The sequence below is a fragment of the Nonomuraea soli genome, from assembly GCF_013761175.1.
GTDB classification, from domain to species: Bacteria; Actinomycetota; Actinomycetes; order Streptosporangiales; family Streptosporangiaceae; genus Nonomuraea; species Nonomuraea soli.
On sequence record NZ_JACDUR010000011.1, the window covers coordinates 108317 to 164029 of the forward strand.

The window sequence follows — 55713 nt, forward strand, 5'->3', positions numbered from 1 at the left end:
GCTGCTGACCACGCCGCAGTGGCACGCGAGCGAGGACATCAACTACGACGTGGCCGCCGCCGTGGTCGCACCGCTCAACGGCCAGCGGCTGACCGACGTCGTCGGCGCCCAGGGCATCGCGTTCAACCAGGCGCGCGGCCAGCTCATGTACGCCTTCGGCCACCCGGCCGCCTCGCCGTACGACGGTTCGCGCCTGATCTACTGCAGCGGGACGGCCATCAACGACTTCCTTCTCAGCAACGACCTCGGCCTGCGGTGCAACATGACCGGTGGCTCGAGCGGCGGGCCGTGGTTCCTGTCGTTCAGTGAGGCGACCGGCACCGGCATCGTGAACTCGGTGAACAGCTTCAAGTACAACTTCCTGCCCAGCTACATGTTCGGGCCGTACTTCGGCAACGACGCGCAGAACGTGTACAACACCGCGCAGAACAGCTAGACGCCGCGCGAGAGGCATGGGGCGCCAGGCCGCCGGGCCGCGTCCCATGCCGAGCGCTCAGCCGATCACCCCGATCATGCCCAGGAACATCATGACCACGAACACGCCGAGCAGGATGCCGTACATCCAGAACCGGGCCTGTTGCATCCTCCGGGCGAAATAGCGCTTGTGCCTCAGGGCGCGGTCCACCGCGCGGCGGGCCTGACGCTCAGCCCGCATCTGGGCGATCAGCCGTCGATCCATGGTCGGATTGTCCCAACTACTGCTGGGACTCGCTGCGCGCCCAACCCGGGAGCGGTGCCCGGGCTGGACGCCCCCCACTGGTCACGACGGTAACGCTCCCGTTTCTGGATGGCCAGAACGGGACCTTTTACGCGTCCCTCACGATCGCTGTTGACGATTACTGCTCATGCGCGATCCTGGGGCATACTGGTGGTACCCCCGCACGGCTTGGCCGAGTTCGAATGTGCTCCCAAGGTCGGGTATCCTCAACGGGTCCGGGTTGGTTGTGCCCGGACCATGGCGGAGTAGCTCAGTCAGGCAGAGCAAACGGCTCATAATCGTTGTGTCGCCGGTTCAAGTCCGGCCTCCGCTACAACCCAAACCCGAGCCCCCGGCTCGGGCATGGGTGTGTCCCAATCCCGAACGTAGAAAGGCACTCCCAAGTGGCTGCCACCGACGTTAGGCCGAAGATCACGCTGGCCTGCCAGGAGTGCAAGCACCGCAACTACATCACGCGGAAGAACCGGCGCAACGACCCGGATCGGCTTGAGCTGAAGAAGTACTGCCCCAACTGCCGCACCCACCAGGCCCACCGCGAGACCCGCTAGGCCGGTGCCGCAAGGCGGGGAGCTCACCGCTCGGTAAGAGCGGGACTCCTGAACATTCACGAGCACGACCGGTGTCCTCCTGGGGAGGGCGCCGGTTCGTCGCGTCAGCCGTACGAAACCCTGTCCGGGCCGGTGCCGGACGGGGTTTTCGGCGTACGGCGGAGCGCGCGCGGCCCTGTTGCCGAGACTTGAAAAGATCGCAGGCGACAGCCGAACCTTGTTCTGTTAGCGTCGGCGTCACCAAAGTCTAGGGACGACGAGGGGCGCAGCAGATGGCCTTGAACCGTGATTTCGTCGGACGCGAGTACCCGCCTTCGGCCTCGTACGAGGTCAGCCGGGTGAAGATCAAGGAGTTCGCCGCGGCGATCGGTGACCACAACCCGATCTACCGGGACAAGGAGGCCGCGCAGGCGGCCGGACATCCCGACGTGATCGCCCCGCCCACCTTCCCCATTGTCTTCAGCCTCCAGAGCGGCGGCGGAGCGCTGGCCGACCCCGACCTCGGGCTCAACTACGCCATGGTGGTCCACGGCGAGCAGCGGTTCGAGTACACGAGGCCGATCTACGCGGGCGACGAGCTGGTCACCAAGGCGACGATCACCGACATCCGCACGGCTGGACGCAACGAGCTGCTGACGATCCGCAGCGAGATCACCACCGTGGGCGGCGAACCGGTCTGCACCACGTACAACACGATCGTTGAGCGGGGAGGAGCGGGCTGATGGCGGCGAAGGTGCAGTACGACGCGGTCGAGGTCGGCCAGGAGCTGCCGTCCGCCGACTACCAGGTGCGCAGGGTGAACCTCGTGATGTACGCGGGCGCTTCCGGCGACCTCAACCCGATCCACTGGAACGAGCGTTTCGCCAAGCAGGTCGGCCTGCCCGACGTGATCGCGCACGGCATGTTCACCATGGCGCAGGCCGGGCGGTACGTCACGGACTGGGCGGGTGACCCGGGGGCGGTCGTCGACTACGGCGTGCGGTTCTCGGCCATGGTCGTGGTTCCCGACGACGATCAGGGGGCGACGATCACGGTCAGCGGGGTCGTGGAGGAGAAGCTCGAGGACAAGCGGGTGGTGATCGCGCTGACCGCCAGGTCGGGCGATGCCAAGGTGCTGTCGCGGGCCAGGGCGGTCGTGCAGCTGGCGTAAAGAGCGCGGCGTGTGAGGTCGAAGGGTCCACCTGGGCCGAATGGCGGCATTCGTGCTGGGTAGGCGCCTTGTATGACTGAAGCGCCGCGACACGTGACGGAGCTCGCAGAACGGCGGGCCAAGGCCAGGACGGAGCGCGACTTCGCCGCGGCGGACGCGCTCCGGGCCGAGATAGAGCAGGCGGGCTGGACGGTCCGCGACAGCGACGACGGCTTCGTGCTGGGCGAGCGGCCGGCGTACGACGAGCGGCCGGCGTACGAGGTGTGGCCGAGCGTGGAGGCGATCCCGGTCTCGTCGAGGACCGAGGATCCGCCCCGCGAGTCTCATCTGCCGCCGGTCGCACGGAGCAGCGGCACCGGGCGCGACACGCAGGGCGGGTCGGCGCACAGCACCACCGGCTCCCGGCCCGACGTGGGCGCGGGCGCCGACATCGGCGACCGCCCCGACCAGGGCGGCATCCCGGCCACCGCAGGCGCTGGGGGTTCCGGACAAGGCGCCCCCGCCACCGCAGGCGCTGGGGCTTCCGGCCAAGGCACCCCGGCCACCGCCAGCGCGGGCTCGGGCGCCGCCGCTCACGCGCAGGGTCGGCCAGGTACGGCGGGCAGCGAGGCCCGCCCCGCCGAAGCCGGTGGGGCCACTGCTCGCCCCGGCGCCGAGCTGGGTTTCGAGGAGGAGGCGCGTCCCACCACCCCCGACGACGACCTCCTGCACGCGCAACGCCTCTGGGACGCCTCCCTGGCCTCCAACCGCGCCGACGACGCGGGCATCACCCTGACGCGCCGCCGTACCGCCGTCGCCGACATCACCGTCACCGTCTCCCTCCTGGCCGACGGCTACCCGCAGGACGTGGTCGCCTGCGTGGAGGCGGTCATGGAGCACACCACCGCCCGCGTGCTCGCCTTCGACCTGGGCAACCTCGACGGCGCCGGTGACGCCCTGCACGCGCTCCAGGAGCGCCACCCCGACCGGATCACCGTCTGGCACGTCGCCGAGCGGCCCCACTGGCGCGGCGGCACCGCGTCATGGGGCGCGTGCCGTACCAAGCTCCTGCAGTTGGACGAGTCGGACGTGCACGTTCTCATGGAGTCCTCGACCATCCTCACCGGTGACGCCCTCACCCCGCTGGTCGAGGCGATCAAGGACGGCGCGGTGGCGGCGGGCTGGAAGGGTGTCGAACCCTCGGATGACGGGACGCAGTGGAACGAAGCGGGACCCGGCCGGGTCAGGGCGCTGCTCGGCTACCTGATGGCCGTGCGCCGGTCGGCTGCCCTGGGCGCCTTCCCCGACCAGGCGCGGTACTACCGCAACGCCGATCTGGAGCTCTCGCTGGCCCTGCCGGGCGAGCTGGTCGTGCCGGACGAGCTGCTCCCGGTGGTGCAGCGCACCCATCGCGGTTACCACGAGGTGGAGGAGGGTTACCGGGAGCAGGAGTCGCGGCGTAACTACGACCGTGTGCTCCGCCTGCTGCGCCAGGCCCCCTAGTCTGGAAAGCATGATTCTGGCGCCGTACACCACGCTCGGACTGGGCGGCCCCGCCCGCGATTTCGTCGAGGCCGCCTCGGCCGAGGAGCTGGTCTCCCTCGTCGCGCAAGCCGACAGGGACAAGGTGCCGCTGCTGATCCTGGGCGGGGGCAGCAACCTGGTGATCTCCGATGCGGGATTCGACGGTCAGGTCGTCAGGGTGGCGGGCAAGGGGATCAGTTGTGAGCGCGACGGCGACCAGGTGGTCGTGACCGTCGAGGCGGGCGAGGACTGGGACCCGCTGGTCGAGCGGGCTGTCGCCGAGGGCTGGGCGGGCATCGAGTCGATGTCCGGCATTCCCGGGCAGGTCGGCTCGACCCCCATCCAGAACGTCGGCGCCTACGGCCAGATGGTCGCCGACACGATCAGGTCCGTCCGCGTCTACGACCGCCGCACCTGCCAGGTCGTCGACCTCGGCGCGCGGCAGTGCGGCTTCGCCTACCGCGACAGCGTCTTCAAGCAGGACCTGGGCAGATATGTCGTGCTCGCGGTGACCTATGCCCTCACCATCTCCGACATCTCCGGCGAACTGACCTACGACGAGCTGATCCGCCGCCTCGGCAGCTCGAAGGCGCCGCTCAAGGACGTCCGCGAAGCCGTACTGGAGATCCGCCGCGGCAAGGGCATGGTCCTCGACCCCGCCGACCCCGACACGCGCAGCGCCGGATCGTTCTTCACCAACCCCGTCCTGTACGGCGAAGCGATCGCGGACCTCGAGTCGCGCTCGCCCGGCCACCCCCGCTGGGACCTGCCCGACGGCGGCATCAAGGTGCCCGCCGCCTGGCTGATCGAGCAGGCGGGCTTCACGAAGGGCTACACGCGCGGCCCCGTCCGCATCTCCACCAAGCACACCCTCGCCCTCACCAACCCAGGCGACGGCACCACCTCCGACCTGCTCACCCTCGCCCGCGAGGTGCGCGACGGCGTCCACGGGAAGTTCGGGGTCACGCTGGTCAACGAACCGGTGCTCATCGGCTGCCAGCTATAATGGGAGAGCAAACCGAAGGGGAGTAGTCCTCAACTGCCGCGATCGACACGCTGGCTCGTTCCGAGCCCGGTCGCGGCGGCCTGTTCTTCAGGCGGACGAGACCTTCGGCCTGGCAACGAGACAGTCGCTGCCGGGCCGAAGCCGTCATGCCCGAAACTCCCCTTGAGGCGGGTGCCTGCTTCCGGTCCGGATCGCGCGGAAGAGGACCTTTGGAAGCATTCTGGATCAGCCTGGTCGTGATCTTCGTGGCCGAGCTGGGTGACAAGAGCCAGCTGATGGCTCTGACGTTCGCGACACGGTTCAAGGCTTGGCCCGTGATCGCCGGCATCACCATCGCCACCACCGTCGTCCACCTCGGCAGCGTCGCCATCGGCGGCCTCATCGGCGACGCCCTCCCCACCAAGGCGATCAACATCGTGGCCGCGGTCGCGTTCTTCGGGTTCGCGCTGTGGACCCTGCGCGGCGACGAGCTGACGGACGAGGAGTCGCAGAAGGCCTCCCGCACGACACGCAACGCGATCATCGCGGTCACGGTGGCGTTCTTCCTGAGCGAGCTGGGCGACAAGACGATGCTCGCGACCATCACCCTGGCCACCCAGCACGACTGGGTGGGCACCTGGATCGGGTCGACGGTGGGCATGGTGGCGGCCGACGCGCTGGCGATCGTGGTGGGCCGCATGCTGGGCAAGCACCTGCCGGAGAAGATCATCAGGTACGGCGCGGCGGCGAGCTTCGCGGTGTTCGGGGCGATTCTGCTCTTCGAGGCCCTCCGGTAAGGCATGGCCCCTCCCTGGCGGCGAGCGCTTCGCTCCAGGGCGCGGGCAACCGGTGACGTGCATCCGGAGATGGTGATGGTGATGTCGCGCCGGAAGCCCGCCCCGCTGGCCGGGTCGCAGGAAGTCACCCCAGCGCGCCCGCCTTGCGCAACAGCACCCACCGTTCCCGCTGGTTGGTGCAGAGCCGGGCCGCCAGTTCCAGCTCGGCGCGTGCCTCCGGGAGCCGTCCGAGCCGGGCCAGCAGCTCACCGCGTACGGTCGGGACCAGATGCGAGCCCGGCAGCTGGTCCGTGGCGATCAGCTCGTCCACGATGGCGAGGCCGTGAGCCGGGCCCGAGGCCATGGCGACGGCGACGGCCCGGTTGAGCACGACCACCGGCGAGGGCGCGACCCGGCCGAGTGCCTCGTAGAGCAGCACGATCCGGTCCCAGTCGGTCGCCTCGACCGAGGGTGCCGACGTGTGGACGGCGGCGATCGCGGCCTGCAGGCCGTAGGGGCCGAGGCCGCGAGCCGATGCCCTGGCGAGCGCGGCCAGCCCGCGGCGGATGGCCGAGAAGTCCCACCGCCGCCGGTCCTGCTCGTCGAGCAGGACCGGTGAACCGTCCGGGCCGGTCCGGGCAGGGAAACGTGCCGCCGTCAGTTCGCACAAGGCCAGCAGGCCGTGCACCTCGGGCTCGTCCGGCTGCAGCGCGGCCAGCGTGCGGGCCAGCCGTATCGCCTCGTACGCGAGGTCGGGGCGCAGCAGCCGCTCGCCCGACGTGGCCGTCGACCCCTCGGTGAAGATCACGTAGAGGACGCTGAGCACGCCGCCCAGCCGCTCGCGGCGCTCGGCGGCCGGGGGCAGCTCGAACGGCACCGCGGCCGCCGCGATCGTCTTCTTGCCCCGGGTGAGGCGCGCCTGCACGGTCGGCACGGGTACGAGGAACGCGCGGGCGATCTCCTCGCTGGACAGCCCGCCGACCACCCGCAAGGTCAGCGCCACCCTGGCCTCGGGGGAGAGCACCGGGTGGCAGCTGACGAACATCAGCGCCAGCACGTCGTCGTCGATCCTGTCGGGATCGACGTCGTCGTCAACCGAGCGGTCCGCCGCCAGGTCGGCCGCCAGCAGGGCGTACCGGTCCTGGAGGGCGGCCCGGCGGCGGATCGTGTCGATCGCCCGCCGCCGGGCCGTGGCCATGAGCCAGGCGGCCGGATTGGCCGGAGCGGCGCCCGGCCACGACACCAGCGCCTCGGCCACCGCCTCCTGGGCGGCGTCCTCGGCCAGCCCGAAATCGCCGGTGAACCGGGCCAGCGCGGCGACGATCCGCGCCGACTCGATCCGCCAGACCGCCTCGACATCGGCCGTGCTCATCAGATCCGGCCGTTGCCGTCGTGCGCGGCCCGGTCCCTGATGATCACCTGTCGACCTGAGGGACCTCGTCGCTCCCGGGCACCCGCCGGATCTCGATCTTGGATCCGCGGGCCGCGGGGACCCGCTTGGCCCACTCGACCGCCTCCTGCTTCGAGGCGACGTCGAGCAGGAAGAATCCCCCGAACAGCTCCTTGGTCTCGCCGTACGGCCCGTCCGTGACCACCGGCGCCTGGCCGCTGAAGTCGACCACGACGCCCTGGCCCGGATCGTCCAGCCCCTCCGCCGCCAGGAGGACGCCGGCCTTGACCATCTCCTCGATGAACTGGCGGGTCGTGGCCATCATCACGTCGATGTCGGCCATCATGGCCGCGTTCGACTCGTCGGTGCCCCGCATGATCAGCAGATACTTGGACATCGTGTTCTCCTCGTCCGGCGGGACCGCCCCTCGGCCCTCGCACCCACACGTCGAACGAGCGGCCCGCGGATCGACACGGCAGGGGAGAAATCTCTCGCCGCCACGCGGCCGATCCTGTCAGAGCCGCCCCTGAGCGGACGCCCTGCTGATCGGAGAACGGCAACCCGTCGAGGGATCGGACAGGATGGCGGCATGACCGGCCCGCTCATCGACGAAGAACCCGCCGAACACCACCGCTACCGTCGCTACCTGCAGGCCCTCGACGAAGCCACGGAATCGGACGAGGCCGAGCTGGTGACCACCGTCCTGCGCGACGAGGACGCGACGATGGCCGAATCGGCGGTCAACCGCCACCTGGAGTTCCGCGCCACCCGGCTTCTGACCGACCCGGCGTTCACCACCTGGGCCCAGGCTATGGCGACGGCGATCGGAGATCGGCCCTTTCTCGTCCGCCGCCTGCAGGAGTGGGCCCTGCTCAGAACGATCGCGCTGGACGAACCATGGACCACCGAAGAGCTCACCACCGCTTCCGAGTGGTTCCAGCGCACCGCCTCCTCGTCGCGGTTCATCACCTCACGCCGAGCCCTCACCCTGCTCGCCGAGCAGGGGCGGACCCGGCGAGTTCGCGATACGGCGAGTGGTCGGCTACCTCAGCCGGCGCATCCCCGCTGCATTGATCACGGACGCGGATCTCCTCCGATCTTGTAGGATCCCGCCTCAGCAGGCCGTGGCGTGACCTGAGGAGCCGATGCTGGTATGACGGCGGAGCGACCGATGCCCACCCAGGACGACGTGCTCGCGTACTTCGACACCCTCTCCAACTGGGGGCGCTGGGGTGACGACGACGAGCTCGGCACGCTCAACCACATCACCGACGGCGTACGGCTGGCGGCGGCGCGGGCGGTGCGCCACGGCAGGAGCGTGTCGTGCGCGTGGGAGGTCGCCGTACCGGAGGACATGGAGCGCTCGACGACGGTGTGCCCGTGTGCCGCCGACATGCCGGGCGCCGAGAACCTGCCGGTGCCCGCGTTCCATGCCGACCGGCGCTGGGGTTTCTCGACCGAGCGGCTCGGCATCACCTTCCATGGCAACACGCTCACCCACCTCGACTCGCCGTGCCACATCCTCTGGGACGGCACGATGTACAACGGGCGTCCGCATTCGTTGGTCGATGCCGAGACGGGTTCGGGGTGGGCGGCCGTCACGGCGGCGGCGAACGGGATCGTCACGCGGGGCGTCCTGCTGGATGTCGCGAAGGTCCGGGATGTTCCGTGGCTGGAGCCGGGCGAGGGGGTGTTCCCCGAGGACCTGGAGGCGGCCGAGCGGCGTCAGGGGGTGCGGGTGGGGACCGGCGACGCGGTGCTTCTGCGGACCGGGTACGGCCGTGCCCGGCACGAGACGGGGGCGGCGATCGGGTTCACGCAGGCGGGCTGGCACGCGTCGTGCCTGCCGTGGCTGCATGAGCGTGGGGTCGCGCTGATCGGCGCCGACAGTCCGCAGGATGTCCAGCCGTCGGGCTATGACGACGTGTTGATGCCGGTGCATGCCGTGAGCCTCGTGGCGATGGGGCTGTGGATGCTCGACAACTGCGACCTGGAGGCGTGCGCGGCGACGGCTGAGGAGCTGGGGCAGTACGACTTCCAGCTGGCGGTCGCGCCGGTCCGCTTCGCCGGCACGTCCGGCAGCCCCGTCAACCCGATCGCGACGTTCTGACCTCGACAACCCCGGCCTCATGAGTCACGGCCTCAGCCGAGGTCCATGCCCGCCAGCTCTCCTCGCCCCGTGATCCCCAGCTTCGGGTACGCCTTGTACAGGTGGTGCCCCACTGTGCGATGGCTGAGGAACAGCTGCGCCGCGATGTCCCGGTTCGACATCCCCCGGGCGGCGAGTCTCACGATCTGCAGCTCCTGCGGCGTGAGCCGTCCTCCCACCCCGCCAGGGCCCGCGGCCCCGCTCGCCCCGATGATCCCCAGCTCGGCTCGTGCGCGGGCGGCCCACGGCGCCGCCCCGAGCTGGTCGAAGCTGTTCGCCGCCCCCTGCAGATGCCCGCGCGCCTCCGCCTTGCGCCGGGCCCTGCGCAGCCACTCCCCGTACAGCAGCCGCGTGCGCGCCTGGTCGAAGAGGTGCGTGTCGTCGGCGTGCAGTTCCAGGGCTCGCACGTAGTGCTCCTCCAGGTCCTCGACGAGCGCGCGGCACCGAGCGACGAGCGCGTCGCTCCATGCCAGCCCGATGTGCCCCGCCCACGACTCGAACGCCCGCAGCGCGGCTCGGGCTCGCGGATGCCGCCCCACCCGCACCGCAGCCTCGATGAGGTCAGGGGTGCTCCGGACGACCGGCAGCTGGCAGTGCATGGCGTCGGCAGCCAGGTTCTCCAGCTGCGTGAGCGCCTGTTCCGCCCTGCCGTACCCGAGGTCGAGCAGGGCCATGGACCAGCGGCTGGCCGCGACGGCGACGGATCCGGCGCTTTCGGCGTGCGTGGCGCGGCGGTGTTCGTCGCCCTGGATGGCGGCGATGTAGGCCAGGATGGAGCTCGCCTGCCCGACCCATTCGGCCTGGGTGGTGTCGCGGGCGATCCGCAGCGCCTCCTCGGCCTCGCTGAGCGCTTCGCCGTACCCTCCGACGAGGGCGTGGGCGGCGGCCAGGTAGGTGAGGGCCGCGGGGAGCGGGCCGATGCGCACCTGGGCGCGTAGCTCGCCGACCGTGGCGGCGGCCAGCTCGCTGATCTTCCTGTCGTGTCCCATCGCCAGTCCGGCGCCGCAGATCAGGATGAGGCTGTCCATGCCGGCGATGTCCAGCCGCAGGGCGGCGCGGGTGACGTCGGGAAGCGGCGGCAGGCCGGTGGGCGGCAGGTCGAGCTGGAGCGTGACCGACCAGACGGCCAGCTGGAGGACCGGGGTCAGGCGGTCGTCCGGCGCCATGCGGAGGGTGGCCAGCCGTTCGAGCGTCTCGGCGGCGAGGTCGTTCTCGCCGGAGTTCCAGGCCAGGAACATGCTCCCCATGAGCGGCCAGAGCGCGTTGGCGGGGTCGAGTTCGGCGGCCTCCAGCAGCAGCGCGTGCGCGGTGCGCAGGCGGCCGCGGGCGGAGTTCACCGTGGAGCGGGTCATGGCGATCCTGACCAGCAGCGGGCGGGAGGCGGTCTGGCCCGAGGCCAGCTCGGCGAGTTCGTCGGCCAGGTCCAGGTCGCCCGCTTCGGCTGCCGCCTCGGCGGCCAGGACGTTCCTGCGGGCACGTTGCGCTGGGTCGGGGGACAGGCGGGCGGCGCGGGCGTAGGCGATGGCGGCGGAGCCGAAGCCGCTGCGTTCCCCTGCTCGTACGGCGGTGCGCTCCAGTTCGCTCGCGGCGTGCTCGTCGGGGCCCGCCGAGGCGGCCGCCAGGTGCCAGGCGCGGCGGTCGGCGTCGGCCGGGGTGGCGAGCAGTTCGGCGAGAGCGGCGTGGACGGCCAGGCGCAGCACGGGCGGTGCTCCCCGGTAGACGGCGGCTCTGACCAGCGGGTGCCGGAAGGTCACCACGCCTTCGGCGACCGTGATGAGGCCCTGGGCCGCGTCGAGCGCCTCGGCGGGCGCACCCAGCGCCTTGCCCGCGCCCAGCACGACGTCGAGGTCGGGGCTGGAGTCGCTGGCCGCCACGAGCAGCAGCAGCCTGGTCTGCTCGGGCAGCCGGTGGATCTGGGCCTGGAAGGTGTCCTGCACGCGCTGGGCCAGGGGGAGGTCGCCGGTGGACGAGGCCTCGTCGGCGGGCAGCTCCAGCAGCGCCAGGGGATTGCCGGCGGCCTCGGCCAGCAGGCGGCGGCGCGCCATCGGGCTGAGTTCCGAGGCTCGTTGCGACAGCAGCGCGGCCGAGTCCTCCAGGTTCAGCGCGGCCAGCCGTACCTCGTCGAGGCCGGGCGTGGGTTGCTCGCTGCGGGTGGCGAACAGCAGGGCGACCCGGTCCGTCCCGAGGCGCCGGGCGGCGAACAGCAGCGTGTCGGCCGAGGCCCGGTCGAGCCAGTGGGCGTCGTCGATCACGCAGAGCAAGGGACGCTCGTGGGCCGCCTCGGACAGCAGCGACAGGACGGCCAGGCCGATGAGGAAGCGGTCGGCCGACGTGACGGGCGCCAGCTCGAAGGCGCCTCGCAGGGCCGCCCGCTGCGGGTCGGGCAGGGCGTCGATCCGGTCGAGCAGGGGGCGCAGCAGGAGGTGGAGCGCGGCGAAGGGCAGGTCGGCCTCGGCCTCGATGCCGGTCGCGCGGAGGATCCGCATGCCGGCGGCGCCGGGCACCCGGATGCCTGAGGTCGCCGCGACGGCGTAGTCGATCAGGGCCGTCTTCCCGATGCCCGGCTCGCCGCGGACGATCAGCGCACCGCCGCCGTCCAGCAGGCGGTCGATGACCGCCATCTCCTGCTTCCGACCGCACAACACGTCATTAAGTATCGATTACCCAATAAATGACTGATTCGCCGGTACGGCACCTTGCGTAGCGTCGTCCCCCATGAAGCACATCCTCATCTCCGGCGGCAGCATCGCCGGACTCGCCCTGGCCCACTGGCTGCCCCGCTACGGCTTCTCCGTGACCGTGGTCGAGCGGGCGCCGGCGCCCCGGCCGGGCGGCCAGGCGGTGGACCTGCGCGGCGTGGCACGCGAGGTGGCCGAACGCATGGGGATCATGGCGCGGATCCGCGCGGCGAGCATCGACGAACGCGGCCTCGCCTACGTCGACGCGAGCGGCAGGAGACGGGCAGCCATGCCGGCCGACCTGTTCGGCGGCGAAGGCGCCGTGGCCGAGATCGAGATCCTGCGCGGCGACCTGACCGACATCCTGTACGACGCCGCCCAGCAGGGCGTGGAGTACCTGTTCGACGACTCCATCACCTCCATCGCCGACGCGGACGACGGTGTCGTCGTCTCCTTCGAACGCGCCGCGCCGCGACGGTTCGACCTGGTGGTCGGCGCCGACGGCCTGCACTCCAACGTGCGCAGGCTGGCCTTCGGATCCGAGCAGAGGTTCGTCCACCATCTCGGCGCCTACACCGCCTACTTCACGATCCCGGTCGACGGCCTCACCCTCGGACACTGGTTCCTCCTGCACAGCGCGCCCGGCGGCCGCCTGGCGGGGATCCGGCCCGAGAAGGGGCGCAGCGCCAAGGCCATGTTCAGCTTCACCGCCACCGACCTGGTCTACGACCGGCACGACGCCGCCGGGCAACGACGGATCCTGCGCGAGCGCTTCTCCGACATGGGATGGCACACGCCGTACCTGCTCAGCGTGATGGAGCAGGCGCCCGACTTCTTCTTCGACACGATCAGCCAGGTCCGCATGGACAGCTGGTCGTGCGGACGTGTCGTGCTGCTCGGCGACGCAGGCTACTGCGGCTCGCCGCTGTCGGGCAACGGCACCGCGATGGCGATGGTGGGCGCGTACGTGCTGGCGGGCGAGCTGGCCGCGGCCGGGGGCGAGCACGGTACGGCTTTCGCACGCTACGAGGAGGCGATGCGGCCGTACGTCACCGAGTGCCAGAAGCTGCCGCCCGGCGGGGTCGGCGGGTTCCTGCCCGGCAGCCGCATGGCGATCCGGATGCGCAACCTGTCGGTGAAGGTCATGACCTCGCGGCCCCTGCGCGGCCTGATGGCCAAGGCCGCGCAGAAGGCGGATTCGATCACCCTCAAGCCCTACGACGAGCACGTTCACAGCACCTTGTGACATTTGTCCCGGGCATTCCCGGATCGACGGTTCTAGTGGCACCAGCCACGGATCCCCGACCGTGGAATGTATGAAAACCCTGCTCATAGCCACGCTTCTGGCCACCGGCTGCACCGCGACAGCAGCGGATCCGGCGATCGTCGAGACGCCTGCGGGGGCCGTTCGAGGATCCCTGACCGAGCAGACCGCGACCTATCAGGGCATCCGCTACGCCACGGCCGCCCGCTGGGAGAGCCCCAAACCCGCGCCCTCCTGGACCGGTGTGCGCGACGCCAGGAAGCCGGGCCCCATGTGCCCGCAGGTCGGCTCCGAGTACGCCAAGACGGCGAGCACGAACGAGGACTGCCTCATGCTCAACGTCACCACGCCGCGCGCCAAGGGCGGCAAACGCCCGGTGATGGTGTGGGTGCACGGCGACGGGGCGCTGGGCGCGGGGCACTACTCGGACGCGCGGTTGCTGGCCGCCAAGGGCGCGGTGGTCGTGACGGTCAACTACCGCCTGGGCGTCTTCAGCGGCTTCGGCCACCCGGGCCTGCGCGACTCCGGCACGTACGGCCTGCAGGACCAGCAGGAGGCCCTGCGCTGGGTGAAGCGCAACATCGGGGCCTTCGGCGGCGACCCGGGCAACGTCACCCTCTTCGGCATCTCCTACGGAGGCCTGGCCATCGGCGGCCACCTGACGGCGCCGGGATCGGCCGGACTGTTCCAGCGGGCGATCATGATGAGCGGCGAGTCGATGATGGACATGCCCGCCGGCAGCCTGGTCCCGGGCGTGCCCACGATCGAGTCGTTCGGATGGCGCTCGGAGGCCGAGGTCACCGGGCTGGGCCAGATGTACGCCAAGCAGCTCGGCTGCTCCGACGTGGCCTGCCTGAAGGCGCTGCCGGTGGAGCGCATCCTGGCGGTGCCGCAGATCATGAACGTCTTCCAGGTCTACGCGTACGGCAACGCGGTCCTGCCCGAGTCGCCCGCCAAGCGGCTGGCGGCGGGGGAGTTCCACCGGGTGCCGGTGCTCGCGGGCGCCACCAGGGACGAGCACCGGCTCTTCGTGGGCATGGGCGAGCCGCTGACACTCAAGGAGTACGGCAAGCGGCTGGAGGCGGCCTTCGGCAAGGACGCGGCACGGGTGATGAAGCGCTACCCGGCCGAGCCGTCGCCCAGCATGGCCTGGGCGACGGTGATCACCGACCGGATGTGGGCGCGCGGTACGCACGCCCAGAACACGGCTCTGGCCAGGCACGTGCCGGTCTACGGATACGAGTTCGCCGACCGGGACGCCCCGATGTTCCTGCCACTCAACAACGGGTTCGACTGGGGCGCTTATCACGCGGGCGACCTGCCGTACATCTTCCCGGAGGCGAAGACCGAGCTGTCGCCGAAGCAGCGGGTCCTGTCGGACCAGATGGTCGGCTACTGGACGAACTTCGCCCGCACGGGCTCACCCAACGGGCCGGGGCTGCCCGAATGGCCGAAACTGTCGAAGGGCAGGACGACGCAGTCGCTCGCCCCTGACGACATCAGGCAGATCGACTACGCGGCAGAGCACGACCTCGCCTTCTGGCGCTAGCGCTCTGGCGGGCGGCGACGCCGAACAGGATCAGTCCGAGCAGGACCATGCCGCCCACGGCGGGCCAGCGCAGGCCGGGCGCCAGGTAGGTGGCGAGGAACCAGCTGTGGCCTTCGACCCCGTTGGCGACGAAGATCCCCGCCACGATGCCCTGGGGGAACAGCGGGATCGCGCCGAGGAGGAAGCAGAGGGCGGCCAGCGGCGGGTGCCCGGTCCGGGGAAGGGGCCGCACGCCCTGAGCGAGCCCTCCGGCCGTGCGCATCGGGACACGACGCCCGGTGCGCATGGCCTGCAGCAGCTCCACACCCCGCTCGCGCAACCGCAGCTCCGCCAGCCGGCCGAGCCCCCACGCGCACAGGAGCCCGGTGGCCAGCCCGACCGGCACCCCGGCCCAGCCGTACGAGAGCGCGACGAACCCGGCGGGCACGCCGGAGGCGGCCACCAGCGCGAGCATCAGGTACGCCAGCCCGGTCAGCCCGCCGTTGTCGTCGCTCACCCGCAGCGGGTTGCCGCCCCGCCGGTGCGGGTCGGTCCCCGGGACGAGCCCGTAAACCGACACCAGCGGGATGAGCCCGGCGGCCCCGCCGAGCATCGCGGCCAGCAGGGCCAGCACGAGCGGCCACGGCCCGCCGGCGACGGCGGCGGTGACCACGGTGACCACGGCGGCCGCCGGACCCACCGCGGCCAGCCAGGCCAGCTGGCGCCCCCGCACGTCCGACGCCCCGGGCGTCAGCAGCGTGAGCCACAACGCCGTGCCGTCGGAACCGTAGAGGTTGGACGTCAGGGAGGCGGCCATCACGACGAAGATCGGCCCGGCGTACGGCAGCATGCCGTCCCATCCGAGCAGCAGCGGCGAGGCGCCGAAGCAGACGCCGAAGGAGAGCGAGAAGATCACCTGGTAGTTGCGCACCAGGTCACGGGTCCAGGTCCGCAGCTCCTTGGCGAAGACGCCGCCGAGAGGACCACCGGCCGTGACCGCCCGCCTGGGCCTTCCCGACGTGCGCGGCGCCCCCGACCGCCTCGACAGCAGCGCCGCCCACGCGCCCAGCAGCACCAGATCGAGGACGGCCAGCGCGGCCAGCCGGCCCGGCTCGCCGTTGACGGCCAGCAGCCCCCAGCCCGAGGGGAGATGCCAGACGAGCTGCGGCACCCCGCTCTGGTCGAAGAGGGCGAGGAAGACCCAGATCTGGCAGAGCGCGCCCAGAATGGCGCCGTTGAGCAGGCCGGCGCCGACCGCGCCCAGACGTGAGCGCAGGGCCAGGCCGAGGAGGGCGACGGCGACCCTCGACACGAGCACGAAGAGCGCCAGCTGCAGCCCGATCGCGACCACGGCGATCAGAGCCTCCGCCGGGCCCTGCCGTACGCCGGAGATCACCAGCCCGAGCGACGCCGCGAGGCTGATCAGCGGGGCGAGGCCGACGAAGGCGGCCACCAGCAGACCACCGGCCAGGCGGTGAGACGTGATGCCGAGCAGGGAGAAGTGTTCCGGCCTGAGCGACTCGTCCCCGCCGCCCATGAACAGCGGGCCGAGCATCCAGCCGAGCATCCACACCGCGTACGCCCCCGCGAGCACGGCAGGGTCGGCGGTGAGTGCCAGGTAGAGGGTCCAGCCCGCCAGCAGCACGCCCAGGAGCACTCCTGTGGAGGTCATCGGCCCCTTGAGCGAGTGTCGCAGGAGCGAGACCTTCATCCTGGCCATCGTCAGCGCGACAGCCATGTCAGCTCCTTCGCTGCGGCGGACTCGCCCTCGACGAGCTCCACGAACCGCTCCTCCAGGCTCCGGCCGTCCTGCACGTGCGCCAGCGACCCGGCCGCCGCCACCTTGCCGCGGTCGATCACCGCGACGTGGTCGCACAGCTGCTCCACCAGCGCCATCACGTGGCTGGACAACACGATCGAGCCGCCGCCCGCGACGAAACCACGCAGGATCGTCTTGATCGTCGCCGCCGACACCGGGTCGACCGCCTCGAACGGCTCGTCGAGCACCAGCAGCCGCGGCGCGTGCAGCAGCGCCGTGGCCAGGCCGATCTTCTTGCGCATGCCGGTGGAGTACTCGATCACGAGCGTCTTCTCGGCCCGGTCCAGCTCCAGGACGCCGAGCAGCTCGTCCGCGCGCTGGTCGACCATGCTGCGCGGCATGCCCCGCAGCAGCCCCTGATAGGTCAGCACCTCACGCCCGGTCAGCCGCTCGGGCATCGCCAGGCCGTCGGGCAGGACTCCGATCAGCGCCTTGGCCTCGTCGGGAGCCGCCCACACGTCGTGCCCGAACACGAGGGACCGCCCGGCGTCAGGACGAAGCAACCCGACGGCCATCGACAGCGTGGTGGTCTTGCCGGCGCCGTTCTGCCCGACCAGGCCGAGGAACGCGCCGGGAGGCACCACCAGATCGATCCCGTCGACCGCGCGCGAGGTGCCGAAGGACTTGCGCAGGCCGGTCAGGCTGAGCGCAGCATGCACTGCTTCTCCCCAGGTGAAAGGCATATGTGGGGCACCAGCCTCGCGGCTAGGCTGAGCTGGATCAACGACGGATTGCGCGGGGGAACGGTAACTCCGGACTAATCAATGGAGGTCGTCATCGACTGCGTCTTCTGCTCGATCGTGGCCGGCCGTCTGCCGAGCCACCGGGTCCTGGAGGACGAGCACACCGTGGCCTTCCTCGATCGCGCGCCGGCCGCGCCCGGTCACACGCTGATCGTCCCGCGCATGCACGCACGGGACGTCTGGGAGATCTCCGAAGAGAGTTACGCGCAGGTGGCGCGCATGACACATCGGGTGGCGGCGCTGGTCAGGGCGGCGCTCGCCCCCGAGGGCGTGAACATCACCCACTCCACCGGCGAGGCCGCGGGCCAGGACGTCTTCCACGTCCACACCCATGTCGTCCCTCGGCGGCGCGGCGACGACCTGAGGCGGATGTGGTCGTCGACGCGGGCCGCTCCTGAGGAGCTGGAGCGGGTCAGGACACTGCTTCAGGCCAGCAGCGACAGCCGGTGAGCCGCGGCCGCGGCCTCGCCGCGGCTGCCGACCCCGAGCTTGCCCAGGATGTTCGACACGTGCACGCTGACCGTCTTGGCCGAGATGAACAGCTCGGCCGCGATGTCGCGGTTGCTCCGCCCGAGCGCCACCAGCCGCAGCACCTCGAGCTCGCGCGGCGTCAGCAGCTCGGAGGAGCCGTCCTGCTGCTCCAGCGTCGCCCCGACCCGCCGGGAGAGCGTCTCGATCTCGGTGATGAGAGGCGTCGCCCGCAGGGCCGAGGCCAGGGGATGGGCGACGCGCAGCCGGACGGCGGCCGAGTCGCGGTCACCCGAGTGGGCGAACTCCGACGCGGCGTGCAGCAGAGCCTTGGCCTGGGCGTGCGGCCGCTTCAGCGCCTCCCACGCGGTGGCGGCCGCGTCGAAGTCGCCGTTGAAGGTGAGATGGTAGGCGGTGGCCACCGGCCCGCTGAGGCGCAGGCCCGCCGCGACGGCCCTGGCGTGGTCGCGCACCGCCGAGGCGCGGGCGGGCTCGACGGCCGAGGCGGCGTCGCAGACGAGGCGGATGACCGACAGCAGGCGCCAGGTCAGCATGGCCTTGCTCGACAGCAGCGGATGGCCGAGGATGCGCTCGGCGACCGACAGCGCCACGTCGGGTTCGCCCTTGAGCAGGTGCCAGCCGATGTGCAGGCGGGTGCTGTTGGTGATGTCCTGGACGAAGTCCTCGGGCCGCTCCTTGAGCACGCCCAGCTCGCCCAGGATGCCCTCGACGAACTCCAGCTCCCCTCGCGACAGGGCGATGTCGGCGCGCACCCGGATGAGGTGGTAGCGGTTGCGCAGCGCGGGACCCAGCGACAGGGCGCGCTCGACCGTCTCGATGGCCTCGTCCCAGCGTCCGAGCGCTTCGAGCGCCTCGGCCCGGTTGTTGAGGATGAAGGTGCCGTTGGTGCGCAGCCTGCCGTACTTCTTGGCCAGCCGTTCGCCCTCGTAGGACAGTTCGAGGGCCTCGTCGAGGCGGCCTGCCTCGCACAGCGAGTCGATGCCGTTGCCGATCGCGCGGGTGACGAGGCTGCCGTCGCGGGTCTCCTCGCCCAGTTCGCGGGCGCGCACGGTGTGCTCGATCGTGGACGCGAGGTCGCCGTGGATGGAGAAGCCGAGAGCGCGGTCGAGCAGGAAATCGCCTTCAAGGCCCTTGTCGCCGAGCTCGCGGGCGAGCCTGAGCCCTTCCTCCGCCTGCTGCCTGCCCTCCTCGACCTCGCCGATGAGCATGAGGTGGCGGCCCATGTGGTGCAGCACCTGGGCGCGCGCCACACCGGGCTGGGGGACGAGGCCGAGCGCGTGGCGGTAGTCGCCGATCATGCTCTGCCTGCCCTTGGAGATGCTGAGGCTGATCTGCTTGATGATGAGCAGGGCGACGCGTTCGGGTTCGACCGCCTCGTCGAGCTCCTTCAGCGCGCCCTTGATGAACTTCAGGCCCTTCTCGATCTCCGAGCCCGCAGCGGCGGCAGCGGCGGCCTTCTCCAGCACGTCGGTGTGGCTGATCCCGATCAGCTGGGAGGCGTCGGGGACCTTGTCCCACAACATGAGCACGCGCTCGAGCAGCGGTATGGCCTCGGTGTAGGCGAAGGCCTTGAACGACTTGCGTGCCGCCTCCCAGGCCGACACCAGCGCCTGCTCGTCGTCTCGCGCGCTGTACCAGTGGTGCGCCAGCTCGACGTAGGCCCGTCCCGGCGGCACGAGCATGCGGTTCTTGGAGATCTCCTCGGCGTAGCGCGCGTGCAGGCGCTGGTGCTCGCCGGGCAGGAGCTCGTCGTGGACGGCTTCGCGGATCAGGGCGTGGCGGAAGACGTAGGCGCGGTTGTCGGCGATCTGCAGGACGTTGCCGGCGATGGCCGGGCGCAGGGCGCTCTCCAGCTCGATGTCGGACAGCCCGCTGACCCTGGCGAGCAGGGTGTGGCCGATCCTGATGCCGCCGGCGGCGGCGATGCGCAGCAGCCGCTGGGTCTCCTCGGGCAGGCGTTCGACGGAGCCGAGGATGAGGTCCTGCATGGAGTCGGGGAAGGCGCAGTCGACGCCGCACTCGATGAGGGCCTCGACGAACAGGGGGATGCCCTCGCTGCGCTCGTAGACGCTCTGCACGGAGGTGTATTCGGGGGTGTTGCCGAGGATGCCCGCCATCTGCTGGGCGACCTCGTCGCGCGACAGGCGGGGCAGGTCGAGCCGCATCACGCCCTCGACGCGGCCCAGCTCGGCCAGGACCGGCCGTAGCGGGTGCTGGCGGTGCAGGTCGTCGGAGCGGTAGGTGAGGACCAGCAGGACGGGTACGGCACGCAGGTTGCGGCTGAGGAAGGCGATGAGGTCGCGGCTGGAGCGGTCGGCCCAGTGGATGTCCTCGATCACCAGGACCGTGGGGCGGCTCTCTGAGACGCGTTCCAGGAGGGTGAGGAACTGCTCGAACAGCCGGGCGCGGCCGGTGTCGGTGTCGCCGTCGGCGCTCGGCGCGCCGAATTCGGGCAGCAGCCTGGCCAGGTCGCGGGCGGCGCCCTCGGGAAGCAGGGAGGCCACGTGGGTGGTGCTCGTCTCGCGCACGAGCTGACGCAGCGCGGCGGTGAAGGGGGCGTAGGCCAGGCCCTCGCTGGAGAGTTCGACGCATCCGCCGAAGAGCACGTGGGCGCCGTCCTGGGCGGCCCGCTCGGAGAATCGCTGCACGATGCGGGTCTTGCCGACTCCCGCCTCGCCTCCGATCAGCACGGCGGTCGCGGACCCTTTCCTGGCCTCGTCGTAGGCCTCCGCGAGCACCTCGAGCTCGTCCTGCCGCCCGACGAAGACCGGGCTCACCGAACGTCCCAGCATGTCGTTAAGCATGGCATGCCCCGTCTATTGCTTTTTCCGTGGATATGCGAGGGCCGCGGAGGGTCTCTCCACGGCCGCGGGTGTCAAAACGTCTGCTGTCTCTCAAGGAAGCTGCGGGCCAACCGCCCGCAAGGAAGCTGAGAGTCGATCAATCACAATCCGGTCAAATCGTCACGGTGGTTCCAGGGCCCGGCCGCGAGGGAGGATGCGGCCGGGCACTTGTGGGGCGGTCATGACTCGTGGCGGCGCTTGCCGAACACCGAGCGGCGCTCGGACCGGCTGGACTTCTCGGCCTCGCGTACCCGGCGGTGGCGGGCGGCCTCGCGCTGGAGCTCGGAGGCGTGGGACTTGATGAGCTGGTATTCGAGTTCTGCGTTCATGGCTATAACTCTCCTCCTAAGGCCCAGGAGGCGGCATCGGACGGATGCCTTATCTCTTGCCTAACCCTGGGCCTAGGACTACCTAGGACACGCCTCATGAGCGCCTAAGGCAGGCCACGATGGTGCTCCGTGAAGCTTCTTCTGATCCTGGCGTTGCTCAGCCAGAACACCCCCGCCGCAGGTCAAGAGGCTGAGTGGGGGGTGGTCAGGACAGCCAGAAGCGACGTCCTGGGCGGCTACCAGGACGTGGGCGCCAGCCGTAGGGACGACGCCTGGGTGGTGCGCACGGGCAGGCCCCTCCTGCGGTGGGACGGCCGCGCCTGGCACAACGCGGGCGGTACGGCGGTGCCCTACCTGGTGCGCGCCCACGGCCCGGACGAGATCTGGCGCTTCAACGAGAGCGTCGAGCAGGTCGAGGTCTGGCGCTGGAACGGCAGGACGTGGACGGCCCTGCCGATCCGCGAGTCCGGCGCCCACGCCACCGCCGCGCTGGTGCCCAGGAAGGGCGAGTGTTGGGCCGCCGGCCTCAGGTTCGGCGACCACGGCATGGAGGACATGCTGTGGCACTGGACGGGCAAGAGCTGGACCAGCCGGAGGGCGCCGATGCCGATCACCGACTTCGCCGCCGCCTCCACAACCGGGCTGTGGGCGCTCAGCAGCTACGAAGGCGGCCCGTCGGCGTCGATCCTGCGCTGGACCGGACGGGAATGGCGGCGCGTGGCCCTTCCGCGCCTGCCGTACGCGGAACTGAACGACATCGTGGCGCTCGCACCCGACGACGTCTGGGCGGTGGGCTCACTCGTCTCCTCCAAGGAGGGGCTGGTGCTCCACTGGGACGGCGTGTCGTGGAAACACTCCGCCCACCGGCCCGCGGGAACGGACTTCCGCCGGGCCGCGCCCGACGGCGCGGGCGGTCTGTGGCTGGCCGCCAGGAAACGGCAAGGTCCCGATTCCATGACGCACTACGTCGCGTCGAGCACGTGGCAGGAGGTGCCGTTGGACCTGCCCGAGGCGGAAATCACCGGTCTGGCCAACGTCCCGGGCACCACGATGATGTGGGCGACGGTCGACGCCCGTGGCGAACAGGTGATTCTCAGCTACAAGTGAGTTTGGAATCATCACGTTCCGTCGGCGATGCTGTGATGGTGTCAACTGTGACTACTTCGCTCGCCGACGTCGCATCTTCCAATGCGGCGTTGCGAGCATTCCTGCACGGCCTGCCCGGCGTCGACCGGGTGGGCGCGGACCAGCGCGCTGCCATGCTCGGCACCCGCTCCATCAAGACCACCGCCAAGGCCCAGGCGATCGACCTGGCCATCTCCATGGTCGACCTGACCACCCTGGAGGGCGCCGACACCCCCGGCAAGGTCCGGGCGATGTCGACCAAGGCGATGCACCCCGGAGAGGGCGCGCCCAGGGTGGCAGCGGTCTGCGTCTACCCCGACCTCGTCCACGTGGCCGTCGAGACGCTCAAGGGCTCAGGGGTCAAGGTCGCCTCGGTCTCCACCGCCTTCCCCAGCGGGCGCTCCTCGCTCGAGGTCAAGGTCAGCGACACCGCCCTGGCGGTCGCGGCGGGAGCCGACGAGATCGACATGGTCATCGACCGCGGAGCGTTCCTGTCCGGCGACTACCTCAAGGTCTACGAGGAGATCGTCGCGGTGAAGGCCGCCTGCGGCGACGCCCACCTCAAGGTCATCCTCGAGACCGGCGAGCTCGCGACCTACGACAACGTACGGCGGGCGTCCTGGCTGGCGATGATCGCCGGAGGCGACTTCATCAAGACCTCCACGGGCAAGGTGCAGCCCGCCGCCACCCTCCCGGTCACGCTGATCATGCTGGAGGCGGTCCGCGACTTCCGCGCCACCACCGGCACCCAGATCGGCGTGAAGCCCGCGGGCGGCATCCGCACCACCAAGGACGCCATCAAGATGCTGGTCCTGGTCAACGAGACCGTCGGCGACGACTGGCTGTCCCCCGACTGGTTCCGCCTCGGCGCCTCCACGCTCCTGAACGACCTGCTGATGCAGCGCCAGAAGCTCACCACCGGCCGCTACGCCGGTCCCGACTACTTCACCTTGGACTGATGATGTTCGAATACGCACCTGCGCCGGAATCGCGCGACGTCGTCGACATCAAGTCGTCCTACGGCCTGTTCATCGACGGCGAGTTCGTCGAGGGCTCCGGCAAGCCGTTCAAGACCATCGACCCGGCCACGGAGGAGAAGCTGGCGGAGATCGCCAGCGCCACCTCCGACGACGTCGACCGCGCCGTCCAGTCGGCCCGCAAGGCCTTCGGCGTGTGGAGCCAGCTCCCCGGCAGCGAGCGGGCCAAGTACCTGTTCCGCATCGCCCGCCTCATCCAGGAGCGCGCCCGCGAGCTGGCCGTGCTGGAGTCGATCGACAACGGCAAGCCCATCCGCGAGTCGCGCGACGTCGACCTGCCGCTCGTCGCCGCCCACTTCTTCTACTACGCGGGCTGGGCCGACAAGCTGAAGTACGCCGGCTACGGCGACGCCAGGCCGCTCGGCGTGGCCGGCCAGGTCATCCCGTGGAACTTCCCGCTCCTCATGCTGGCCTGGAAGATCGCCCCGGCGCTCGCCTGCGGCAACACGGTGGTGCTCAAGCCCGCCGAGACCACCCCGCTGACCGCCCTGGCCTTCGCCGAGATCTGCCAGCAGGCCGACCTGCCGCCCGGCGTGGTCAACATCGTCACCGGCGCGGGCCAGACCGGCGCCGCCGTGGTCGCCCACCCCGACGTCAACAAGGTGGCCTTCACCGGCTCCACCGAGGTAGGGCGCATCATCGCCCGCACCGTCGCGGGCACCGACAAGAAGCTCACCCTGGAGCTCGGCGGCAAGGCCGCCAACATCGTCTTCGACGACGCCGCCATCGACCAGGCCGTCGAGGGCATCGTCAACGGCATCTTCTTCAACCAGGGCCACGTCTGCTGCGCGGGCTCGCGCCTGCTGGTCCAGGAGTCGGTCTACGACGTCGTGCTCGAATCCCTGAAGCGCCGCGTCTCGACCCTGCGCGTCGGCGACCCCCTCGACAAGAACACCGACATCGGCGCGATCAACTCCGCCGAGCAGCTCGCGAAGATCCGCGAGCTGTCCGACGCGGGCGAGGCCGAGGGCGCCGCCCGCTGGTCGCCCGCGTGCGAGCTGCCCGCCAAGGGTTTCTGGTTCGCCCCGACGCTCTTCACCGAGGTCGCGCAGTCACACAGGATCGCCCGCGAAGAGATCTTCGGCCCGGTCCTGTCCGTGCTGACCTTCCGCACTCCGGCCGAGGCCGTCGAGAAGGCCAACAACACGCCCTACGGCCTGTCCGCGGGCGTCTGGACCGAGAAGGGCTCGCGCATCCTGTGGATGGCCGACCGGCTGCGCGCCGGAGTCGTGTGGGCCAACACCTTCAACAAGTTCGACCCCACCTCGCCCTTCGGCGGATACAAGGAGTCGGGCTACGGCAGGGAAGGCGGGCTGCGAGGGCTGGAGGCCTACCTTGATGTGTGATCACCGGCTGTCCAAGCGCCGTAGCCGCCGGTCGCTGGCCACGCGGGGCAAGGCCTACGCCCGCGCCGGCCGCCCGGTCCGCACCGGCTCGTTCGCCCACCGCTGCGGTGTGAGCCGCTGCGGTCAGATCTTCGTGCCGGTACGGCCGATCCAGGAGCCACGATGACCCGGTTGTCCGTCCGCAAGACATACAAGCTGTACATCGGCGGGGCCTTCCCCCGGTCCGAGAGCGGAAGGTCCTACGTGGTGGCCTCCTCCAAGGGTGAGTTCGTCGCCAACGCCGCGCGTGCTTCGCGCAAGGACGCGCGCGACGCCGTCTCCGCCGCCCGCAAGGCCTTCGCCGGCTGGTCGGGCGCCACGCCGTACAACCGCGGCCAGATCCTCTACCGCGTCGCCGAGATGCTCGAGGGGCGCAGGGCGCAGTTCGCCGAGGAGATCGGCGGCGGCAAGAAGGCGGCGGCCGAGCAGGTCGACGCGGCCGTCGACCGGCTGGTCTGGTACGCCGGATGGTCCGACAAGATCGCTTCGGTGCACGGCAGCGCCAACCCGGTCGCCGGGCCGTACTTCAACCTGTCGACGCCCGAGCCCAGCGGCGTCGTCGCCGTGGTCGCGCCGTCCGACCCGTTCCTGGGGCTGATCTCCGTGATCGCCCCGGTGATCGTCACCGGCAACACCTGCGTGGTCGTGTGCTCCTCGCCGATGGCGGCCATCACGTTCGGGGAGGTGCTGGCCACCTCCGACCTGCCCGGCGGCGTGGTCAACCTGCTCACCGGCTTCCAGAAGGAGCTCGTGCCCGGCCTGGCCGCGCACATGGACGTCAACGGCCTCGACCTGACCGGGGTCGACGACCCCGAGCTCGCGCTCAAGGCCGAGCAGGACGCGGCCGAGAACCTGAAGCGGGTCATCCGGCCCGTGGCAGAAGACTGGACGGCCGAGCCCGGCCTGGAGCGCATGACGCGCTTCCTGGAGACCAAGACGGTCTGGCACCCGGTCGGGATCTGACGCTCCCGCTGAAGGCCGGGGTACTCCCGGCCTTCAGCGGGTGGTGACCGTCAGATAGGCGGTCGTGCCGCCGACGTAGACCCGCAGCCCCTTGGGGTAGTTGTCGTCGGCGAAAGCCAGGCTCATCCGGCCGCCGAGCTTGCTCCTGGCGTACTTCGTGATGTCGAGGGTGAGCCATCGCGGCGATTTCACGACGTCCAGCGTCCCCAGCCTGGCGCCGAGCGGCGGCCGCGAGTTCCACGTCACGTCCAGGGCCTTCCAGGCGTCGCCGACGGCGTGCACGTGGACGTCCTCCGCGCCGTCCCCCGAGTCGTCGGCGACCCGCGCGCTCACGTGCAGCGTGACCGAGACGACCTCACCCTTGACCGAGCCGAGGTCGAAGCCGAGGTAGGTCTCGCGGTTGAGGCTGGTCTGCTTGTGGCTCTTGATCCCGCACTCGGCGCACGTGGGGTACATGACGTCCGCGAACGTCCCCGCCTGGACGTCCGCCGCCGCTGACGCCGTCACCTTGGTCGTCTTCCTGGCCGGGGCGGTGACGCGGACCGCCGTGGTGGCGGTCTGCTCCTTGCCCGCGACGTTCACGCGGACGGTCAGGACGGCGGCGCCCGGCTTGACGGCGGTCACCAGGCCGTCCGCGTCGACGGTGGCGACGGCGGGGTCGGAGCTCTCGTAGGCGACCGTGGCCTGCCCGACGCCCTTGGGCGCGAGCCGGACGGTCCTTCCCGGAGCGAGCCGGTGGACCGCCGGGGTCAGGGAGACCGTCCGGATCGTGGGCTTCTTCGTCCTGCGGGGAGTGGGCTGCGTGGTCCGCCCCGGCCTGGTGGTCTTCTCGGCCGGCTGGGTGGGGACGATGGGCTGCTCGGCGCGCAACCGCGGCCCGCCGGCCTCCGGCGAGCCGTCGAGCAGCACCACGGCGGCGACGGCGGCCACCGCCGCGACGGTCGCCACGGCGGCGACGACCGGCCATGGCCGCCGCCGCTTCGAGGGTTCGCGGGGGAGCGTGGTCTCCGGCGCCGAGAGCGGTTCCGGCAGCTCGGTGACCGGTACCCCGAGCGCGCGCTGCAGCCCCTGGAGTTCCACAGCCAGGGACCGGGCGTCGCGTGGCCGGTCCGCCGGAGCCTTGGCCATGGCCCGTTCCAGGAGCTTGCGGAGCGGGGCAGGCACGTCGGAGCGCCGCAGCGGCGGCAGCGGCTGATTGATCACGCGCATCACCAGCGGGGCGACACCGGCGTCTCCTGGGTCGTAGAAGGCGGGGCGGCCGGAGAGCAGCTGGTAGAGCGTCGATCCGAGGGCGTAGACGTCGGAGGCGACGCTCTGCGGCCGGCCGTTGAGCACCTCCGGCGCGGCGTGATGAGGGGTGAAGCTCAGCGTGTTGGACGAGAGCTGCCCGACGTCGAGCATCCGGGCGACGCCGAAGTCGGCCAGCGCGGGCTCGCCGTACCTGGACAGCAGGATGTTCTGCGGCTTGACGTCACCGTGGAAGACGCCCGTCTCGTGCACGGCCGCGAGCGCCCCGGCGATCTTCACACCGGCCCGCAGCACCTCCTGCACCGGCAGCCCGCCGTGGGCCCGCAGCCGGTCGGCCAGGCTGCCACCCTCGTAGAGGTCCATCGCGATGTACGGCCGGCCGAGCGCGGTCAGGCCTGTGTCGAGGGCGGCGACGATGTTGGGATGGTGGCTCAGCCTGGCGGTCACGTCGAGCTCGCGCCGGAAGCCGCGCAGCGCGCGCTCGTCGACGTTGGTCACCGACAGGACCTTGACCGCGACCTCGCGGCCCAGCCGTTCGTTGACCGCCCGGTAGACGACGGCGAAGCCGCCCTGGCCCACGGGCTCGACCAGCTGGTAGCCGGGGATGTTCTCGCCCGCCATCACGAGGTCCTGATCTCCAGGTACGCGGCCGATGTGCCGCTGCCGACGCCGCTGAGGTGGGTGCGCAGGCCGTCGGTGCGGTCGTCGGCGAATCCCAGGCTGAGCCGGCCGCCGAGCTCGGACTTGGCGTAGGACGTGATGGCCAGCGTGTGCCAGCGCCCGGTTCGGTCGGCGTGCAGCGTGCCGAGCCGGGCTCCGAGCTCGGGTTTGGAGTTCCAGGTGACGTCCATGGCCTTCCACGCGTCGCCCAGCACGTGGACGTCCACGTCGGCGTCGGAGCCGTTGCCGTCGGCGGTGACGGCGAACACGTGCAGGGTGACCGAGGTGATCTCGGTGGGCCTGACCTTGACCGAGCCCAGGTCGAAGCCGAAGTAGGACTCGCGGACCCAGAAACCCTTCCCCGCGCCCTTCACCTCGCAGACCGAGCAGGTGGGGAACATCGCGTTGGCGTAGCTGCCGCTGCGCACGTCGGCGGAGGCGGTGACGGGGACCCTGATCGTCCTGGTCTTCTTCTCCGGGACCACGACGCGGACGGTGGTGGTCGCGGTGTGAGTGCGGTCGCCCGCGGTGACCCGGACGGTCAGCAGGGCCGTACCCGCCTTGAGCGCGGTGACCAGCCCGCGGGCGTCCACCGACGCGACGGCGGGTGCCGAGCTCTCGTAGACGACCGTGGCCTTGGCCAGGTCCGCGGGCCGGTCGGCGGAGGTGGTGCCCTCGGGGTTGAGCCGCACGGTCTGCCTGGGCCGCAGGCTGTGCACCGCGGGGGTCAGGGAGACGGTCTCCAGCACCGGCTTGCGCGCCTTGCGGGCGGCGGGGCTCGCGGTGGGTTCGATCGTGCCCGCGGCGGGCTGGGTCGGCAGGCCGGGAGGCTCCGCGGCGACGGAACGTCGTCCCGTGGCAGGGTCGTCGCGGGTGAGAATCACCGCCGCCGCGACCGCGATCGCGGCGGCGGCGACCGACGCGGTGACGATCGGCCAGGTCCGCTTCCCGGGTGCCGCCCTGGCCGGGGCTTGCGGCGGCACCGGCTGCCGGGGGAGCGGCTGGGGCGCCTGGAGCAGGGCGGGCAGGCTCGTGACGGGCTGGCCGGACGCACGCTGGAACTCCTGCAACTCCTCGGCGAGCGTGAGGGTGTCACGGTGCCGGGCGGCCGGGTCCTTGGCCATGGCGCGCTCGATGAGCTGCCGGAGCCCATCGGGCACGTCGGGGCGCTGGAGGGGCGGGAGCGGCTGGCGGAGCACGCGCAGCAGCAGCGGGGCCACGCCGGCGTCGGCGGGGTCGTAGAAGGCCGGGCGGCCGGAGAGCAGCTGGTAGAGCGTCGACCCGAGGGCGTAGACGTCGGAGGCGACGCTCTGCGGAGAGCCGTGGAGCACCTCGGGCGCGGCGTGGTGCGGCGTCAGGTTGAGCGTGTTGGACGAGAGCTGCCCGACGTCGAGCATCCGGGCGACGCCGAAGTCGGCCAGCGCGGGCTCGCCGTACCTGGACAGCAGGATGTTCTGCGGCTTGACGTCACCGTGGAAGACGCCCGTCTCGTGCACGGCCGCCAGCGCACCGGCCACCTTGATCCCGAGGTGCAGCGTCTCCTGGACCGGGAGGCCTCCTGCGGCGCGCAGGCGGTCGTAGAGGCTGCCGCCCTCGTAGAAGTCCATGGCGATGAACGGCCGGCCGGCGGCGGTGGTGCCGGTGTCGAGGGCGGTGACGATGTTGGGGTGGTCGCTGAGGCGGCTGGTGACCTCCAGCTCGCGCCGGAAGTTGCGCAGCGCCCGCTCGTCGATGCCGGCCACCGACAGGATCTTGACCGCGACCGTACGGCCGAGCCGCTCGTTGAGGGCGCGGTAGACGATCGCGAACCCGCCCTGGCCTACCGGCTCGATCAGCCGGTATCCGGGTATGCGGTCGCCAAGATCTCCCCCAGTCACGCCGGGATGATGACATATCCCGATTTCGATTCGCTTTTTTGGCCTCAGCGCTTGACGATCTTCAACTGGGCGTTGGAGGCCTCGCCCACCGCCCGGATCACGATGCGGCCGTCGCTCTGGTCCGCGTCCGCGAAGGCCACACTCAGCCGCCCGCCCAGCTTCGACCTGGCGTACTGCGTGATGTCGACCGTGTACCAGCGGCCCACGTCGGACACGGTCAGCGTCGCCAGCCGCCCGCCCACCGCGGGCCGCGAGTTCCAGGTGACGTCGAGCGCCTTCCACGCGTCACCCGTGGTGTGGACCTGGAAGACCTCCTTGCTCTTGCCGCGGTCGTCCTCGACGTAGGCGAACACGCGCAGCTTCACCGAGGCGATGTCCGCGGGCTTGGCCGTGACGCCGCTCAGGTCGAAGCCCAGGTAGGTCTCCCGGGCGTAGCTCGGGTTCGGCGAGCCCTTCACCTCGCACTGGGAGCAGGCGGGGAACATCGCGTTCGCGTAGCTTCCGCCGCGGACGTCGGCGGACGACGACGCCCGCACGATGATCGCCGAAGGCTTCCTGGCGGCGGGCGCCACGCGCACGGTGGTGGTGGCCTTCCGGGTGCGTCCGCCCGCGGTCACCCGGGCGGTCAGCTCCGCGGTGCCCGGCTTGGCGGCGGTGACCAGGCCCTCGTCGTCGACGGCGGCCACCTGCGGGTCGGAGCTGCTGTAGGTGACCTTGGCCTTGGCGAGATCGGCCTTGCGGCCGTCGGCCAGGACCGCCTTCGGGGCGAGCTGGAGCGTCTGGCCGGGCAGGAGGGTGTGGGCTTCGGGGGCCAGGGAGACGGTCTTCAGCGCGGCCTCGGGACGCCTGGGCGAGGGGGACGCGCTCGGGGTGGGGGTGGGGGTGGCCTGCGCGGGCGGGGGCGTGGTGGTGGCGGTCAGGGCCCGGGTGGGCGGGTCGGGCTCGCGGGTGGCCAGGAACACGGCGGCGGCCACGGCGACGACAGCCACAGCGGCCCCGGCCCCGACGACGGCGGGCCACCTGCGCCGCGCCACGGGCGCGGTCGGGGTAGTGCTGCCTGCGCCACCGGATGGGGGGCGGGGAACGGGCATGGGGGCGGGGCCCCGGGGTGCGGGAAGCGGCGGGGCGCCTTGGCCGAACTGCGAGGGCGCGGTGGCAGGCGTGGGGTGCGGGAGCGGGGTCGGCTGGCCGGGTGTGGCGGGCTGCTGGGGCAGTGGGGCGCCGAACGACGGCGGCACGGAGGAGAACCCCGGCAGCGGTCCGGAGGCCATCGGCCCGGGAGGCATCGGTCCCGACAACACCGGTCCCGACGGCTGTGGTCCCGATGCCTGTGCGCCCGAAGACATCGGTCCCGACAGTTGCGGTCCCGGCGAGCGTGGCGTGATGGCCGTGTGCTGGGGCAGTTCGCTCACCGCCAGCCCCAGCGCCTGCTGCACCCCCTGAACCTCCACCGCGAACGCCAGCGCGTCCCGGGGCCGCTCCTCCGGCGACTTGGCCATCGCCCGTTCGACGAGGCGCCGCAGCACCTCCGGCACGTCCTGGCGTGGCAGCGGCGGGACCGGCCGCTGGAGCACACGCAGCAGCAGCGGCGCCACCCCCGTGTCCCCCGGTTCGAAGTACGCGGGCCGCCCGGCCAGCAACTGCCACAACGTCGACCCGAGCGCGTACACGTCGGACGACACGGTCTGCGGCGACCCGTTGAGCACCTCAGGCGCAGCGTGGTACGGCGTGAGCGTCAGCGTGTGCGACGACAGCTGCCCGACGTCGAGCATGCGGGCGACGCCGAAGTCGGCCAGCGCCGGCTCGCCGTACCTGGAGAGCAGGATGTTCTGTGGTTTGACGTCACCGTGGAAGACCCCGACGTGGTGGACGGCGGCCAGGGCGCCGCCGATCTTGACGCCGATGCGGAGCGCCTCGTGCAGGGGGAGCGGCCCGGCCGACTGGAGGCGGTCGTAGAGGCTGCCGCCTTCGTAGAAGTCCATGACGATGTACGGTTTGCCGTCCGAGGTGACGCCGGTGTCGAGCGCGGCGACCACGTTGGGGTGGTCGCTGAGCCGGCTGGTCACCTCGAGCTCGCGGCCGAATCCGCGCAGCACACGTTCGTCGATCCTGCTCACGGTGAGGACCTTGACCGCGACCGTGCGCCCCAGGCGCTCGTGCTGGGCGCGGTAGACGACCGCGAAGCCGCCTTCGCCGACCGGCTCGAGGAGCTGGTACCCAGGGATCTCCAACGTCACGGGGATAAATCGTGCCATACGCGGATCTATCGGGTAGTGATCTCCAGGTACGGCTTGAAGCCCGACGACAGTCCGCCGACGGCCAGCCCCACGCCCTTCTCCTCGGCCAGGGCGATGCTGGCCTGGCCGCCGAGCTTCGACGTGAAGTAGCCGGTGAGGTCGAGCTCCACCCAGGTGCCCGTGTCGCCGACCGGCGGGAAGTTGGCGATCCGGTTGCCCACCTGCGGGCGGCTGTCCATGGTGACGCGGGAGGTCCAGTTGTTGCCCATGGCGTACGCGATCGCGCTGCCCTCCACGTCCCCGTGGTCGTCGACGTGCATCCACGCGTGGAGCACGATCGAGCGGATCCGGGCGGGCTTGACCTTGACCGCCCCGAGGTCGAAGCGGAAGTAGGTTTCGCGATAGTAGGCCGGGTTGCCGTACTTCACCTTGCAGGTCGCGCAGGACGGGAAGGCGTCGCCGGAGTAGGCGCCGCCGCGGACCATGTTGGTGAGGGACGCGGGCACCTTCACGGTCTTCGGCGCGGCCTGCCGGGAGGCGCTGGGGGTCGGCGTCGCCGTACCGCCGACGTCGAGGGGGAGGGCGGCGACGCGCGAGATGCCGTTCATGGTCACCTTCGCGGTGATCCGGACCTGGCCCTTGGCGAGCACGGTGACCTGGCCGTCGGGGCTCACCGTGGCGACCTGCGGGTTGGCGCTGTGGTACTCGACGGCGGCGCGCGAGAGGTTGGCGGGGTGCCCGTTGCGCAGGCGGCCGGTCAGCTTGAGCTGGAACGACTGGCCGGGGGCGGCGGGGCCGGTGGTGCCGGCCGTCAGGGTGACCTTGGCGAGGGCCGACGCCTTCCTGGTGGGCTGCGGCGACGCGCTGGGTGTGGGGGTGCCGGCGGTCTCGGTGGGAGTGGGGCGCGGCGGCCGGGTGGCGCCGTCGGCGGCGGTGGCGGGGGTGGAGCCGCTGGTGGAGAGGCTGACGGCGACGGCCGCGGCCACCACGGTGACGGCCGTCGCCACCGCGGCGACGACCCACCGCCGGGATCCGCGCCCGCCGCCGGAGTGCGACGGCGGCGCGACGGGTGGCGTGGGGACAGTGGTCCGGTGCGGCGGCGGGCTCGGGGGCACGGCGGCCGGTTGTACGGCGGGGCCGGGCGCCGAGGGCTGAGGCGGCGCCGGGAAGTGGGCGGATGGCGGCGCCGAGAAGTGGGCTGGCGGCGGGGCGGCCGGGGTGACGGCGGCGGGTTCCGTCACCGGCAGCCCGAGGCCGCGCTGCACCTCCTGCAGCGCCCCCGCGAACGCCCAGGCGTCCGCGGGACGCTCGCCGGCCTGCTTGGCCATCGCCCGCTCGACCAGCGCCCGAAGCGCCACCGGCACGTCCGGCCGCTCCAGCGGGGGCAGCGGCTGCCGCAGCACCCGCAGCAGCAGTGGCGCCACCCCCACGTCCCCCGGCTCGTAGAACGCGGGCCGTCCCGACAGCAGCTGGTACAGCGTCGACCCCAGCGCGTACACGTCGGACGCCACGGTCTGCGGCGACCCGTTGAGTACCTCGGGGGCCGCGTGGTGCGGGGTGAGGGTGAGCGTGTTGGACGACAGCTGCCCGACGTCGAGCATGCGGGCGACGCCGAAGTCGGCCAGCGCCGGCTCGCCGTACTTGGACATGAGGATGTTCTGCGGCTTGATGTCGCCGTGGAAGACCCCGGCTTCGTGCACGGCGGCGAGGGCCGCGGCGACCTTGACGCCGATGCGGAGCACGTCGGGGACTGGGAGCGCTCCCGAGGTGCGCAGCCTGCCGTACAGGCTGCCGGCCTCGTAGAAGTCCATGACGATGTACGGCCGGCCGTCGGCGGTGGCGCCGGTGTCGAGGGCGGCCACGATGTTGGGGTGGTCGCTGAGCCGGCTGGTCACCTCGAGTTCGCGACGGAAGTTGCGCACGGCCCGCTCGTCGAGGTCGGTGACCGAGAGCACTTTCACGGCGACGACGCGCCCGACCCGCTCGTGCAGAGCACGGTAGACGACGGCGAATCCGCCCTGCCCGACTGCCTCGATGAGCTGGTAGCCCGGAATCACCGGCCCCAGTTGTCCCCCAGTCACGGGGGAAATCGTGCCACATCAGATCAATACCGACACCGCTGTCTCAGGACTACGAGGAGTAGCCGGGCGCGTGTTTCGGCCACGGCCGGGCCCTCTCCAACTGGGCGGCCAGCCCGAGCAGGTGGGGTTCGCCGCCGGGAGGCGCGACGAGCTGGATGCCCAGCGGCATGCCGCTGGAGTGGGTCGCGAACGGCACGGTGATCGCGGGCCAGCCCGACATGTTCCACGGCCCGGTCACGGGGGCGTAGCGCACGTTGATGAGCAGGTTGCGCAGCAGGCCGCGGCGTCCCCAGCGGTCGGCCTTCGGCGGCAGCATGGCCAGGGTCGGCGCGACCATCACGTCGGAGCCGTCGAACCAGACCTCGGCGCCGGATCGGGTCCAGCGTGCCCGGCTCCGGGCGCCGTCGAGTCCGAGGCGCCTGAACAGCCGCCCGGCCCGTGCCAGACCTCGCGTACGCGGTTCCAGCCTGGCCGTGTCCAGCTCGTCGGCGTCCTCGGCGGCGCAGGTCAGCCAGGTGGCTATCGTGGCGGGCCCGAGCCAGGCGGGCAGGCGGCGGGTGTGGTCGAGCGAGGTGTGCCCGGCGTTGCGCAGGGCGTCGGCGGCGGCGCGGACCGCGCCCTGGAACTCCTTGTCCACGTTCAGGCCGACGGGCAGCGGCTGGGGGGCGACGCCCAGGCGCAGGTCGAACGGCTCAGGGCTGCTGTGGCGCGACTCGCCGGGCGCGCGCACGGCGTAGTCGTCCGAGTCGTCCCACACCGAGCGCAGCAGGCGCGGCGACGGGTCGGTGCGGGTGCCGGCGCGCCAGCATTCGGCCAGGCCCGGGTCGGCGGCCAGCACCGACAGCGCCAGCGACAGGTCGGCGACGGAGGTGGCCATCGGCCCGTTCTCGGACAGCCCGCGCCAGTCGTGCGCGGGCGGCGGGACCAGGCCGGGCCCCGGCTTGATGGCCAGCACACCGCAGCAGGCGGCGGGGATGCGCAGGGAGCCCATGCCGTCGTTCCCGAGGGCGATGGGCACCATTCCCGCGGCCACGGCCGCGGCGCCGCCGCTGGAGGAGCCGCCTGCCGTGCGGGTGAGGTTCCAGGGGTTGCGCACGGTGCCGAACACGCTGTCGCCGAAGCCCACCAGGCACAGTTCGGGCACGTTGGTGACGCCCACCACGATCGCGCCCGCGGCCTTGAGCCGGGCGACCGCGGGGTGGTCGGCGCTCGCGGGTTCCTGGGAGGTGGCGCGCGAGCCGTTGCGGGTGGGCAGGCCCGCGACCTCGAGGTTGTCCTTGACCGCGACCGGCACGCCGGCGAGCGGGAGGTCGTCGCGGTCGCGGCGGTCCTGGACGGCACGCGCCTCGTCGAGCGCCTGCTCGCGCAGCACCCGGAAGGCCCCGACGGCCTGGTCGCGCTTGGCGATGACCTCCAGGTGCTGCTCCACCACGGTGACGGCGGACACCTCGCCCTGCCGTACCGCCTCCGCTATCTCAACGGCTGATCGTCCGGCCCATGACATGCCACGATTTAACTGGCATATCAGGCGGCATGCTAGTCCTTGCGCGGCTCCCGCCCCGCTTGCTTCAACGCCAGCCGGAGCGCGAACTCGATCTGCGCGTTGATGCTGCGCAGGTCGTCGGCGGCCCACTTGGCGACGGCGTCGTAGACCTCCGGATCCAGCCGGAGCAGGAGCCGCTTGCGCTCAGGCATACAGACTGCCGGCGTTGACCACCGGCTGCGTCGCCCGGTCGCCGCACAGGACGACCAGCAGGTTGGAGACCATCTGCGCCTTGCGCTCCTCGTCGAGGTCGACGACGCCCTCGGCGGCCAGCCGGTCGAGCGCGAGCTGGACCATGCCGACGGCGCCCTCGACGATGCGGGTGCGGGCGGCGACGACCTGGGCGGCCTGCTGGCGCACCAGCATGGCCTGGGCGATCTCGGGTGCGTAGGCGAGGTGGGTGATGCGGGCCTCCAGGACCTCGACCCCGGCCAGTTCGGTGCGGTCGCGCAGCTCGGTGGTGAGCTCGCCGGCCACCTCGGCGCCGTCGCGCAGGCTGGTGACGTCGGCCTCGTGCGAGTCGTAGGGGTGTGTGGTGGCCAGGTGACGCACGGCGGCCTCGGACTGGATGGCCACGTACTCCTCGTAGTCGTCGACGGAGAAGACGGCCTTGGCGGTGTCGGTGACCTTGTAGACGATGACCGCGGCGATCTCCACCGGGTTGCCCACCGCGTCGTTGACCTTGAGCTTGGCGGTCTCGAAGTTGCGCACCCGCAGCGTGACCTGCCGCTTGCTGGTCAGCGGCGGCACCCACTGGAAGCCGGCCGACGAGACGCTGCCGATGTAACGGCCGAGGAACTGCACCACCTTGGACTGGTTGGGATTGACCACGGTGAAGCCCGTCGTGGCGAAGAGGAAGAGCACCACCCACACCCCGCCGAACACGAGCAGCCTGGTCTCGTCGCCCCCGGCGGCGAAGTAGGCGGCCGCGCCGAGTGCCAGCAGGATCAGCAGGACGAGAAAACCGTTCACCCTGAAGACGCGTCGTTCCATGCCCGGCTCCTTGCTATCGAAGTGATATCACTAAGATAGCTCATATGACGGAATCCCTGGCAACCGGACAGCGTTCACTCGGCGATCCCGCGATCCGCTTCCCCCTCTGGCCGCCGCTGACCGCGGGCTGCCCCGAGACCAGCACGGCCGAGGTGGCCTACCCGGTCGAGGTCGACTACGACTACGCGGACGTCTCGCCCGAGTTGTTCAAGCAGCCGCCGCTGCCCGACATCGCCCGCTGGGCCCCCTTGCTCCCGCCGCTGCACGCGCCCACGCTCGGCGAGGGCGGCACTCCGCTCGTGGAGCTCGACGGTCTGTTCGTGAAGGACGAGTCGCGCAACCCGACCTGGTCGCACAAGGACCGGCTGAACCGGGTCACGGTGAGCGCGGCGATCGGGGCGGGGGCGCCCGGTGTCGTCGTGGCCTCCTCCGGCAATCACGGAGCCTCGGCGGCGGCCTACGCCGCACGCGCCGGGCTGCCCGCGATCGTGCTGGGCTCGGCGGAGTCGCCCCCGGTCGTCCAGGACTTCCTGCGGGCGTACGGCGCGCACGTGCTGTCGGTGCCGGCGGCCGGGCGCTGGCCGCTGATGAGGCAGATCGTCGAGCGCCTCGGCTACCACCCGGTCAGCAACCTGACCGTCACCCACACCGGGCACGGCTTCGGGCCCGAGGGCTACAAGACGATCTCCTACGAGCTGTACAGCCAGCTGGGCCAGGCCCCTGCCGCGGTCTTCGTGCCGACCGGATACGCCGAGCTCATCTACGGCGTCTGGAAGGGCTTCGCCGAGCTGCGGGATCTCGGTGTGATCGCCGACGTGCCCCGGCTCTACTCCTGCGAGCCCGCCACCAGCGGCCCGCTGGCCGTCGCCTTCCGCTCGGGCCAGGACACGGCCAAGGTCGACTACCGCAGCTCCGACGCCTACTCGATCGGTGCCTCCGTCAGCGGCTACCGGGGCGTCGTGGCCCTGCGCGGCAGCGGCGGCCAGGCTCTGACCTTGAGCGACGAGGAGATGGCCGAGGCCCAGCGCTGGATGGCCGCGCGCGGCATGTGGGCGGAGATGTCGGGAGCCGCATCGGTGGCGGGCTTCCGTCAGCTCGGGCGGAGCTTCGACGGCCCGGTGGTGTGCGTCTCCACCTCCAGCGGGCTCAAGGACAAGGGCGTGGGTGAGCGGGTGCCCGCCACGGCCGAGGCGACCTGGGAGAGCGTGGAGCGGCTGATCAATCCTTGAGCCACACCCGCAGCGGTCCGATGGGCTGGAAGCCGGCCAACACCGCCGCCTCCAGCTCCTGGCCCGCCTCGTAGCCGACGAGGGGGCGTCCGGGGAAGAGCTCGGCCGCCATCGCGACCGCGCCGGGGAAGGCGGCGCCGGGGTCGCCGAAGACGTTGGACAGGCCCACGACGTCGCCGGTCGTGTTGAGCGCCGCGCCGCAGCCCGTGCCGGGGCGCCAGACCAGGGTCGCCTCCTCCAGCAGCTCGGGCAGGAACAGGCCGTCGGGGTAGGACGTGCTCCACGCACGCACGTCGGTGGTCACCTCCCAGCCGTCCACCGCGGGCGCGGGGATCGGCGGCCGGGCGATCCACTGGGCCTCGAAAAGCACGTGGAAGCCATGAGGGCCCAGGTCCAGCGTGGCGAAGCTGTCCTTGACGGAGGCTCCGGCGCCCGTGTCGATGGCGGCCAGCACGTCGTCGGGGGTCGCGTCGGGGGAGAGGGTGACCGCGTCGGGGTAGTAGACGTGCGTGCGGCGCGGGTTGGTCCACGCCCGCCCGCCGAACCGGCCGGGCAGGCCGTGGGTGCGGCACACCAGGTCGCACCACTCCGCGTTGTTACGCGCCGCCGCGCTTGGTTCCACGACTCGCCACCGCTTCCAGGGGGTCCTCCGGCCACGGGTGCTTCGGATAGCGCCCCCGCAGCTCGGCGCGGACCGCACGGTATCCCTCCCGCCAGAACGTCGCCAAGTCGGCCGTGATGGCGGCGGGCCGGCCGGCGGGCGAGAGCAGGTGGATCACCATCGGCACGCCGCAGACGCGCGGCGCGTCGTCCCAGCCGAACAGCTCCTGGAGTTTGACCGCCAGCACCGGCCGCTCGCCCGAGTAGTCGACCCTGATCTTCGACCCGCTGGGCACCTCGATGCGCTCGGGTGCCCGTTCCTCCAGGCGCTCGCTCCACGGGACGAGCCTGCGCAACGCCTGGGCCACGTCGATGCGTTCGAGGTCCTTGCGTCTCCTGGCGCGTGACAGCTCGGGCTCCAGCCACAGGTCGGCCAGGGCGACCAGGTCGTCCACGGGGTGCCACGGCTCGCCCAGGTGGCGGTGGCAGAAGGCCAGCCGGTCCCTGAGCGCCAGCGCCTCGCGGCTCCAGGTCAGCACGTCGTCGGAGCGCAGGCCGGCGAGAAGCGCCTCGCGCACGTCGGCGCCCTCCAGCGGGCGTGACGACAGCTCGATCGCGCCCAGCCTGGTGACGCTCCGCGCCACCACGTCGCCGTCGCGCCAGACGACCTCCTGGCCTGTCGTCGGAGGTACGGCCAGCGCCGCGGTCTCCTCGTCGATCACCACGGCCTGCCTGATGCGGGCGGAGGCCTGGCCCGTCTGGCGGTCGGCCACCGCGATGGCCAGCCATTCGGCGGTGGCGAGGCGGGAGCCCGCGGCCGGCTCGGCGCGGGTGCCGTTGGCCATCAGGAAACCGGAGCCGCGCTTTCTGGCGACCCGCTCGGGGAAGGCCAGCGCGACGGCGCGCCCGGCGAGCGTGTCGTCGGGGACCGGGCCCGGCGCCGATGGGGAGGCCGGGGTGCCGCTCGCCTGGCCTCGACCCGGGTCCGGGCCGGCGGCCTGCTTGAGGCGCCTGACCTCCTGCCGCCATCGCGCGCTGAAGCCGTCGCCGCCCCGCCGTGCCGTACGCCAGACCTCGGCCAGGTCGTCGCCCGCCTCCCTGGGCAGTTGCTCCGACAGCAGGGCCACCACCTCGGCGGCCGGAGCGCCCAGCTCCAGCAGCGCCCTGGCCAGCCGCGGGTGGACCCCCATGAGCGCCATGCGCCGTCCCAGGCCCGTGACACGCTCCTCCAGCGCGCCGAGCTCGCGCAGCACCGCCTGGGCGGCGGCCAGGGCGGCGGCGGGCGGCTGGTCGAGCAGGGCGAGCTCGGAGCCGCCCCAGCAGGCGGCCTGGAGCGCGAAGGCGGTCAGGTCGGCCAGGACGATCTCGGGACGCGGGTGCTCGGCCAGGCGCGCGTGCTCGGCCTCGCTCCAGCACCGGTACACCGTGCCGGGAGCCTCGCGGCCGGCCCGGCCGGCCCGCTGGGTGGCGGCGGCGCGGGAGACGCGCACGGTCGTGAGCGAGCTCAGCCCGCGCGCGTGGTCGGTGCGCGGCTCGCGGGCCAGCCCGGCGTCGACGACGACCCTGACGCCCGGCACGGTGAGCGAGGACTCGGCGACGGAGGTGGCCAGCACGACCCGGCGCGCGGAGCCCGCTGACAGGACCGCGTCCTGCACGGCGGCGGGGGCCTGCCCGTGGACCTGGAGCACCTCGCAGGCCAGGTCGCCGAGGTGCGCCGCGACCCTCCTGATCTCGCCCACGCCGGGCAGGAAGCACAGCACGTCGCCCTCGGACGCGGCGAGCGCCTGCCGTACGACCGAGGCCACGTGGGACAGCAGTGCGGGGTCGACGCGCAGGCCGTGAGGAGGGGCGACAGGCCGGTCGGGCGGCGCCCAGACGACCTCGACGGGGTACGCGGAGCCGGTGCCTGTCACGACGGGCGCGTCGCCGAGCAGCCTGGACCACGGCTCGACGTCGGCGGTCGCGGAGGTGGCGATGAGCCGCAGGTCGGGGCGGAGCGTGTCGCGCACGTCGAGCAGGAAGGCCAGCGCGGTGTCGGCGTCGAGATGGCGTTCGTGGCACTCGTCGAGCATCACGACGTCGACACCGGGGAGCTCGGGGTTGCGCTGCAGCCGCTGGAGCAGCACGCCCGTGGTGACCACCTCGACCATCGGGTTGGCGCCCGTCACCCGCTCGCCGCGGATGGTGTAGCTGACGCCCATGCGGCGCGCGGCGGCCCGTACGGCCAGGCGGCGCGGCTCGGCGACCAGCACGCGCAGACCTTCTTCGGCCAGCGCGAGCGGGACCACCGTGGTCTTGCCGGTGCCGGGCGGCGCGGTCAGCACGGCGCTGCCGTGTTCGCCGAGCGCCCGCAGCAGGTCGGGGAGGGGAAGCATCAGACGGCGGCCAGGATCGAGTCGAGCAGGCCGGGAAAGCGCGCGTCGAGGTCGTCGCGGCGCAGCGTGAGGCGCTTGCGCCTGCCCTCCTGGCTGGTGTGCGTCACTCCCGCCTCGCGCAGGATGCGGTAGTGGTGCGACAGCGTCGACTTGTGCAGATCCATCTCCGCGCCCAGCTCGAAGCAGTAGAGGTGGCCTTCGCGCGCCAGCCGTCCGAGGATCTCCAGCCGCACCGGATCGGACAGGGCCCGGAGCACCTCGGTGAGCTGGATGTCGTCGGTGGCCGGGTGCTGTGGCGAACGCATGGGATCCAGCATAGGTCAGTTGGAAGGTTTGACAACCATCCAACTATCGGTCACCGTGACAAGAGTGACACGAAGCCTCTATCCCCTGGCATTGGGAAATTTCGCGGTCGGCACCGGCATGTTCGTCACCGCCGGGCTCGTCGAGCCGATCGCTCACGATCTCGACGTCTCGCCCGCGGCAGCCGGGCAGATGATGACGGTCTTCGCCCTCTCGTACGCGGTCCTGTCGCCCGTCCTGGCCGCCGTGACCGCCCGCCTGTCGCGGCGGACGGTGCTCATCATGGCCATGGTCTTCTTCGTCGTGGCCAACGTGTTGTCGGCCCTGGCGCCCACCTACGCGCTCGTGCTGGTCACCCGCGTGCTGGCCGCCGTCGGCGCGGCGATGTTCACCCCGACCGCCTCCGCCGTGGCCAGCGCGCTGAGCCCGCCGGAACGGCGTGGACGCGCGCTGGCGCTGGTGATGGGCGGTGTGACCGTCGCGGCCGCGATCGGCGTGCCGCTCGGCACCTGGCTGGGCGCCACCGAGTGGCGTGCCACCCTCTGGGCCGTCGCGGGACTCGGCGTCGTGGGACTGGTGGGCGTGCTGGCCTTCGTGCCCCACCTGCGGCTGGAGGCCTCCAGCCGGATCCGCGACCGGTTCGCCCCGCTGGCGGACCGGGCGCTGCTGGCCGTCCTGCTCACCCAGTTGCTGATGTTCGCCGCGGCCTTCTCCGCCTACACCTACCTGGACTCCCTGATCGACGTGCCGCTGCCGGCGGTGTTGTGGGCGTGGGGCTTCGGGGCCGTGATCGGCAACCACTTCGGCGGCAGGCTGACCGACCTGTACGGCCCGCGCCGCATGATCCTGCTCGGCCTGGCGGGAGCCACGCTGCTGATGGCGCTCGCCCCCGTGGCCAACCTGGCGCTGCCCGTCGCGCTGGTCTGGTCGTTCCTCTGGGGCGGGCTGGGCTGGCTGGTCGGCCCGTCGCAGCTGTATCGCACGGTGACCGCCGTGCCGGGCAACGTCCCCGTGGCGCTCGGCCTGCTGTCGTCGAGTCAGTACGCGGGCCTGTTCGTGGCCGGCATGGCCGGAGGCCTGGCCCTGGAGTGGTACGGCAGGGCCGGGGTGATCGTGCTGTCGAGCGTGATCGGGCTGGTCGCCCTGGTGTTCACCCTGGCGACCTACCGTGAGGCGGCGGTGCCCGTCAGGTAGCGCTGCAGGTTGGGCGCGGCATGGGCGACCACGGCGGCCAGCGGCATCGACGACAGCGGCTCGACCCGCAGGACGTATCGCATCAGTCCGATGCCGACGAGCTGCGTGGCCATCATCAGCACCCGCTCCTCGGCGTCGTCACCCTCCAGCCGGTCGGCGATCGGGCGGATGAGCTGGCCACGCATGAACTCCTTGAGCAGCCCCGCCGCGGCGGGTGAGGAGGTGGCAGCCGAGACCACGGCGTGCATCCTGGGGCCGAGCTCGGGGTCCTCCCACAGGCGCAGGTAGCGCATGGCCAGCCGCTCGCCGAGCCCGTCGACGCCCTCGTCGATGACCTCGCGGAGCAGGGTCACCGGGATGCCGCCCTCGCGGACGGCCGCGTCGAACAGGCCGTCCTTGGTGCCGAAGAAGTGCATCACCAGCGCCGGATCGACTCCGGCCTCGCGCGCCACCCCTCTGATGGTCGTCTTCGTGTAGCCGTGCCGCGCGAAGGCGGCCATCGCCGCTTCCAGGATCGACTCCCTGGTCCGCGGGTTGCCGGGGCGGCGCCCTCGCTCGGTTGAGATCTCGCTCACAGGGGCTATTCAACCATGTTGAATTCGTCTACCTTGAATTCAACATTGATGAAGTCATCAGGTGGTGAATTTCGATGGGCAAGGTCATCGGAGCCATCGTGGGCGTCACCCTCATCGGGATGCTCTTCGTGGGCTCGTTCCTCGGCGCCTTCAGCAGCCCCAGCCCGCACGACGTGCCGATCGCCGTCGTCGGTCCCGCCCCGGTCGTCCAGCAGCTCTCCACCGCCGTCGACCGGGCCAAGCCCGGGGCGTTCGAGCTGCACGGCTACCCGTCGGCCGGCGAGGCCACGAGGGCACTGCTCGACCGCGAGGTCGACGCCGTCCTCGTGCCGGCGGAGCACAGGCTCGTCATCGCCGGCGCGGCCGGCCGGGCGGGGGCCAACGTGATCACCGCCGCCTTCCAGGCCGCCGCGGCGGCCCAAGGGCAGCAGCTCACGGTGGAGGACGCCGCCGCGCTGCCGCCCGCCGACGCCGGAGGCATCTCGGGCATGTTCTACACGATGAGCCTGCTCATCCCCGCGATCATGCTCTCGGTGCTGCTCTTCCAGCTCGCCCCCGCCATGAACTACGCCGGCAGGCTGGCGGCCCTGGTCGGCGGTGCGCTGGTGGCCGGCACCGCCATCGCCTGGCTGGCCCACTCGGTCTTCGAGGTGCTGCCGAACGACCTGTGGAACCTGGCGGCCGTCTCGTCCGCGCTGGTCCTGACGGTGGCGCTGGTCGGGTCGGGCATGGTCAAGCTGCTCGGCCCCGGCGGCGTCGGCGTGGTCGCCCTGCTCTTCCTCGTCATCGGCCTACCGGCGAGCGGCGGTCCGCTCGGCGCGCGCTACATCCCCGAGTGGTACGCGGCGATCGGCCACTACCTGCCGGTGGGCCCTGGAGCGGAGGCCATCCGCAACACCGTCTTCTTCGACGGCGCCGCGCTGGGCCGGCCGCTGGCCGTACTCGGAGCCTGGGCGCTGGTGGGGCTGGTGCTCCTGGCCCTGCCCGGCCGCCGGCCGTCGAAGGCCGCGCAGCCTCAGCCGATGGCCGGGATCCAGCCCAGCCACACGGCCAGGTAGATGAACAGGCCGAGGCAGATCCTGTAGATCACGAACCCGGTGAACTTGTGGGTGCTGATGTACTTCAGGAACCACGAGACCGCCAGATAACCCACGACGAACGAGATCACCGTGGCCAGGAGGGTGGGGCCCCATGCGGGGGCGTCACCCTCTCCGATGTCGAGCAGCTGGTAGAAGCCCGAGCCGAGCACGGCGGGAATGGCCAGCAGGAACGAGTAGCGGGCCGCCTCCTCACGCCGGTAGTCGAGCAGGAGGCCCGCGGTGATCGTGCCGCCGGAGCGCGAGACGCCCGGGATGAGCGCCAGCGACTGGGCCAGGCCGTAGATGATCGCGTGGACCGGGCTGAGGTGCTTCTCCAGGGTGAGCTTGTTGCGCGCCGTGTGGTCGGCGAACCACAGGATCAGGCCGAACACGATCAGCGTGGTCGCGATCAGGCGCAGGTCGCGGAAGACACCCTCGATCTCGTCCTCGAACAGCAGACCCAGGACGACGATGGGCAGCGTGCCGATGATGACGTACCAGCCCATCCGGGCGGCCGGCTCGGCGCGCAGCTCCCGGTTGAACAGGGAGCGGGTCCAGGTGGTAATGATCTCCCAGATCTGCTTGCGGAAGTAGATCAGCACGGCCGCCTCGGTGCCGAGCTGGATCACCGCCGTGAAGGCGGCGCCCGGGTCCTTCCAGCCGAACAGCGCGGAGACGACGCGGATGTGGGCGCTGGAGGAGATCGGCAGGAACTCCGTCAGACCCTGGAGCAGTCCGAGGACCACCGCTTCCAACCAACCCACGTGCCACGCACCTTTCGCCGTCCGGACAACAGCAGAGGCTAACGGAAAAGAGGTGTCATCCGATCGCGATCTCCAGACGGTAGAGCTCTGTGAGGAACGGAGACTCGCCCATGGACGACGGATTCGCGGACTACGTCACGCAGCGTCACGCGCGGCTGTGCCGTACCGCCTATCTGCTCACCGGGGACTGGGCCACGGCGGAGGACCTCGTGCAGAGCGCGCTGGCCAGGGCCTGGGCGGCCTGGCGGCGCATCGACGGCGACCCCGACCCGTACGTCTACCGCATCCTCACCAACACCCACGCCTCCTGGTGGCGCAGGCGGTGGCGCGGCGAGATCCCGACGGAGGATCTCCCCGAGCCTGCCGAGGACGACTTCACCGACGAGCACGATGCCAGGCGGGCGTTGTGGACGGCGATCCGAGGGCTCTCCGAGCGGCAGCGGGCGGTGGTCGTCCTGCACTACTTCGAGGAGCTCACGGTCCAGCAGTGCGCCGGCGTGCTCGGGTGCTCGCCCGGCACGGTGAAGACACAGCTCGGCCGGGCGCTCAGACGCCTGCGTGTGGATCCGGAGGTCCTGATGGTGATGGAGCGATGACGTACACCGACGACGACCTGCGCTCGCTGCTGCGGGAGCGCAGCGAGCGGGGTCCGACGAGAGGGCCGGACGTGACGGAGATCAGGCGGCAGGGGGCGTTGCTGAGGGCCTACCGGTGGGTGATGGGCACGGTGGGGATGGTGGTCGCGGGGGCGGCCGTCCTCCTCCTGTGGCCGGACGCCGCCACCGGGCCGCGGACCACCCAGGTGGCGGCGGCGCCGGCCAGGAGCGTGGACCCGGTGCTCGGCGACCTCCCGTATCTCGACGAGCGCGGCGCGATGGACGCCGTCAGCATGGGCAGCTCCGCCATCGGCGAGGATCTCGCCGCGACGGGCGAGCGTGTGCGCGTGCGGGTGGTGTGCGAGGAACCGCGGTCGTGGGTGGTGGCGAGCGGCAAGGGCGAGGGGAGCGTCGGCCGGTGCGGCGACGGCGTCTGGACGACCGTGATCGGGGGCGCGCCCGGCAAGGTCAGGGTCTGGGTCTTCCCGCCGGACGCCGCGATCACCGAGGCCGATCCGCGGTCGTGCGCGGTTTACCACGCCGAGGCCGGCACGTGCGACGGACGCTACCGCGCCACCGATCTGCTTCGGTATGACATCGCCCTCGATCTGGCGGCCGACCTGGGGGTCAAGCCGGGTTCCTGGAGAGCGGGTGTGTACGGCGATGCCTGATTGCTGGAAGAATGCCCGCCATGTATGGGCGCCCGATGTTGCTGGTCGACGTTGACGGCGTGCTCAATCCTTTCTCCTCACAGCCGGGCTTCCGCCGTTATGAGTGCACGGTCGGCGGCGAGCACTACACGGTGCACCTCAACCGCGAACACGGCTCCTGGCTGATGGAACTGGCCGTGGCGACCCGTTCCGAGCTGGTCTGGGCCACCACCTGGGAAGACTCCGCCAACGAGTGGATCGCGCCGCGCCTGGGGCTGCCGCAGTTGCCGGTGGTGCCCTTCGCCCGCGACGTGCCCAGCGAGCTGGGTGAGATGTTCAAGACTCCCCACGTCGCGAAGTACGTGGGCAGCACGCCGTTCGTCTGGTTCGACGACCATGTCTTCCTGGAGGACGAAGAGTATCTTCGCGGCTATCAGGGAGTCAGCGATTTTCTCCTCGTCAACATCGAGCCCAGACGGGGCCTGACCAGGGAACATGTGGAAATGGCCCGGGAGTGGCTGTCCCTGTCAGGGTTTTCTCAGGGTCCGTAGTGGAACGTGAACCACCTGGGTGTCCGTTTCCCAGGTGAAAGCAACCCACACGGAGGAGAGCGATGCACCGCTCAAGCAAGCACAAGGTTCTCGGCGGCGTCTGCGGCGGGATCGCCGAGCAGCTCGGCTGGTCGCCCACGCTCGTTCGCGTGCTGTGGCTGATCGCCTCGCTGCTGCCGGTCGTCGGCTGGATCCTCTACGTCGTGCTCTGGATCGTGTTGCCGCTGCGTTAGCCTCGAAAGATGAGGCAACGTCCGCTCGCACTGATGCAGGACTCCATGGCCGACTACGAGCCGGCCATGGAGCGGATGCAGGAACTGGTCCTGGAGCGCCAGCGGGACGAGCGGCCCGACACGCTGTGGCTGCTCAGCCACCCGTCGGTGTTCACCATCGGGCTGCGCACCCCGATGGCGCACCTGCCCGACCCCGCGCGCGGCGTGCCGGTCGTGCGGACCAGCCGGGGCGGGCAGCTGACCTACCACGGTCCCGGCCAGCTCGTCGGCTACCTGATCGTCAAGCTCGACGAGGACGAAGGCATCGTCGACTACGTGCGCGAGGTCGAGCTGCGCCTGGTCGAGGCGCTGGGCAAGCTGGGGGTGCCCGCCGAGCGGCGTGACACGCCGCCCGGCTCCGAGTTGCTCACGGGGGTGTGGACCACCACCGGCCGCAAGATCGTCTCGATCGGCATGCGCCAGTCGCGCCGGGTGACGAGCCACGGCTTCGCCCTCAACGTCGACGGCGACATGGAGCCGTGGCAGTGGGCCGTGGCGTGCGGCATGCCCGACGTCGACATGACCTCGGTCAAGCGGGAACTGGGGGCGGCCTCGATGGACGAGGTGCGCGACGCTGTGAAGGCCGCCTTCGAGGTCCGCGCCTGACCCGGAAGGCGGCACGGGATCACGGAGCGGGCACCTCGTCGACGTTCCTGCGGGGTCCGGCGAACCACTTCTTGGCCGACAGGGTCCACCACAGCGAGATGCCGAGCAGGACCGCGCCGACCGCGATCGGCGCGTAGTTCACCGACGTCCAGGCGAAGCTGGGGTGGCCGGGGATGCCCGCCGGCGACAGCGGCATGACGAAGTAGAGCGAGATGATCGCGATCTCGATCACCGCGATCCAGTTCAGCACCTTGTACCTCGGGCCGAGCGTCCACGGACCGGGCACGAACGCGTCACCCATGCGCAGCCGCAGCCAGATCGGGATGAGGAAGGCCAGGTAGAGGCCGATCACCGCGATCGACACGACGGCGTAGAAGGCCACGGGCGTGCCCGAGCCCGCGGGCGCGTAGAGCGCGGGGAGGGTCAGCAGCCCGGCGGCCGCGCACCCGGCGAGGATGGCGTTGACCGGGGTCCTGTTGCGGTCGACGCGCGACCACAACCGCCAGCCGGGCACCGCGCCGTCGCGGGAGAAGGCGTAGGTCATGCGCGACATCGAGGTCACGCAGCTCATGCCGCAGAAGAACTGGCCGATGGTGGAGATGGCGAAGACCGCGGTGGCCAGGTTGGCGGGCAGGGCGGTGTCGAAGATCGCGCCGACGAAGCCGAACTGCTTGTTGATCTCGTCCACGTTGGTCGCGGCGAACAGGAAGGCCAGGAGCAGGATCCACCCTCCGATCGCGGAGTAGAAGATCGACTGCCACAGGCCCCTGGCCGCGGCGCGAGACGCTCCGTGCGTCTCCTCCGACACGTGCGCGCAGGCGTCGAAGCCGGTGATCGTGTACTGCGTGAGCAGGAAGCCCAGCGGCAGCACGTAGAACCAGAAGGCGTTGGCGTCGAATCCGGAGTTGTTGATCGTCTCGGTGAAGACGAAGCCGATCGTCTGGTGCTCGCTCGGAGCGAAGATCAGGATCGCCACGATGATCGCCGCGCCGGCGACGTGCCACCACACCGAGATGTTCTGCAGCAGCGAGATGAGCCGGTGGCTGAAGATGTTGATCAGGGCGTGCAGCACCAGCACGATCACGAACAGCAGGAACGCGTTGGTGAGGGTGGACTCCCAGGCGCCGCCCGTGAGCCGGTTGAGGGTGATGTTGAGGAACGTCGCGCAGCCGTAGTCGACGCTGGCCGTGACCGCGACCAGGCCGATGAGGTTGAGCCAGCCGGTGAACCACCCGTGGATGGGCTTGCCGAGTTTGGCCGCCCACCAGTAGATGCCTCCGGCGGTCGGATAGGCGCTCACCAGCTCCGACATGCTGAGGCCGATGATCAGGATGAAGATCGAGATGACGGGCCAGCCCCAGGAGATGGCGATGGGGCCGCCATTGTTCCAGGCCTGTCCGAACGTGGTGAAGCAGCCGGCCAGGATCGAGATGATGGAGAAGGAGATGGCGAAGTTGGAAAAGCCCGACCAGGTGCGGGCCAGTTCCTGCTTGTAGCCGAGTTCAGCGAGTCGTTTCGCGTCCTCGTCGACTGTCATGGGGGGTCGCTCCTTACCTTGTCGATCAGCTGACCGAACGATGGGTCATTCAGATCTCGTACGGCCTGCGCGAACTTGTCGGCCGCCTCGGCTGCGTAGTCGAAGTCGGCCTGCCTGGCCATGAGCCCGTGGTGGACCGAGAACCAGAGCGTCCACGTGAGGTTCGACATGATCAGGAAGAGCCGCACCCTGGCCACGTCGATGCCGTACGCCCTGGCCAGCCTCGCCGTCCGGTCAGGGTCGAAGTCCGCTTCCGCGGCGATGTCGCCCAGCTCGAAGGCGGGATCGTTGTTCCCGGAGAGCTGGTAGTCGACGATCCGGACACCCGAGAGCGTCAGGATGAAGTTCTCCGCGAGCAGGTCGTTGTGGCACGGCACGGTCGGCACGCGGGGCATCGCCCGCTCGATCTCCCACGCCAGGGGGAGCACGTCGTCGTATCCGGCAGGCCTGTCGAGCCCGTTGTCGCGGCAGATGCGCAGGAACTCCCGCAGCTTGTCGAAGATCGAGAAGTCGTTGACGAACCGGGGTCCCGCGTGCAGCCGCTTGCAGGCCTTGGCGATGCCCTCGATGTTCGCCGCGACCCCCGCCGCGTCGAGCGTCACGCCGTCCAGGTACTCCAGCAGCAGCACGTGATGGTCGTTCCACCGCATGACCAGCCCCGCGCCGACCCCGGTGGAGGCGGCCAGCGCGGTGTTGGCGATCTCCTGCTCCAGCGGGATGCCCAGCCCCGCCACGCAGACCGCCGGATCGAGCACCCGCAGCAGCCAGCGGCGTCCGTCGTCGCATTCCACCCGGGAAATGCGGTGGCTCAGGCCGCCTTTGATCGGAACCTCGCGGACGGGTAGCCCCGCCCACTTCTGGACGAGCTCGATCATGCAGGACTCCTTTTGGCCTACATTTAGACCATTCGGCTCTCGTGCGCTAGCCCTGGTCTTTATTACGGACAAGTCCTAATAAGCTGCGGTAAATGATTCGCAAAGCGATGTCCGCGGCGGCCGTCCTGGCCTTGGCCGCCTGTAGTCCGGCGACTCAGTCCACAGCTCCGACCCCTTCCCCGCCCGCGGCCTCCAGCGCGGCTCCGGCGCCGGCGGGCTTCACGCGTACGGCGCTCGCCGGCCTGCCCGCGGAGCCCTACGAGCTGACCGTGACCTCGGTCGAACGCCAGGGTGAGCACTCGCTGCTCCGGATGGAGATCATCCCCAAGGCCGACGACGAGAACACCAGCGGGCAGGGTGCTTTCAGCGGGATCACCGACGACGACTTCTCGCGCTTCTCCCTGATGGACACGGTCGGCGGAAAGGTCTACCGGCCGCTTCTGGAGAAGAAGGACGGCAAGGCGTACGGCACGCGGCGGGAGTTCTTCCTGTATTCGGACGTCCGATATCCGGTAGAGGTTTACTTTCCCGGCCTGCCCGAGGATCTGAAAGAGATCACCGTGGTCGCCCCCGGAGCCCTGGGGGAGTTCGCCGGAGTGCCGGTCGGCGACTCCGAGCCGGGGCCGCCCCCCGCACCGACCGAGAAGGACGGCGACCCCGTCCCGGGCGACGTGGTCCGCTTCCCCGTCGAGCAGCCGGGCGGCACGCCGTACGTCCAGATCGAGGACCTGCGCGAACTGGTGGAGTCACCGCAGCGCTCGACGCGGGACGACGGCGAGACCGAGACCATCGCCCTGCGCAGCGACGTGCTGTTCGCCTTCGACAAGGCCTCGCTGACCGCCAGGGCCAGGTCGGTGCTCGACGAGGTGGCCGAGGAGACGCGCCGCCGCGCCGACCCGGCCAAGCCGCCGGTGGCCATCGTGGGACACACCGACGGCAAGGGCTCCGACGCCTACAACCTGCCGCTCTCGCTCAGGCGCGCCAGGGCCGTCCAGGCCTACCTGGAGGCCAGGCTGGGCTCCGACTACGTCTACCGGGCCGGCGGCAGGGGCGCGGCGGAGCCGGTCGCGCCCAACGAGGTGGACGGCAAGGACAACCCCGACGGCCGGGCGCGTAACCGACGGGTGGAGATCTCCTACTCGATCAAGCAGGAGACCGCAGGCTCGGCCGGCACCACGACGACCACCCCGGAGCGGGGCGGCATCGCCGACTCGGCCTTCCACGAGGACGACGGCGAGGTCGTGACGAGCTTCGAGCGCCGGGCCAGGGCCACCACGCTCAGAGTCGACGTGCACCCCTTCTACCGCGACGGCGCCTACCTGGTGGGCGTCTTCGACGTGACCAACACCGGTGACGGCGACCACAACTCGGCGTTCACGCCGTTCGGCAGCATCATGCACCGGTGGTCGTCGAGCGCCGACTTCGCGCAGTTCACGGTGGTCGACCCGGAGAGCGGGGCACGCTACTTCGGCGTGCGCATCGGCGAGGAGGACCACGCCGAGGGGCGGTTGCTGTTCCTGAAGCCGACGATGAAGAACCGGGTGTTCGTGTACTACCCGGCTCCTCCGGACGGCGTCACCAGCGTCACGCTCGACGCCGGCGACGACGGCGTCCACGAGGAGATCCCGATCCGTTAGGCCCGCCTGAAGGTGTCGATGGCGGCCTGGCAGAAGGCCTTGAGGTCGTCGGGCTTGCGGCTGGTGACGAGAGTGCTCTGGCCTGCCGTACAGACCACGACCTCCTGGTCCACCCAGGTCGCGCCCGCGTTGCGCAGGTCGGTCCGGAGGCTGGGCCAGGACGTCAGGGTGCGTCCGCGCACGACGTCGGCCTCGATGAGGGTCCAGGGCGCGTGGCAGATGGCGGCCACGGGCTTGCCGGACTCGAAGAAGTCGCGGACGAAGCTCACGGCGCCCGGGACGGTGCGGAGGTAGTCGGGGTTGGCGACCCCGCCGGGCAGGACGAGGCCGTCGAACTCCGCCGAGGAGGTGCTCTCCACGGTGGCGTCGACGGCGAACTGCTCACCTTTGTCCAGGTGATTGAAGCCCCGCACCTGTCCCTGCTCGGTGGAGACCAGCAGGGCGGTACCACCGGCCTGCTTGACGGCCTTCCACGGCTCGGTCAGTTCGATCTGCTCGACGCCTTCGGGGGCGACGAGGAATGCGATGGTCATCATGGGGGTCCCCTACCCATGATGTACCCCAGGGGGGTATAGTGACGCCATGACGATTACGACGTACCAGGTCGAGGGCATGACGTGCGGTCATTGTGTGAGCTCGGTGACCGCCGAGGTGGGCAAGGTCGCGGGTGTCAGTGAGGTCAGGGTGGACCTTGCGGCGAAGGCGGTCACCGTGACCAGCGCGGGGCCGGTTGACGAGTCGCTGATCGGCGCCGCGGTCGCCGAGGCCGGCTACGAGCTTGCTCCCAAGGTCGAGCTGCTGCCGCAGGCGGGTGGTTCGTGCTGCGGAGGCGGTGGCTGTCACTGACGTCGAGCGGAAAGAGGCCGGGCCAGTGCCCGGCCTTTTTCGTGCGCCAGCCAGGCGGCCAGCCCGCCCGCGGTGTACCAGAACAGGTCGGGGGCGTTGAAGGTGCTGCCGAGGAGCGGCTGGAGCAGTGGAGGAATTCCCGCGATCTGGGCGAATTCGATCAACCAGCTGGCGCCGACGGCGATCAGTGCGGCCCAGAGGGGTTTCAGCGAGGGCCGCACGAGCAACACCAGCAGATAGATCAGCACGGTGTAGAGCGCGTCCCCGAGGTAGGGCCAGCCGGTGAACTTTCTCGTAGCCAGACCTGCGGCAATGGTGATCATGGCGGCGACGGCGAGGCGGGGGCGCATACCCCAACGGTAACGTCTGAAAATTTACGTCGCGGAATGCAACAAGAATGAAACAATTCTCCGTCATTCGTTGACGCACGCCACCCCTAGGGTGTGCCTTCTTCTCAACAGGTAACCCCCGCCTGAAGGTGAGGCACAGATGACTAAATGGCTCGCGCGCCTGGCGGCGCTCGGGGTCGTGTTTTTGTTGACCATCCAGGGTCAGGCCGCCTTGGCCAACCCGGAAGGTAAGAAGGTTCTGCGGATCGGCTCGACGCAGTCCGTCGACTCGATGAACCCGTTCAAGGCGGTTCGCCTCATCGCGGGTCAGTTGCAGCGCTGGTCCTACCTGTTCCTCACCACGCCCGACCCCAAGACCCTGGCGCCCAGCCCGGACCTGGCGGAGTCGTGGGAGACCTCGCCCGACGGTCTCACGTGGACGTTCAAGATCCGCGACACCAAGTGGTCGGACGGCACCCCGGTGACCGCCCACGACGCCGCCTGGACCTTCAACAAGATCATGACGGACGACAAGGCCAAGACCGGCAACGGCCCGGCCGTCGAGAACTTCGAGACCGTGACGGCCACCGACGACCGCACCCTCGTCATCAAGACGAAGGCGCCGCAGGCCTCGATGCTGGAGAACCCGATCCCGATCGTGCCGAAGGCCGCCTGGGAGAAGCAGGCCGACATCGGCGCCTACGAGGCCGAGGACAACCCTCCGGTCAACGGCATGTACATCCCGTACGAGCAGAAGAAGGACCAGTACGTCAAGCTGAAGGCCAACCCGGACTACTGGCGCGGCGCCCCCAAGATCAGCGAGCTGCAGGTCATCTTCTACGAGAACCCCGAGGCCGCCATCGCCGGTCTGAAGAAGGGTGAGATCGACCTGATCGGCCGCCTGGCCGCCCCGCAGTTCGAGGCCGGCGCGGGCGACGCGACCATCACGCAGTGGAACACCCCCGGCCGTCGCGCGGCCTACCTGCAGATCAACCACGGCGCCACCACCAGCGACGACAAGCCCGTCGGCGACGGTCACCCGGCGCTGAAGGACGTCAAGGTCCGGCAGGCCCTGCACTACGCGATCGACAAGCAGGCCCTGGTCGACCAGGTCCAGAACGGCCTGGCCGTCCCCGCCGACGGCTCGATCGTGCCGCCGATGTACCAGGACTTCTTCTGGCAGGCCGAAGGCGCCGACAAGGTCTCCTTCGACCTGGCCAAGGCCAACCAGATCCTCGACGACGCGGGCTACAAGAAGGGCGCCGACGGCGTCCGCACCATGCCCGACGACCCGGGCAAGAAGCTGGAGTTCCGCTTCACCATCCACACGGAGACCCCGACGGAGGAGAAGCTGGCGCAGTACCTCACCGGCTGGTTCAAGGAGATCGGCATCACGCTGACCACCAAGCAGCTCGACTCCAACCAGTTCACCGAGGAGACCGGCTCCACCGCGCTCTTCGACATCGCCATCAGCGGCTGGTCGGTCAACCCCGACCCGGAGGAGGTCCTGGCCACGCACCTGTGCAGCCGGCGGCCCACCCCGACCGGTGACGGCGGCGGCACCGAGTCGTTCTGGTGCAACAAGGAGTACGAGGACCTGTACACCAACCAGCTCAAGGAGCTGGACCGGGCCAAGCGCGCCGACCTGATCAAGCAGATGCAGAAGAACCTCTACGTCAACGCTCCGGTCATCGCGATCTACTACCCGAACAACCTCGAGCTCTACCGCAAGGACAAGATCACCAGCATCGAGCCGGTGCCCGCCGGCCGCAGCGGAGAGGGCATCCTCTACGGCGGCAGCAGCGGCTGGCCGATGTACACCGCCGACGTGAAGGCCGACCCCGGCAGCGCGACCGCCTCCGGCGGCGGCTCCAACACCGGCCTGATCATCGGCATCATCGGCGGTGTGGTCGTCCTGGGCCTCGCCGGCGTCCTGCTCGCCAGGCGCCGCAAGACCACGGCGGACGACCGAGAGTGACCGCTCCGATCGACACGGGACCCGCCGCCGAAGTGGCGGCGGGTCTTCCCGAGGATCGCCCCGCCCGTGGCACGCTCCGCTACGCGCTGACCAAGGTGGGCGGGGCACTGGTCAGCATCGCCATGGTGATCGTGGCGACCTTCTTCATGTTCCGCCTGATTCCCGGCGACCCGGTCATCGCCTACACGCGCGACGTGCCGCTCAGCCCCGACCAGATCGAGTTGCTGCGCAAGCAGATGGGGCTGGACCAGCCGGTGTTCAACCAGTTCATCGACTTCGTCGTGCGGGCGGTGCGCTTCGACTTCGGCACCTCCTACGAGTACCGGCGGCCGGTCATGGACCTGATCGGGGAGAAGGTCGGCTCCACGCTCCTGCTCACCGGCGTCGGCCTGGTCATCGCGGTCAGCCTGGGCCTGTGGCAGGGCACCCGCGCGGCCTGGAACCACGGCGGCCGCTTCGACCGCTACTCCACGGCGATCTCGCTGGTGCTCTGGTCGGTGCCGACGTTCTGGCTCGGCCTGCTGCTGCTCATGACCCTGGCCGCGGGAATCGGGCCCATTCCGGGCATGTTCCCCACCCGGGGCATGGACAGCGTCGACGCGCCCGACGGCTTCGCCTACATCCTGGACGTCGCCCATCACATGGTCCTGCCCTGTCTCACCCTGGTCGCGGTGGTCTACGCGCAGTACCTGCTGGTCATGCGCTCCTCGCTCCTCGACGAGATCGGCCAGGACTACGTGACCACGGCCAGGGCCAAGGGGCTGCGCGACGACCTCGTACGGCGGCGCCATGCCGTGCCCAACGCCCTCCTGCCGACGGTCACGCTGGTGTTCATCCACATCGGCTTCGTGGTCGGCGGCGCGGTCACGGTCGAGTACGTCTTCTCGTGGCCGGGGCTCGGGCTGCTGTTCGTCGAGGCGATCAAGGGACCCGACTTCCCGGTGATGCAGGGCGCGTTCCTGGTGGTCTGCATCGCGGTGATCATCATGAACACGCTGGCCGACGTGGTCTACCACCTGCTCGACCCGAGGGTGAGGGCGGCATGACAGCCATCGTCTGGGAGCGGCGCAAGGCCGGGCTCGGCCGGTTCTGGCAGCAGTTCCGCAAGCAGCGGGCCGGCGTGGTCGGCGCGGTGATCCTCGGCCTGGCCGTGGTCATCGCGCTGCTCACGCCGCTGATCAGCGACGCGTCGATCATGGATGTGACCAAGGCCACCGGCAAGGACATGGATCCGCCGAGCCTCGACTACCTCCTGGGCACCGACGAGTCCGGCCGGTCCGTGCTGCAGATGCTCATGTGGGGCTCGCGCGTCTCGCTGTTCATCGGCTTCCTGGCCGCCCTGCTCAGCATGGTCATCGGCACGGTCGTCGGCATCGCCGCCGGCCACTTCCGCGGATGGATGTCGGCGGGGCTGATGCGCGTCACCGACTGGTTCCTGGTGCTGCCCTCGCTGGTGCTGGCCCTGGTGCTCTCGGCCATCCTGGGCGGCAGCAGCTTCACGATCATCCTGGCGATCGGGGTCACGTCCTGGGCCTCCACGGCCAGGCTGATCCGGGCGCAGACGCTCGCCGTCGAGGCCAGGCCGTACATCGAACGCTCGAAGGCGCTCGGCGCCGGCCACTGGCACATCATGACCAGGCACGTCCTGCCCAACGT

54 protein-coding genes and 1 tRNA gene (2 of these 55 only partly in view) are annotated in these 55713 nt (G+C 70.8%); 31 read left to right on the top strand and 24 right to left on the bottom strand.

Annotated features, from left to right (window positions below):
• A protein-coding gene (locus HNR30_RS43800; protein ID WP_181616144.1) for a trypsin-like serine peptidase crosses the window boundary here: on the top strand, positions 1–436 show its 3' end. 509 nt of this gene lie to the left of the window's left edge; only the last 436 of its 945 coding nucleotides appear in the window; the start codon falls outside the window, past its left edge; it ends in the stop codon at positions 434–436.
• 57 nt (positions 437–493) lie between these two features.
• Here HNR30_RS43800 and HNR30_RS43805 read toward each other — a convergent pair whose 3' ends face one another.
• Positions 494–679, bottom strand: coding sequence for a hypothetical protein (locus tag HNR30_RS43805; RefSeq protein WP_181616145.1), 186 nt, complete (start codon positions 677–679; stop codon positions 494–496).
• A 278-nt stretch (positions 680–957) separates the two neighbouring features.
• Here HNR30_RS43805 and HNR30_RS43810 point away from each other — a divergent pair.
• From HNR30_RS43810 to HNR30_RS43840, 7 genes are all read left to right on the top strand, one after another.
• Positions 958–1031, top strand: a tRNA-Met gene (locus tag HNR30_RS43810).
• 70 nt (positions 1032–1101) lie between these two features.
• Positions 1102–1266, top strand: coding sequence for a 50S ribosomal protein L33 (rpmG, locus tag HNR30_RS43815; RefSeq protein WP_181616146.1), 165 nt, complete (start codon positions 1102–1104; stop codon positions 1264–1266).
• Positions 1267–1538: 272 nt separating this feature from the next.
• Complete coding sequence (locus HNR30_RS43820; protein ID WP_181616147.1) at positions 1539–1988, top strand: MaoC family dehydratase N-terminal domain-containing protein; 450 nt, start codon at positions 1539–1541, stop codon at positions 1986–1988.
• Positions 1988–2416: a MaoC family dehydratase gene (locus tag HNR30_RS43825; RefSeq protein WP_181616148.1), complete on the top strand. Its 429-nt coding sequence runs from the start codon at positions 1988–1990 to the stop codon at positions 2414–2416. The genes HNR30_RS43820 and HNR30_RS43825 overlap by 1 nt, the downstream gene beginning before the upstream one ends.
• A gap of 93 nt (positions 2417–2509) precedes the next feature.
• Complete coding sequence (locus HNR30_RS43830; RefSeq protein WP_181616149.1) at positions 2510–3898, top strand: CysS/YqeB C-terminal domain-containing protein; 1389 nt, start codon at positions 2510–2512, stop codon at positions 3896–3898.
• Positions 3899–3908: 10 nt separating this feature from the next.
• Positions 3909–4925 carry a UDP-N-acetylmuramate dehydrogenase gene (locus HNR30_RS43835; RefSeq protein WP_181616150.1) on the top strand — a complete coding sequence of 339 codons (1017 nt, stop codon included), beginning with the start codon at positions 3909–3911 and terminating at the stop codon, positions 4923–4925.
• A gap of 209 nt (positions 4926–5134) precedes the next feature.
• Positions 5135–5701, top strand: coding sequence for a TMEM165/GDT1 family protein (locus HNR30_RS43840; RefSeq protein ID WP_181616151.1), 567 nt, complete (start codon positions 5135–5137; stop codon positions 5699–5701).
• Positions 5702–5825: 124 nt separating this feature from the next.
• Here HNR30_RS43840 and HNR30_RS43845 read toward each other — a convergent pair whose 3' ends face one another.
• Positions 5826–7052, bottom strand: a complete 1227-nt coding sequence (locus tag HNR30_RS43845) for an RNA polymerase sigma factor (protein WP_181616152.1) — start codon at positions 7050–7052, stop codon at positions 5826–5828.
• A gap of 43 nt (positions 7053–7095) precedes the next feature.
• Positions 7096–7467 carry a YciI family protein gene (locus HNR30_RS43850; protein WP_181616153.1) on the bottom strand — a complete coding sequence of 124 codons (372 nt, stop codon included), beginning with the start codon at positions 7465–7467 and terminating at the stop codon, positions 7096–7098.
• 192 nt (positions 7468–7659) lie between these two features.
• Between HNR30_RS43850 and HNR30_RS43855 the strand changes: the two genes are divergently transcribed.
• Positions 7660–8175, top strand: a complete 516-nt coding sequence (locus HNR30_RS43855; protein WP_181616154.1) for a hypothetical protein — start codon at positions 7660–7662, stop codon at positions 8173–8175.
• Between the two features lie 48 nt (positions 8176–8223).
• On the top strand, positions 8224–9180 hold the full coding sequence (locus HNR30_RS43860; RefSeq protein ID WP_246380253.1) for a cyclase family protein: 957 nt from the start codon (positions 8224–8226) through the stop codon (positions 9178–9180).
• Positions 9181–9212: 32 nt separating this feature from the next.
• On the opposite strand, the gene HNR30_RS43865 is transcribed toward HNR30_RS43860, so the two are convergent.
• Positions 9213–11864: an AAA family ATPase gene (locus tag HNR30_RS43865; protein WP_181616155.1), complete on the bottom strand. Its 2652-nt coding sequence runs from the start codon at positions 11862–11864 to the stop codon at positions 9213–9215.
• 70 nt (positions 11865–11934) lie between these two features.
• Here HNR30_RS43865 and HNR30_RS43870 point away from each other — a divergent pair, with 70 nt between their 5' ends.
• Both HNR30_RS43870 and HNR30_RS43875 read left to right on the top strand, forming a co-directional pair.
• On the top strand, positions 11935–13143 hold the full coding sequence (locus HNR30_RS43870; protein ID WP_181616156.1) for an FAD-dependent monooxygenase: 1209 nt from the start codon (positions 11935–11937) through the stop codon (positions 13141–13143).
• Between the two features lie 70 nt (positions 13144–13213).
• Positions 13214–14710 carry a carboxylesterase/lipase family protein gene (locus tag HNR30_RS43875; protein ID WP_181616157.1) on the top strand — a complete coding sequence of 499 codons (1497 nt, stop codon included), beginning with the start codon at positions 13214–13216 and terminating at the stop codon, positions 14708–14710.
• On the opposite strand, the gene HNR30_RS43880 is transcribed toward HNR30_RS43875, so the two are convergent.
• Together HNR30_RS43880 and HNR30_RS43885 are read right to left on the bottom strand one after the other, a co-directional pair.
• Positions 14661–16427, bottom strand: coding sequence for a hypothetical protein (locus HNR30_RS43880; protein ID WP_181616158.1), 1767 nt, complete (start codon positions 16425–16427; stop codon positions 14661–14663). The two genes, HNR30_RS43875 and HNR30_RS43880, sit on opposite strands and share 50 nt — an antisense overlap.
• Positions 16412–17191, bottom strand: a complete 780-nt coding sequence (locus tag HNR30_RS43885; RefSeq protein ID WP_181616159.1) for an ABC transporter ATP-binding protein — start codon at positions 17189–17191, stop codon at positions 16412–16414. Before HNR30_RS43885 ends, HNR30_RS43880 begins: the two co-directional genes overlap by 16 nt.
• An 81-nt stretch (positions 17192–17272) precedes the next feature.
• On the opposite strand from HNR30_RS43885, the gene HNR30_RS43890 reads away from it, so the two are divergent.
• A complete protein-coding gene (locus tag HNR30_RS43890; protein WP_181616160.1) occupies positions 17273–17701 on the top strand; it encodes an HIT family protein in 429 nt (142 codons plus the stop codon).
• Here the strand turns inward: HNR30_RS43890 and HNR30_RS49800 are convergent.
• Both HNR30_RS49800 and HNR30_RS43900 read right to left on the bottom strand, forming a co-directional pair.
• A complete protein-coding gene (locus tag HNR30_RS49800) occupies positions 17677–20532 on the bottom strand; it encodes an ATP-binding protein (RefSeq protein WP_281389987.1) in 2856 nt (951 codons plus the stop codon). The two genes, HNR30_RS43890 and HNR30_RS49800, sit on opposite strands and share 25 nt — an antisense overlap.
• Positions 20533–20762: 230 nt before the next feature.
• Positions 20763–20912, bottom strand: a complete 150-nt coding sequence (locus tag HNR30_RS43900; protein ID WP_181616162.1) for a hypothetical protein — start codon at positions 20910–20912, stop codon at positions 20763–20765.
• 129 nt (positions 20913–21041) lie between these two features.
• Between HNR30_RS43900 and HNR30_RS43905 the strand changes: the two genes are divergently transcribed.
• Genes HNR30_RS43905 through HNR30_RS43925 form a run of 5 tightly spaced genes read left to right on the top strand, consistent with a single transcriptional unit; the run spans position 21042 to position 25422 of the window.
• Positions 21042–22019 (top strand): hypothetical protein, encoded by a 978-nt coding sequence (locus tag HNR30_RS43905; RefSeq protein ID WP_181616163.1) that lies wholly within the window; start codon positions 21042–21044, stop codon positions 22017–22019.
• Positions 22020–22054: 35 nt separating this feature from the next.
• Positions 22055–22996 (top strand): deoxyribose-phosphate aldolase, encoded by a 942-nt coding sequence (deoC, locus tag HNR30_RS43910; protein ID WP_181616164.1) that lies wholly within the window; start codon positions 22055–22057, stop codon positions 22994–22996.
• A complete protein-coding gene (locus tag HNR30_RS43915) occupies positions 22996–24420 on the top strand; it encodes an aldehyde dehydrogenase family protein (RefSeq protein WP_181616165.1) in 1425 nt (474 codons plus the stop codon). The genes deoC and HNR30_RS43915 overlap by 1 nt, the downstream gene beginning before the upstream one ends.
• Complete coding sequence (locus tag HNR30_RS43920; RefSeq protein WP_181616166.1) at positions 24410–24586, top strand: hypothetical protein; 177 nt, start codon at positions 24410–24412, stop codon at positions 24584–24586. The genes HNR30_RS43915 and HNR30_RS43920 overlap by 11 nt, the downstream gene beginning before the upstream one ends.
• Positions 24583–25422, top strand: a complete 840-nt coding sequence (locus HNR30_RS43925; protein WP_181616167.1) for an aldehyde dehydrogenase family protein — start codon at positions 24583–24585, stop codon at positions 25420–25422. Before HNR30_RS43920 ends, HNR30_RS43925 begins: the two co-directional genes overlap by 4 nt.
• A gap of 33 nt (positions 25423–25455) precedes the next feature.
• Here HNR30_RS43925 and HNR30_RS43930 read toward each other — a convergent pair whose 3' ends face one another.
• Genes HNR30_RS43930 through HNR30_RS43960 form a run of 7 tightly spaced genes read right to left on the bottom strand, consistent with a single transcriptional unit; the run spans position 25456 to position 36061 of the window.
• A complete protein-coding gene (locus tag HNR30_RS43930) occupies positions 25456–27291 on the bottom strand; it encodes a protein kinase domain-containing protein (RefSeq protein ID WP_181616168.1) in 1836 nt (611 codons plus the stop codon).
• Positions 27291–29207 carry a protein kinase domain-containing protein gene (locus tag HNR30_RS43935; RefSeq protein ID WP_181616169.1) on the bottom strand — a complete coding sequence of 639 codons (1917 nt, stop codon included), beginning with the start codon at positions 29205–29207 and terminating at the stop codon, positions 27291–27293. The genes HNR30_RS43930 and HNR30_RS43935 overlap by 1 nt, the downstream gene beginning before the upstream one ends.
• Before the next feature lie 44 nt (positions 29208–29251).
• Complete coding sequence (locus HNR30_RS43940; protein WP_181616170.1) at positions 29252–31444, bottom strand: protein kinase domain-containing protein; 2193 nt, start codon at positions 31442–31444, stop codon at positions 29252–29254.
• A gap of 26 nt (positions 31445–31470) precedes the next feature.
• Entirely contained in the window at positions 31471–33525 is a 2055-nt protein-coding gene (locus HNR30_RS43945) for a protein kinase domain-containing protein (protein WP_181616171.1), read from the bottom strand.
• 49 nt (positions 33526–33574) lie between these two features.
• The gene (locus HNR30_RS43950; protein WP_181616172.1) at positions 33575–35029 is read right to left on the bottom strand and encodes an amidase; all 1455 of its coding nucleotides are present in this window, start codon (positions 35027–35029) and stop codon (positions 33575–33577) included.
• Between the two features lie 32 nt (positions 35030–35061).
• Positions 35062–35220, bottom strand: a complete 159-nt coding sequence (locus HNR30_RS43955) for a type II toxin-antitoxin system antitoxin (protein ID WP_181616173.1) — start codon at positions 35218–35220, stop codon at positions 35062–35064.
• Complete coding sequence (locus HNR30_RS43960; RefSeq protein WP_181616174.1) at positions 35213–36061, bottom strand: SPFH domain-containing protein; 849 nt, start codon at positions 36059–36061, stop codon at positions 35213–35215. The genes HNR30_RS43955 and HNR30_RS43960 overlap by 8 nt, the downstream gene beginning before the upstream one ends.
• A gap of 44 nt (positions 36062–36105) precedes the next feature.
• Here HNR30_RS43960 and HNR30_RS43965 point away from each other — a divergent pair, with 44 nt between their 5' ends.
• On the top strand, positions 36106–37290 hold the full coding sequence (locus HNR30_RS43965) for a threonine synthase (protein WP_181616175.1): 1185 nt from the start codon (positions 36106–36108) through the stop codon (positions 37288–37290).
• Here the strand turns inward: HNR30_RS43965 and HNR30_RS43970 are convergent.
• From HNR30_RS43970 to HNR30_RS43980, 3 genes are read right to left on the bottom strand one after another with little or no spacing between them, the layout of a single operon-like run.
• Entirely contained in the window at positions 37280–37912 is a 633-nt protein-coding gene (locus HNR30_RS43970) for a hypothetical protein (RefSeq protein ID WP_181616176.1), read from the bottom strand. The two genes, HNR30_RS43965 and HNR30_RS43970, sit on opposite strands and share 11 nt — an antisense overlap.
• Positions 37887–40265, bottom strand: a complete 2379-nt coding sequence (gene hrpB, locus HNR30_RS43975) for an ATP-dependent helicase HrpB (RefSeq protein ID WP_181616177.1) — start codon at positions 40263–40265, stop codon at positions 37887–37889. Before hrpB ends, HNR30_RS43970 begins: the two co-directional genes overlap by 26 nt.
• Complete coding sequence (locus HNR30_RS43980; RefSeq protein ID WP_181616178.1) at positions 40265–40570, bottom strand: ArsR/SmtB family transcription factor; 306 nt, start codon at positions 40568–40570, stop codon at positions 40265–40267. Before HNR30_RS43980 ends, hrpB begins: the two co-directional genes overlap by 1 nt.
• A gap of 91 nt (positions 40571–40661) precedes the next feature.
• Between HNR30_RS43980 and HNR30_RS43985 the strand changes: the two genes are divergently transcribed.
• Positions 40662–41762, top strand: coding sequence for an MFS transporter (locus HNR30_RS43985; RefSeq protein ID WP_181616179.1), 1101 nt, complete (start codon positions 40662–40664; stop codon positions 41760–41762).
• On the opposite strand, the gene HNR30_RS43990 is transcribed toward HNR30_RS43985, so the two are convergent.
• Positions 41732–42337: a TetR/AcrR family transcriptional regulator gene (locus HNR30_RS43990; protein WP_181616180.1), complete on the bottom strand. Its 606-nt coding sequence runs from the start codon at positions 42335–42337 to the stop codon at positions 41732–41734. The genes HNR30_RS43985 and HNR30_RS43990 overlap by 31 nt on opposite strands.
• Before the next feature lie 74 nt (positions 42338–42411).
• Between HNR30_RS43990 and HNR30_RS43995 the strand changes: the two genes are divergently transcribed.
• The gene (locus HNR30_RS43995; protein WP_181616181.1) at positions 42412–43395 is read left to right on the top strand and encodes a type 2 periplasmic-binding domain-containing protein; all 984 of its coding nucleotides are present in this window, start codon (positions 42412–42414) and stop codon (positions 43393–43395) included.
• On the opposite strand, the gene HNR30_RS44000 is transcribed toward HNR30_RS43995, so the two are convergent.
• Complete coding sequence (locus HNR30_RS44000) at positions 43353–44180, bottom strand: undecaprenyl-diphosphate phosphatase (protein ID WP_181616182.1); 828 nt, start codon at positions 44178–44180, stop codon at positions 43353–43355. The genes HNR30_RS43995 and HNR30_RS44000 overlap by 43 nt on opposite strands.
• Before the next feature lie 110 nt (positions 44181–44290).
• On the opposite strand from HNR30_RS44000, the gene HNR30_RS44005 reads away from it, so the two are divergent.
• The 5 genes from HNR30_RS44005 (at position 44291) to lipB (ending at position 46855) form a co-directional block, all read left to right on the top strand.
• Positions 44291–44776 carry a SigE family RNA polymerase sigma factor gene (locus HNR30_RS44005; protein WP_181616183.1) on the top strand — a complete coding sequence of 162 codons (486 nt, stop codon included), beginning with the start codon at positions 44291–44293 and terminating at the stop codon, positions 44774–44776.
• Positions 44773–45447: a hypothetical protein gene (locus HNR30_RS44010; RefSeq protein WP_181616184.1), complete on the top strand. Its 675-nt coding sequence runs from the start codon at positions 44773–44775 to the stop codon at positions 45445–45447. The genes HNR30_RS44005 and HNR30_RS44010 overlap by 4 nt, the downstream gene beginning before the upstream one ends.
• A gap of 35 nt (positions 45448–45482) precedes the next feature.
• Positions 45483–45977 carry an HAD domain-containing protein gene (locus HNR30_RS44015; RefSeq protein ID WP_246380254.1) on the top strand — a complete coding sequence of 165 codons (495 nt, stop codon included), beginning with the start codon at positions 45483–45485 and terminating at the stop codon, positions 45975–45977.
• A gap of 62 nt (positions 45978–46039) precedes the next feature.
• On the top strand, positions 46040–46210 hold the full coding sequence (locus tag HNR30_RS44020) for a PspC domain-containing protein (protein WP_181616185.1): 171 nt from the start codon (positions 46040–46042) through the stop codon (positions 46208–46210).
• 9 nt (positions 46211–46219) lie between these two features.
• Complete coding sequence (lipB, locus tag HNR30_RS44025) at positions 46220–46855, top strand: lipoyl(octanoyl) transferase LipB (RefSeq protein ID WP_181616186.1); 636 nt, start codon at positions 46220–46222, stop codon at positions 46853–46855.
• 19 nt (positions 46856–46874) lie between these two features.
• Here lipB and HNR30_RS44030 read toward each other — a convergent pair whose 3' ends face one another.
• Positions 46875–48392: an amino acid permease gene (locus tag HNR30_RS44030; protein WP_181616187.1), complete on the bottom strand. Its 1518-nt coding sequence runs from the start codon at positions 48390–48392 to the stop codon at positions 46875–46877.
• The gene (locus HNR30_RS44035; protein WP_181616188.1) at positions 48389–49267 is read right to left on the bottom strand and encodes a phosphotransferase; all 879 of its coding nucleotides are present in this window, start codon (positions 49265–49267) and stop codon (positions 48389–48391) included. The genes HNR30_RS44030 and HNR30_RS44035 overlap by 4 nt, the downstream gene beginning before the upstream one ends.
• Positions 49268–49359: 92 nt before the next feature.
• On the opposite strand from HNR30_RS44035, the gene HNR30_RS44040 reads away from it, so the two are divergent.
• Positions 49360–50904 carry an OmpA family protein gene (locus HNR30_RS44040; protein WP_181616189.1) on the top strand — a complete coding sequence of 515 codons (1545 nt, stop codon included), beginning with the start codon at positions 49360–49362 and terminating at the stop codon, positions 50902–50904.
• Here the strand turns inward: HNR30_RS44040 and HNR30_RS44045 are convergent.
• Positions 50901–51440 carry a type 1 glutamine amidotransferase domain-containing protein gene (locus HNR30_RS44045; RefSeq protein ID WP_220134693.1) on the bottom strand — a complete coding sequence of 180 codons (540 nt, stop codon included), beginning with the start codon at positions 51438–51440 and terminating at the stop codon, positions 50901–50903. The two genes, HNR30_RS44040 and HNR30_RS44045, sit on opposite strands and share 4 nt — an antisense overlap.
• Before the next feature lie 46 nt (positions 51441–51486).
• On the opposite strand from HNR30_RS44045, the gene HNR30_RS44050 reads away from it, so the two are divergent.
• A complete protein-coding gene (locus HNR30_RS44050) occupies positions 51487–51750 on the top strand; it encodes a heavy-metal-associated domain-containing protein (RefSeq protein WP_181616190.1) in 264 nt (87 codons plus the stop codon).
• Here HNR30_RS44050 and HNR30_RS44055 read toward each other — a convergent pair.
• Positions 51744–52100: a DUF2809 domain-containing protein gene (locus HNR30_RS44055; RefSeq protein ID WP_181616191.1), complete on the bottom strand. Its 357-nt coding sequence runs from the start codon at positions 52098–52100 to the stop codon at positions 51744–51746. The two genes, HNR30_RS44050 and HNR30_RS44055, sit on opposite strands and share 7 nt — an antisense overlap.
• Before the next feature lie 139 nt (positions 52101–52239).
• On the opposite strand from HNR30_RS44055, the gene HNR30_RS44060 reads away from it, so the two are divergent.
• The 3 genes in view from HNR30_RS44060 to HNR30_RS44070 are tightly spaced (each overlapping or abutting the next) and all read left to right on the top strand, a layout consistent with a single transcriptional unit that may run on beyond the window.
• Positions 52240–54057 carry an ABC transporter substrate-binding protein gene (locus HNR30_RS44060; protein ID WP_181616192.1) on the top strand — a complete coding sequence of 606 codons (1818 nt, stop codon included), beginning with the start codon at positions 52240–52242 and terminating at the stop codon, positions 54055–54057.
• On the top strand, positions 54054–55103 hold the full coding sequence (locus HNR30_RS44065) for an ABC transporter permease (protein WP_312895056.1): 1050 nt from the start codon (positions 54054–54056) through the stop codon (positions 55101–55103). The genes HNR30_RS44060 and HNR30_RS44065 overlap by 4 nt, the downstream gene beginning before the upstream one ends.
• Positions 55100–55713, top strand: the 5' portion of a protein-coding gene (locus HNR30_RS44070) for an ABC transporter permease (RefSeq protein ID WP_181616193.1). Its footprint extends 271 nt past the window's final position; only the first 614 of its 885 coding nucleotides appear in the window; the start codon lies at positions 55100–55102; its stop codon lies beyond the right edge, outside the window. The genes HNR30_RS44065 and HNR30_RS44070 overlap by 4 nt, the downstream gene beginning before the upstream one ends.

Excerpts from the sequence above, each read along its gene's own strand:
- HNR30_RS43805 (WP_181616145.1), bottom strand. The coding sequence starts at position 679 with ATGGATCGACGGCTGATCGCCCAGATGCGGGCTGAGCGTCAGGCCCGC.
- HNR30_RS43820 (WP_181616147.1), top strand. The coding sequence starts at position 1,539 with ATGGCCTTGAACCGTGATTTCGTCGGACGCGAGTACCCGCCTTCGGCC.
- HNR30_RS43825 (WP_181616148.1), top strand. The coding sequence starts at position 1,988 with ATGGCGGCGAAGGTGCAGTACGACGCGGTCGAGGTCGGCCAGGAGCTG.
- HNR30_RS43835 (WP_181616150.1), top strand. The coding sequence starts at position 3,909 with ATGATTCTGGCGCCGTACACCACGCTCGGACTGGGCGGCCCCGCCCGC.
- HNR30_RS43845 (WP_181616152.1), bottom strand. The coding sequence starts at position 7,052 with ATGAGCACGGCCGATGTCGAGGCGGTCTGGCGGATCGAGTCGGCGCGG.
- HNR30_RS43850 (WP_181616153.1), bottom strand. The coding sequence starts at position 7,467 with ATGTCCAAGTATCTGCTGATCATGCGGGGCACCGACGAGTCGAACGCG.
- HNR30_RS43855 (WP_181616154.1), top strand. The coding sequence starts at position 7,660 with ATGACCGGCCCGCTCATCGACGAAGAACCCGCCGAACACCACCGCTAC.
- HNR30_RS43860 (WP_246380253.1), top strand. The coding sequence starts at position 8,224 with ATGACGGCGGAGCGACCGATGCCCACCCAGGACGACGTGCTCGCGTAC.
- HNR30_RS43870 (WP_181616156.1), top strand. The coding sequence starts at position 11,935 with ATGAAGCACATCCTCATCTCCGGCGGCAGCATCGCCGGACTCGCCCTG.
- HNR30_RS43875 (WP_181616157.1), top strand. The coding sequence starts at position 13,214 with ATGAAAACCCTGCTCATAGCCACGCTTCTGGCCACCGGCTGCACCGCG.
- HNR30_RS43880 (WP_181616158.1), bottom strand. The coding sequence starts at position 16,427 with ATGGCTGTCGCGCTGACGATGGCCAGGATGAAGGTCTCGCTCCTGCGA.
- HNR30_RS43885 (WP_181616159.1), bottom strand. The coding sequence starts at position 17,191 with ATGCCTTTCACCTGGGGAGAAGCAGTGCATGCTGCGCTCAGCCTGACC.
- HNR30_RS43890 (WP_181616160.1), top strand. The coding sequence starts at position 17,273 with ATGGAGGTCGTCATCGACTGCGTCTTCTGCTCGATCGTGGCCGGCCGT.
- HNR30_RS49800 (WP_281389987.1), bottom strand. The coding sequence starts at position 20,532 with ATGCTGGGACGTTCGGTGAGCCCGGTCTTCGTCGGGCGGCAGGACGAG.
- HNR30_RS43900 (WP_181616162.1), bottom strand. The coding sequence starts at position 20,912 with ATGAACGCAGAACTCGAATACCAGCTCATCAAGTCCCACGCCTCCGAG.
- deoC (WP_181616164.1), top strand. The coding sequence starts at position 22,055 with ATGGTGTCAACTGTGACTACTTCGCTCGCCGACGTCGCATCTTCCAAT.
- HNR30_RS43915 (WP_181616165.1), top strand. The coding sequence starts at position 22,996 with ATGATGTTCGAATACGCACCTGCGCCGGAATCGCGCGACGTCGTCGAC.
- HNR30_RS43925 (WP_181616167.1), top strand. The coding sequence starts at position 24,583 with ATGACCCGGTTGTCCGTCCGCAAGACATACAAGCTGTACATCGGCGGG.
- HNR30_RS43930 (WP_181616168.1), bottom strand. The coding sequence starts at position 27,291 with ATGGCGGGCGAGAACATCCCCGGCTACCAGCTGGTCGAGCCCGTGGGC.
- HNR30_RS43950 (WP_181616172.1), bottom strand. The coding sequence starts at position 35,029 with ATGTCATGGGCCGGACGATCAGCCGTTGAGATAGCGGAGGCGGTACGG.
- HNR30_RS43955 (WP_181616173.1), bottom strand. The coding sequence starts at position 35,220 with ATGCCTGAGCGCAAGCGGCTCCTGCTCCGGCTGGATCCGGAGGTCTAC.
- HNR30_RS43960 (WP_181616174.1), bottom strand. The coding sequence starts at position 36,061 with ATGGAACGACGCGTCTTCAGGGTGAACGGTTTTCTCGTCCTGCTGATC.
- HNR30_RS43965 (WP_181616175.1), top strand. The coding sequence starts at position 36,106 with ATGACGGAATCCCTGGCAACCGGACAGCGTTCACTCGGCGATCCCGCG.
- hrpB (WP_181616177.1), bottom strand. The coding sequence starts at position 40,265 with ATGCTTCCCCTCCCCGACCTGCTGCGGGCGCTCGGCGAACACGGCAGC.
- HNR30_RS43980 (WP_181616178.1), bottom strand. The coding sequence starts at position 40,570 with ATGCGTTCGCCACAGCACCCGGCCACCGACGACATCCAGCTCACCGAG.
- HNR30_RS43995 (WP_181616181.1), top strand. The coding sequence starts at position 42,412 with ATGGGCAAGGTCATCGGAGCCATCGTGGGCGTCACCCTCATCGGGATG.
- HNR30_RS44005 (WP_181616183.1), top strand. The coding sequence starts at position 44,291 with ATGGACGACGGATTCGCGGACTACGTCACGCAGCGTCACGCGCGGCTG.
- HNR30_RS44010 (WP_181616184.1), top strand. The coding sequence starts at position 44,773 with ATGACGTACACCGACGACGACCTGCGCTCGCTGCTGCGGGAGCGCAGC.
- HNR30_RS44015 (WP_246380254.1), top strand. The coding sequence starts at position 45,483 with ATGTTGCTGGTCGACGTTGACGGCGTGCTCAATCCTTTCTCCTCACAG.
- HNR30_RS44020 (WP_181616185.1), top strand. The coding sequence starts at position 46,040 with ATGCACCGCTCAAGCAAGCACAAGGTTCTCGGCGGCGTCTGCGGCGGG.
- lipB (WP_181616186.1), top strand. The coding sequence starts at position 46,220 with ATGAGGCAACGTCCGCTCGCACTGATGCAGGACTCCATGGCCGACTAC.
- HNR30_RS44030 (WP_181616187.1), bottom strand. The coding sequence starts at position 48,392 with ATGACAGTCGACGAGGACGCGAAACGACTCGCTGAACTCGGCTACAAG.
- HNR30_RS44035 (WP_181616188.1), bottom strand. The coding sequence starts at position 49,267 with ATGATCGAGCTCGTCCAGAAGTGGGCGGGGCTACCCGTCCGCGAGGTT.
- HNR30_RS44040 (WP_181616189.1), top strand. The coding sequence starts at position 49,360 with ATGATTCGCAAAGCGATGTCCGCGGCGGCCGTCCTGGCCTTGGCCGCC.
- HNR30_RS44045 (WP_220134693.1), bottom strand. The coding sequence starts at position 51,440 with ATGATGACCATCGCATTCCTCGTCGCCCCCGAAGGCGTCGAGCAGATC.
- HNR30_RS44050 (WP_181616190.1), top strand. The coding sequence starts at position 51,487 with ATGACGATTACGACGTACCAGGTCGAGGGCATGACGTGCGGTCATTGT.
- HNR30_RS44055 (WP_181616191.1), bottom strand. The coding sequence starts at position 52,100 with ATGCGCCCCCGCCTCGCCGTCGCCGCCATGATCACCATTGCCGCAGGT.
- HNR30_RS44060 (WP_181616192.1), top strand. The coding sequence starts at position 52,240 with ATGACTAAATGGCTCGCGCGCCTGGCGGCGCTCGGGGTCGTGTTTTTG.